Origin of the sequence: Paracoccus marcusii (assembly GCF_006151785.1) — a bacterium.
GTDB classification, from domain to species: Bacteria; Pseudomonadota; Alphaproteobacteria; order Rhodobacterales; family Rhodobacteraceae; genus Paracoccus; species Paracoccus marcusii.
The window spans coordinates 1-56,635 of sequence record NZ_VDDD01000001.1 but is presented as its reverse complement, the minus strand read 5'-3'; the positions used below and the strand labels follow the sequence as shown (position 1 = coordinate 56,635).

General features: G+C 67.1%; 52 protein-coding genes and 1 tRNA gene (1 of these 53 cut by a window edge). 18 read left to right on the top strand and 35 right to left on the bottom strand.

All coding sequences use genetic code 11. The features are described from left to right. From FHD68_RS00260 to FHD68_RS00225, 9 genes are all read left to right on the top strand, one after another. Positions 1-464, top strand: partial view of an IucA/IucC family protein gene (locus FHD68_RS00260; protein WP_167550346.1) — the 3' portion only. It extends 1,213 nt beyond the left edge of the window; the window shows 464 of its 1,677 coding nt (coding positions 1,214-1,677); the start codon falls outside the window, past its left edge; the stop codon is at positions 462-464. Beyond that, positions 454-3,171, top strand: a complete 2,718-nt coding sequence (locus tag FHD68_RS00255) for an IucA/IucC family protein (protein ID WP_164871444.1) — start codon at positions 454-456, stop codon at positions 3,169-3,171. The genes FHD68_RS00260 and FHD68_RS00255 overlap by 11 nt, the downstream gene beginning before the upstream one ends. Beyond that, on the top strand, positions 3,168-4,400 hold the full coding sequence (locus FHD68_RS18850) for a DUF6005 family protein (protein WP_164871445.1): 1,233 nt from the start codon (positions 3,168-3,170) through the stop codon (positions 4,398-4,400). Before FHD68_RS00255 ends, FHD68_RS18850 begins: the two co-directional genes overlap by 4 nt. Next, complete coding sequence (locus FHD68_RS00250) at positions 4,397-5,197, top strand: sugar phosphate isomerase/epimerase family protein (RefSeq protein WP_164871446.1); 801 nt, start codon at positions 4,397-4,399, stop codon at positions 5,195-5,197. The genes FHD68_RS18850 and FHD68_RS00250 overlap by 4 nt, the downstream gene beginning before the upstream one ends. A gap of 84 nt (positions 5,198-5,281) precedes the next feature. Beyond that, positions 5,282-5,767, top strand: coding sequence for an SspB family protein (locus FHD68_RS00245; RefSeq protein WP_045998839.1), 486 nt, complete (start codon positions 5,282-5,284; stop codon positions 5,765-5,767). 4 nt (positions 5,768-5,771) lie between these two features. After that, on the top strand, positions 5,772-6,659 hold the full coding sequence (locus FHD68_RS00240; RefSeq protein ID WP_127898859.1) for a dihydrodipicolinate synthase family protein: 888 nt from the start codon (positions 5,772-5,774) through the stop codon (positions 6,657-6,659). Between the two features lie 94 nt (positions 6,660-6,753). Further along, positions 6,754-8,148: a class II fumarate hydratase gene (gene fumC / locus FHD68_RS00235; RefSeq protein ID WP_127898860.1), complete on the top strand. Its 1,395-nt coding sequence runs from the start codon at positions 6,754-6,756 to the stop codon at positions 8,146-8,148. 65 nt (positions 8,149-8,213) lie between these two features. Continuing rightward, complete coding sequence (locus FHD68_RS00230; protein ID WP_127898861.1) at positions 8,214-8,399, top strand: DUF4169 family protein; 186 nt, start codon at positions 8,214-8,216, stop codon at positions 8,397-8,399. Continuing rightward, positions 8,396-8,635, top strand: coding sequence for a ribbon-helix-helix domain-containing protein (locus FHD68_RS00225; RefSeq protein WP_084693622.1), 240 nt, complete (start codon positions 8,396-8,398; stop codon positions 8,633-8,635). The genes FHD68_RS00230 and FHD68_RS00225 overlap by 4 nt, the downstream gene beginning before the upstream one ends. 12 nt (positions 8,636-8,647) lie before the next feature. Here the strand turns inward: FHD68_RS00225 and FHD68_RS00220 are convergent, their stop codons facing one another. From FHD68_RS00220 to FHD68_RS00210, 3 genes are all read right to left on the bottom strand, one after another. Continuing rightward, a complete protein-coding gene (locus FHD68_RS00220) occupies positions 8,648-10,291 on the bottom strand; it encodes a long-chain fatty acid--CoA ligase (protein ID WP_127898862.1) in 1,644 nt (547 codons plus the stop codon). 78 nt (positions 10,292-10,369) lie between these two features. Then, positions 10,370-10,753: a PaaI family thioesterase gene (locus tag FHD68_RS00215; RefSeq protein ID WP_045998834.1), complete on the bottom strand. Its 384-nt coding sequence runs from the start codon at positions 10,751-10,753 to the stop codon at positions 10,370-10,372. Between the two features lie 54 nt (positions 10,754-10,807). Further along, positions 10,808-11,674, bottom strand: coding sequence for an NAD(P)-dependent oxidoreductase (locus FHD68_RS00210; RefSeq protein WP_045998833.1), 867 nt, complete (start codon positions 11,672-11,674; stop codon positions 10,808-10,810). A 137-nt stretch (positions 11,675-11,811) separates the two neighbouring features. Between FHD68_RS00210 and FHD68_RS00205 the strand changes: the two genes are divergently transcribed. Continuing rightward, positions 11,812-14,229 carry a penicillin acylase family protein gene (locus FHD68_RS00205; RefSeq protein WP_139084939.1) on the top strand — a complete coding sequence of 806 codons (2,418 nt, stop codon included), beginning with the start codon at positions 11,812-11,814 and terminating at the stop codon, positions 14,227-14,229. Between the two features lie 51 nt (positions 14,230-14,280). On the opposite strand, the gene lpdA is transcribed toward FHD68_RS00205, so the two are convergent. The 3 genes from lpdA to queA form a co-directional block, all read right to left on the bottom strand. After that, entirely contained in the window at positions 14,281-15,672 is a 1,392-nt protein-coding gene (gene lpdA / locus FHD68_RS00200) for a dihydrolipoyl dehydrogenase (protein ID WP_045998831.1), read from the bottom strand. Positions 15,673-15,738: 66 nt separating this feature from the next. Beyond that, on the bottom strand, positions 15,739-16,995 hold the full coding sequence (locus tag FHD68_RS00195; RefSeq protein ID WP_045998830.1) for an MFS transporter: 1,257 nt from the start codon (positions 16,993-16,995) through the stop codon (positions 15,739-15,741). 85 nt (positions 16,996-17,080) lie between these two features. Further along, positions 17,081-18,127 (bottom strand): tRNA preQ1(34) S-adenosylmethionine ribosyltransferase-isomerase QueA, encoded by a 1,047-nt coding sequence (gene queA / locus FHD68_RS00190; RefSeq protein WP_127898864.1) that lies wholly within the window; start codon positions 18,125-18,127, stop codon positions 17,081-17,083. A gap of 118 nt (positions 18,128-18,245) precedes the next feature. Here queA and FHD68_RS00185 point away from each other — a divergent pair, with 118 nt between their 5' ends. Then, the gene (locus FHD68_RS00185; protein ID WP_127898865.1) at positions 18,246-18,539 is read left to right on the top strand and encodes a (2Fe-2S)-binding protein; all 294 of its coding nucleotides are present in this window, start codon (positions 18,246-18,248) and stop codon (positions 18,537-18,539) included. Next, positions 18,487-18,972 (top strand): bacterioferritin, encoded by a 486-nt coding sequence (bfr, locus tag FHD68_RS00180; RefSeq protein ID WP_127898866.1) that lies wholly within the window; start codon positions 18,487-18,489, stop codon positions 18,970-18,972. The genes FHD68_RS00185 and bfr overlap by 53 nt, the downstream gene beginning before the upstream one ends. Before the next feature lie 4 nt (positions 18,973-18,976). Here the strand turns inward: bfr and FHD68_RS00175 are convergent, their stop codons facing one another. Beyond that, positions 18,977-19,651 (bottom strand): HAD-IA family hydrolase, encoded by a 675-nt coding sequence (locus FHD68_RS00175; protein ID WP_127898867.1) that lies wholly within the window; start codon positions 19,649-19,651, stop codon positions 18,977-18,979. Between the two features lie 117 nt (positions 19,652-19,768). On the opposite strand from FHD68_RS00175, the gene glmU reads away from it, so the two are divergent. Then, positions 19,769-21,112 carry a bifunctional UDP-N-acetylglucosamine diphosphorylase/glucosamine-1-phosphate N-acetyltransferase GlmU gene (gene glmU, locus FHD68_RS00170; RefSeq protein WP_127898868.1) on the top strand — a complete coding sequence of 448 codons (1,344 nt, stop codon included), beginning with the start codon at positions 19,769-19,771 and terminating at the stop codon, positions 21,110-21,112. Further along, complete coding sequence (gene glmS, locus FHD68_RS00165; protein ID WP_127898869.1) at positions 21,112-22,929, top strand: glutamine--fructose-6-phosphate transaminase (isomerizing); 1,818 nt, start codon at positions 21,112-21,114, stop codon at positions 22,927-22,929. The genes glmU and glmS overlap by 1 nt, the downstream gene beginning before the upstream one ends. Before the next feature lie 27 nt (positions 22,930-22,956). On the opposite strand, the gene trmB is transcribed toward glmS, so the two are convergent. From trmB to FHD68_RS00045, 24 genes are all read right to left on the bottom strand, one after another. Continuing rightward, positions 22,957-23,670 carry a tRNA (guanosine(46)-N7)-methyltransferase TrmB gene (trmB, locus tag FHD68_RS00160; RefSeq protein WP_127898870.1) on the bottom strand — a complete coding sequence of 238 codons (714 nt, stop codon included), beginning with the start codon at positions 23,668-23,670 and terminating at the stop codon, positions 22,957-22,959. Positions 23,671-23,864: 194 nt separating this feature from the next. Then, positions 23,865-25,541: a ribonuclease J gene (locus tag FHD68_RS00155; RefSeq protein WP_127898871.1), complete on the bottom strand. Its 1,677-nt coding sequence runs from the start codon at positions 25,539-25,541 to the stop codon at positions 23,865-23,867. Then, positions 25,534-26,313 (bottom strand): type III pantothenate kinase, encoded by a 780-nt coding sequence (locus FHD68_RS00150; RefSeq protein ID WP_045998823.1) that lies wholly within the window; start codon positions 26,311-26,313, stop codon positions 25,534-25,536. The genes FHD68_RS00155 and FHD68_RS00150 overlap by 8 nt, the downstream gene beginning before the upstream one ends. A 4-nt stretch (positions 26,314-26,317) precedes the next feature. Beyond that, positions 26,318-27,052, bottom strand: a complete 735-nt coding sequence (locus FHD68_RS00145) for a biotin--[acetyl-CoA-carboxylase] ligase (RefSeq protein WP_127898872.1) — start codon at positions 27,050-27,052, stop codon at positions 26,318-26,320. Between the two features lie 25 nt (positions 27,053-27,077). After that, on the bottom strand, positions 27,078-28,538 hold the full coding sequence (nuoN, locus tag FHD68_RS00140; protein ID WP_127898873.1) for an NADH-quinone oxidoreductase subunit NuoN: 1,461 nt from the start codon (positions 28,536-28,538) through the stop codon (positions 27,078-27,080). A gap of 10 nt (positions 28,539-28,548) precedes the next feature. Further along, positions 28,549-30,102 (bottom strand): NADH-quinone oxidoreductase subunit M, encoded by a 1,554-nt coding sequence (locus FHD68_RS00135; RefSeq protein ID WP_127898874.1) that lies wholly within the window; start codon positions 30,100-30,102, stop codon positions 28,549-28,551. A gap of 1 nt (position 30,103) precedes the next feature. Continuing rightward, positions 30,104-32,230: an NADH-quinone oxidoreductase subunit L gene (gene nuoL, locus FHD68_RS00130; RefSeq protein ID WP_127898875.1), complete on the bottom strand. Its 2,127-nt coding sequence runs from the start codon at positions 32,228-32,230 to the stop codon at positions 30,104-30,106. A gap of 4 nt (positions 32,231-32,234) precedes the next feature. Beyond that, the gene (gene nuoK / locus FHD68_RS00125; RefSeq protein ID WP_042248542.1) at positions 32,235-32,540 is read right to left on the bottom strand and encodes an NADH-quinone oxidoreductase subunit NuoK; all 306 of its coding nucleotides are present in this window, start codon (positions 32,538-32,540) and stop codon (positions 32,235-32,237) included. Between the two features lie 58 nt (positions 32,541-32,598). After that, a complete protein-coding gene (locus FHD68_RS00120; RefSeq protein ID WP_127898876.1) occupies positions 32,599-33,201 on the bottom strand; it encodes an NADH-quinone oxidoreductase subunit J in 603 nt (200 codons plus the stop codon). After that, the gene (locus FHD68_RS00115) at positions 33,198-33,611 is read right to left on the bottom strand and encodes a carboxymuconolactone decarboxylase family protein (RefSeq protein ID WP_045998818.1); all 414 of its coding nucleotides are present in this window, start codon (positions 33,609-33,611) and stop codon (positions 33,198-33,200) included. Before FHD68_RS00115 ends, FHD68_RS00120 begins: the two co-directional genes overlap by 4 nt. After that, positions 33,608-34,099 (bottom strand): NADH-quinone oxidoreductase subunit NuoI, encoded by a 492-nt coding sequence (nuoI, locus tag FHD68_RS00110; RefSeq protein WP_045998817.1) that lies wholly within the window; start codon positions 34,097-34,099, stop codon positions 33,608-33,610. The genes FHD68_RS00115 and nuoI overlap by 4 nt, the downstream gene beginning before the upstream one ends. A gap of 3 nt (positions 34,100-34,102) precedes the next feature. Next, a complete protein-coding gene (gene nuoH, locus FHD68_RS00105; RefSeq protein WP_045998816.1) occupies positions 34,103-35,134 on the bottom strand; it encodes an NADH-quinone oxidoreductase subunit NuoH in 1,032 nt (343 codons plus the stop codon). A gap of 18 nt (positions 35,135-35,152) precedes the next feature. Continuing rightward, entirely contained in the window at positions 35,153-35,869 is a 717-nt protein-coding gene (locus tag FHD68_RS00100; RefSeq protein WP_240542436.1) for a hypothetical protein, read from the bottom strand. A gap of 35 nt (positions 35,870-35,904) precedes the next feature. Continuing rightward, on the bottom strand, positions 35,905-37,917 hold the full coding sequence (nuoG, locus tag FHD68_RS00095; protein ID WP_127898877.1) for an NADH-quinone oxidoreductase subunit NuoG: 2,013 nt from the start codon (positions 37,915-37,917) through the stop codon (positions 35,905-35,907). Positions 37,918-37,927: 10 nt separating this feature from the next. Further along, a complete protein-coding gene (locus tag FHD68_RS00090) occupies positions 37,928-38,329 on the bottom strand; it encodes a DUF5333 domain-containing protein (protein WP_127898878.1) in 402 nt (133 codons plus the stop codon). Positions 38,330-38,430: 101 nt separating this feature from the next. Then, entirely contained in the window at positions 38,431-39,726 is a 1,296-nt protein-coding gene (nuoF, locus tag FHD68_RS00085; protein ID WP_139084935.1) for an NADH-quinone oxidoreductase subunit NuoF, read from the bottom strand. Between the two features lie 24 nt (positions 39,727-39,750). Beyond that, positions 39,751-39,960, bottom strand: coding sequence for a DUF5337 domain-containing protein (locus FHD68_RS00080; protein ID WP_045998811.1), 210 nt, complete (start codon positions 39,958-39,960; stop codon positions 39,751-39,753). Then, positions 39,960-40,520 (bottom strand): hypothetical protein, encoded by a 561-nt coding sequence (locus FHD68_RS00075; protein ID WP_139084932.1) that lies wholly within the window; start codon positions 40,518-40,520, stop codon positions 39,960-39,962. Before FHD68_RS00075 ends, FHD68_RS00080 begins: the two co-directional genes overlap by 1 nt. 35 nt (positions 40,521-40,555) lie before the next feature. Continuing rightward, the gene (gene nuoE, locus FHD68_RS00070; protein WP_045998810.1) at positions 40,556-41,449 is read right to left on the bottom strand and encodes an NADH-quinone oxidoreductase subunit NuoE; all 894 of its coding nucleotides are present in this window, start codon (positions 41,447-41,449) and stop codon (positions 40,556-40,558) included. Beyond that, positions 41,449-42,690, bottom strand: coding sequence for an NADH-quinone oxidoreductase subunit D (locus FHD68_RS00065; RefSeq protein ID WP_045998809.1), 1,242 nt, complete (start codon positions 42,688-42,690; stop codon positions 41,449-41,451). The genes nuoE and FHD68_RS00065 overlap by 1 nt, the downstream gene beginning before the upstream one ends. Further along, positions 42,687-43,307, bottom strand: coding sequence for an NADH-quinone oxidoreductase subunit C (locus tag FHD68_RS00060; protein WP_045998808.1), 621 nt, complete (start codon positions 43,305-43,307; stop codon positions 42,687-42,689). Before FHD68_RS00060 ends, FHD68_RS00065 begins: the two co-directional genes overlap by 4 nt. 2 nt (positions 43,308-43,309) lie before the next feature. After that, a complete protein-coding gene (locus FHD68_RS00055; protein WP_176695081.1) occupies positions 43,310-43,834 on the bottom strand; it encodes a NuoB/complex I 20 kDa subunit family protein in 525 nt (174 codons plus the stop codon). After that, a complete protein-coding gene (ndhC, locus tag FHD68_RS00050; protein ID WP_206692694.1) occupies positions 43,834-44,151 on the bottom strand; it encodes an NADH-quinone oxidoreductase subunit A in 318 nt (105 codons plus the stop codon). Before ndhC ends, FHD68_RS00055 begins: the two co-directional genes overlap by 1 nt. A gap of 190 nt (positions 44,152-44,341) precedes the next feature. Then, positions 44,342-44,812 carry an SH3 domain-containing protein gene (locus FHD68_RS00045; protein ID WP_240542551.1) on the bottom strand — a complete coding sequence of 157 codons (471 nt, stop codon included), beginning with the start codon at positions 44,810-44,812 and terminating at the stop codon, positions 44,342-44,344. Positions 44,813-45,045: 233 nt separating this feature from the next. On the opposite strand from FHD68_RS00045, the gene FHD68_RS00040 reads away from it, so the two are divergent. Both FHD68_RS00040 and FHD68_RS00035 read left to right on the top strand, forming a co-directional pair. Then, complete coding sequence (locus FHD68_RS00040) at positions 45,046-46,050, top strand: 2-hydroxyacid dehydrogenase (protein WP_127898883.1); 1,005 nt, start codon at positions 45,046-45,048, stop codon at positions 46,048-46,050. After that, positions 46,050-47,192: an MFS transporter gene (locus FHD68_RS00035; RefSeq protein ID WP_127898884.1), complete on the top strand. Its 1,143-nt coding sequence runs from the start codon at positions 46,050-46,052 to the stop codon at positions 47,190-47,192. Before FHD68_RS00040 ends, FHD68_RS00035 begins: the two co-directional genes overlap by 1 nt. A gap of 8 nt (positions 47,193-47,200) precedes the next feature. Here FHD68_RS00035 and panB read toward each other — a convergent pair whose 3' ends face one another. Continuing rightward, entirely contained in the window at positions 47,201-48,010 is an 810-nt protein-coding gene (gene panB, locus FHD68_RS00030) for a 3-methyl-2-oxobutanoate hydroxymethyltransferase (RefSeq protein ID WP_127898885.1), read from the bottom strand. 38 nt (positions 48,011-48,048) lie between these two features. Then, a complete protein-coding gene (gene panC / locus FHD68_RS00025) occupies positions 48,049-48,894 on the bottom strand; it encodes a pantoate--beta-alanine ligase (RefSeq protein ID WP_127898886.1) in 846 nt (281 codons plus the stop codon). Positions 48,895-49,046: 152 nt separating this feature from the next. Here panC and FHD68_RS00020 point away from each other — a divergent pair, with 152 nt between their 5' ends. Continuing rightward, on the top strand, positions 49,047-51,539 hold the full coding sequence (locus FHD68_RS00020) for a GcvT family protein (protein WP_139084929.1): 2,493 nt from the start codon (positions 49,047-49,049) through the stop codon (positions 51,537-51,539). A gap of 295 nt (positions 51,540-51,834) precedes the next feature. Here the strand turns inward: FHD68_RS00020 and FHD68_RS00015 are convergent. After that, a tRNA-Gly gene (locus FHD68_RS00015) sits at positions 51,835-51,909 on the bottom strand. A gap of 125 nt (positions 51,910-52,034) precedes the next feature. Then, a complete protein-coding gene (uvrA, locus tag FHD68_RS00010; RefSeq protein ID WP_139084926.1) occupies positions 52,035-54,902 on the bottom strand; it encodes an excinuclease ABC subunit UvrA in 2,868 nt (955 codons plus the stop codon). Between the two features lie 221 nt (positions 54,903-55,123). On the opposite strand from uvrA, the gene FHD68_RS00005 reads away from it, so the two are divergent. Beyond that, on the top strand, positions 55,124-56,635 hold a 1,512-nt coding region (locus tag FHD68_RS00005; RefSeq protein WP_139084923.1), incomplete at its 3' end, for an ATP-binding protein.

The window sequence follows — 56,635 nt, the reverse complement described above, 5'->3', positions numbered from 1 at the left end:
AGAACGCCCTGCTGGACCTGTCCCAAGGTCTGCCGCGCCGCTGCGACATCCGCGACAACCAGGGCTTCTATGTGGCCGACGACATGGCCTGCGCCGCGTTGCGCGCCATTCCCAACCTGGTCTATCCGCGCGCCGAGGCAGAGGACGCCCTGACCTATTCGCTGATCGTGAACCAGGTGTTTGGCGTGGTCCACCGCATGGCGCTGGACGGAATCTGGCCAGAGCGGCGGGCGCTATCCGCGCTGGCAGCCCATCTTGGCGGTCTGACCCGCCTGCCGGGTCATGGCGGTGCCTTGGCCCGCCGCTGGCTGACGCAGCCGCATCTGCCCGCCAAGGGCAATCTGCTGACCCAGCTGGGCGGTGTGGACGAACTGCTGATCCCCGGGGAACGCGCACCGATGATCCGCGTGCCGAACCCCCTGCCCGCGCTGGCCCATGCCGGGATGCTGTCCGATGTCGCCTGAGACCCGCGCCCTGCGCCAGACGATAGAGGCTCTGGCGTTCGAACGCATCCTGCGCCCGGCGCAGGGCGGCTGGACGGTGGACGGCCTGGCCATCCAGGCGCCATATCGCCTGCAGGCCAGCGGCCGTGTCAGGCTGTTGGACGACCCGCGCGATGCCACCGGCGGATTGCTGAAACCGGACGACCTGGAACGCGCGCTGGCCAGGGCCGGCCACGATCCCGCGGCGCTGATGACCGCCATGCGGCGCAGCGCGCATTTCCTGCGCGCGGCGGGGCCGGTTCGCGACAACCGCCTGTCGCTGACCGGCCCGGCGCTGGAGGCGAGCCTGATCGAGGGGCATCCGTATCATCCCGGCTTCAAGTCCCGCGCCGGGTTTTCGGACACTGACAATGCCGCCTTCGGCCCCGAAGGCGGCAGGACCATCGTGCCGGTCTGGCTGTCGGTCGACCCCGCAATCGTGACGCGTGCAGGAACGGACCCCGCGCAGGGCTGGGCGCCGCCGGGGGCCATCCCGGTCCACCCGTGGCAGTGGCGGCGCCTGCAACGTGACCCGGCGGTGCAGGCGCTGATGGCGCGCGGGGCCTTGAAGGTGCTGCCGGCGGAGGGGCCGCGGATGCAGGCCACGGCGTCGCTGCGGACATTGGCCGCCTGCGACGGGGGCGATCACCTGAAGCTGTCGCTTGGCGTGGGGGTGACCTCCTCGGTCCGCGACCTGATGCCGTGGTCGGTGGCGGTGGCGCCGGCCATATCGGACTGGCTGGAACGCGTGGTGGCGTCCGATCGGCACCTGGCCGGGCTGACGATCCTCCCGGAACATGGCGCGGCCATCGTCGCACGCAAGCTGCTGGGCGGCAGGCTGGCTGCGATCCGGCGCAGCCCCCCGCCCCCAGGTGCCATGCCCCTGTCGGCCCTGTCGCTGACCCAGCCGGACGGGCGCGCACTGATCGCGCCCTGGCTGGCCGCGCATGGCACCCAGGCGTGGACCGCGCGGCTGCTGACGATCCTGCAGCCCGTCTGGCGCCTGATGACCCATCACGGGATCGCGCTGGAGGCGCATGGCCAGAACCTGCTGATGACCCATGACGGCGGCTGGCCGACCGGGCTGGTGGCCCGCGATTTCAGCGAAAGCCTGGAGTACCTGCCGGACCGGCTGAGCCTGCCCGCCCCGGACCTTGCGGCCATCGAACCGGCGATGGCGGGGGCACCGGACGGCACCTATCACCGCATGGGCCGGGCCACCGACCTGCGCGATCTGGTGGCCGACTGTCTGGTTACCCACGTGCTGTCGGATCTGGCGGATCTGCTGCACCGCACCGGCCATCTGTCCGAAGCGATCTTCTGGCGGCTGGCCCGCGCCGCCCTGCCCCATGCTCCCAGCCTGTGCACCGACGCCGCGACGGTTCCGGCGGAGAGCCTGGCCGCGGGGCTGCTGGGCCGCACCGAAACCCACCCTGCGCCGAACCCGCTGAAGGAGCCCGCCATGACCCGCCTGTTCCACCTGAACGACACGCTGTTCGATCCGTTCGGCCCGGACGCCCCCGACCTGCTGGCCGGCCGCGACCCCGACCGCACGCGCATCGCACTGTTGATGACTGACCGCGCGGCCTGCCTGACACAGATCCTGCGCCTGCGGGATGCGGGCGCGTCCTGTCATCCGATCCACCCGGAAACGCCCCCCGATCAGGCGCGCGATCTGGCAAGGCGGGCGGGCTGCGACCTGATGATGACCGATACGGGTCTGCAGGGGTTGGGACAGGACGCGCCGCATGCGCCGGGTGGGGTGCTGATCCAGACCAGTTCGGGCACCACCGGCGCACCCAAGATCATCGCCCGCAGCTGGGCCGCCATCCAGACCGAGATCGACGCCTATCTGCAGGCCTTTCCGCAGGCGGCCGGGATGACGCCGGTGATCGCGGCCCCGATCACCCATTCCTATGGACTGATCGCCGGGGTGCTGGTCGGACAGGCACGGGGACATGCTCCGGTGGTGCTGGACCACGCCAACCCGCGCGCCATCCTGCGCCAGCTGGCCCAGTTCCGCGATCCGCTGATCTATGCCGCACCGCCGCTGCTGCATGTGCTGGCGCGGTTGGCCGGGGCGCAGGGGCTGCACGCGGTGATGTCGTCGGGGACGGTGCTGCCGCAGCCGTGGTTTGACGCGATCCGCTGCGCGGCGCGCCACTTGTTCCAGCAGTACGGCTGTTCCGAGGCGGGATGCCTGGCCATCGCCCAGAACCCCGACCGGCCCGAGGATATGGGCCTGCCCCTGCCGCATGTCCGCCTGCAGGCCGGACGGGACGCACCCGGCCCCGTCTCCGTCCATGCCGCAGGCGCGACGGTGCAGACCGGCGATCTGGGCGTGATCGACGCCCGCGGCCACCTGATCTTTGCCGGGCGCCAGGCCGAGGTGATCGATGTCGCGGGCCTGAACGTCTATCCCGCCCATATCGAGGCCGCGGCCCTGAGCCTGCCGGGCATCACCGACGCGGTGGCATTCGCCGTCCCGGACCCCGTCGCGCATCAGCGCCCGGCACTTGCCTATTCCGGCGACATCGCCGAGGCGCGGCTGGATGCCCATCTGGCGGCCCTGCTGTCGCCGCGCCAGCGGCCGGTGCGTCTGGTCCGCCTGCCCGCCCTGCCGCGTGGCGCGAACGGCAAGATCGCCCGCCGCGCCCTGGCCGAAACCCTGTCGGAGGCCCCCGCATGACCGACCCCCGCCCCATCCCCGCCCCACAGGACATGCAGGACCGCATCCGCGCGATCCTGGCCGGTCCTATGGCTTGCCCGCGCATGGCGGCCTTTGGTCCCGACGCGCGGGTTGGCCATGACCTGGGCCTGGATTCGGTCGCCCTGATGACGCTGATGCTGCACCTGGACGAGGCGGGCATCACCATGGCCGAGGATACGTTCGACCGCGCCCCCGGAATGACCGTGCAGGCGCTTTCGATGGCGCTGGCGGGCGTGACCCCCGCGCCCGATGAACCTGTCGACATCAAGGTCCATTGCGTCGTCAGCTGCCTGTGCCAGGCGCTGAAGGACCGCGGCGGGATCGACCACCGCCCGCTGTATCTGGGCCTGTGGGACGGGCAGGTGATCGTCGACGACAGGATGCGCCTGTCCTATCACGCGCCGGGGATCGATCACGGCTTCTATCTGCATTGGGCTGGTCGCCTGTTCGGCCTGCAGGTGACGCGTTGGCATGAGGATGCCGCGCCGGGCGCGCGGAACCTGGACCACCTGCACGCGCTGCTGGCCGATTGGCGGCCCGGCCGCTACGTCATGCCGATGGTCGACATGGCGCTGCTGCCGCAGCGCGACAACAAGTTCGCCCAGGCCAGCTTTCCCCACTATGCTCTGCTGGAGCCCACGGCGGACCCCGACACCTGGCTGATGCGCGACCCGGATTTCCGGTGGGAGGGGCCGCTGCCCGCCCGCGACCTGCGGGCGGCATTCCTGGCGCCGACCGTGGCCGGTGGCTTTGCCTTCGACAATGCGGACGCGCATCCCGCGGACGACGCCACCATCGCCGCGATGCACCACGCGACCTTCGACGCGCAGGCCGTGCCGCTGATCGACGCGATCCGCCGCATCGTGCAGGCCCATGTCGCCGACCTGCCGCGCGCCGATCTGGAACCCGCGCTGCGCGAACTGCCAGTCATTGCAATCCGCAAATACGCCTATGAGCACGCGCTGGCGATCTTCGGCGACATCGAGGGCGCCGATCACGACGCGTTCGAGGAATGCTGCAACCGGATCGCGGCGCTGCATGGCGGGCTGAACGCGGCCCATCTGCGCGCGGTGGCCTTTGCCCGCGGCGGCGACGGCGACGATCTGCTGCAGGTGCTGGCCGATCTGGACCGGCTGACCATGCTGGAACGGGGCATCAAGGCCACCGTGGGCCAGTGGTTCGACCGCTGGCAGGGGGCGCGCGCATGAGGATCAATGCCTGTTCCGTGGCCTTCCGCCACTTGGACGTGACCGCCCGCGACTTGGCCCGCTATGTCGGCCGCGAGGGGTTCGACGGGCTGGAGATCTGGGCCCCGCATGCCCGCACGTTGGCCGTCGAATGGCGTGACCTGCCGCAGCGTCCCCCGGTGCCGATGCTGGCGGGCTATCTGCCCCTGGGCACTGCCTGTTTCAGCCGCGCCGACGCGGCCGACCTGCTGGACCTGACCCGGACCTGGGGCGCGCCACGGCTGCGGCTGTTCGCGGGAGGCGTGGGGCGCGATCAAGCGGGGGCGGACCAGCGCCGCGCGATCCTGCGCGACCTGGGCACGACGGCCGACATGGCCCATGACCGCGGCCTGCGCATCGCGGTCGAGACGCATCCGCAGACCCTGGCCGACAGCCTGCCCGCGACCTTGGACCTGCTGGATACGCTGGACCATCCCGCGGTCGGCGTGAACTTCGACGTGCTGCATGTGTGGGAGTCGGGGGTCGACCCCGTGCCTGCATTCACGGCGCTGCGCGAACATGTCGATCACCTGCACCTGAAATCCGTGACCGCGCGCGACCGCCTGTCGGTCTTTCACCCGGACAACGTCCACGATCCGCGCGGCAGCCGGGACGGCATGTGCCCGCTGCTGACGGGTGCCGTCGATTATGCGGCGTTCCTGCGCGTGGTGCCGACGGGGATGGGTGCGTCGCTGGAATGGTTCGGCCCAAAGCCCGCGGCGACCATGGCGGCCGATCTGCGCGCGTTGCGGCGCGACCTGCTGGACCGCGCGGCGTGAGGGGACGCGGAATCCACCTCCGCCCCCCTTTTCATCCCCGGTCATATCCCTATGCTTGCCGCCAAGAAAAGGTAGGGTAACGTCATGGCGCGATCGGGACTGGATTACGGCGGAATGATGCATCGCGCGATGCAGGGGCTGATCGCCGAGGTGCTGCGCCAGGTCGCCCGCGACGGTCTGCCCGGAGAGCATCATTTCTTCATCACCTTCGACACCCGCGACGACGGTGTCGAGATGGCGGACTGGCTGCGCGAACGCTATCCCGAGGAGATGACCATCGTCATCCAGCACTGGTTCGACAACCTGACGATCCAGCCCGACCATTTCACCATCACGCTGAACTTCGGCAACCAGCCGGAGCCGCTGAAGATCCCGTTCGATGCGCTGCGTACCTTTGTGGACCCCTCCGTCGAATTCGGCCTGCGCTTCGAGACGCAGGACAGCGACGACGACGAGGATGAGGACGCCGAGGCCGACGCCGAATACCAGCTGGACGCCGAGGATGACGGCGACGACACGCCCCCGTCGGGCGGCGCCGATGTCGTGCGCCTGGACCGCTGGCGGAAATAGCGCCATGACCATGCGCGGCCTGTCGGCCTTTCCGATCACGCCGACCGACGCCGCGGGCCACCCCCTGCCCGCCGACCTGCGCCGCCTGATCCTGCGCCTTGCGCGGGCGGGCGTGGACAGCATCGGCGTGCTGGGATCGACGGGCGGCTATGCGTATCTGGAGGCCGACCAGCGCCGGGAGGTGCTGGAGACCGCGCTTGACGCCGCCGGCGGCAGGGTGCCGGTGATCGCGGGCGTGGGCGCGCTGCGCAGCGACACCTCGGCCGCGCTGGCGCGTCATGCGGCAGATGCGGGGGCGACGGGCCTGCTGTTGGCGCCGATGTCCTACACCCCCCTGACCGAGGATGAGGTCTTTGGGCATTTCAAAACTGTCGCAGGGGCGTCGGACCTGCCGATCTGCATCTACAACAATCCATCGACCACGCATTTCACCTTTTCGCCCGTGCTGATCGCCCGGCTGGCGACGCTGCCGACCGTCACGGCGGTCAAGATGCCGCTGCCCGCGGGCGGGGACTTCGCGGGCCAGATCGCGGCCCTGCGCGCCGATCTGCCGCCCGATTTCGTCATCGGCTACAGCGGCGACTGGGGCTGTCCCGACGCGCTTCTGAACCATGCCGACGGCTGGTTCAGCGTGGCGGCGGGCTTGTGGCCCGACCAGACGCTGACCTTGGCCTGTGCCGCCCGTGCGGGCGACCGCCCCGAAACGGCCCGCTGGCAGGCGCGGTTCCAGCCGATGTGGGACCTGTTCCAGGCCCATGGCAGCCTGCGGGTCGTTCATGCCTGCGCCCGGCTGATGGATCTGACCGACGCGCAGCCGCCCCGACCGATCCTGCCCCTGCCCGACGCGCTGACCCCGCGCCTGCGCGCGGCGATGCATGCGCTGGACGACTGAAGGCGCTGTTTGCGCCAGCATACCGTTGCATACGAATTGCGCCCGATGGCCCGGACCGCTACAACCCGCCACGAAACCGTGAGGGAGCGACCCGATGACCAAGACCCGCACCGAAACCGACAGCTTCGGCCCGCTGGAGGTTGACGCCTCGAAATACTGGGGCGCGCAGACGCAGCGTTCGATCATCAACTTCCCGATTGGCTGGGAACGCCAGCCGGTGCCGATCATCCGCGCCCTGGGCGCGATCAAGCTGGCCGCCGCGCGGGTGAACCGCGCCTCGGGCGACCTGCCCGCCGATTTGGCCGATGCGATGGAGCAGGCCGCGACCGAGGTGTTCCAGGGCAAGTTCGACGACAACTTCCCGCTGGTCGTCTGGCAGACCGGGTCCGGCACCCAGTCGAACATGAACGCCAACGAGGTGATCAGCAACCGCGCGATCGAGATCATGGGCGGAGAGATGGGGTCCAAGAAACCCGTCCACCCGAACGACCACTGCAACATGGGCCAGTCGTCGAACGACACCTTCCCGACCGCGATGCATGTGGGCATCGCCATGCTGGCGCGCGACACGCTGCTGCCGGGTCTGGAGAAGCTGGCCGCCGCGCTGGAGGCAAAGTCGGCCGAGTTCAAGGACATCATCAAGATCGGTCGCACCCACACCCAGGATGCGACGCCCCTGACCTTGGGTCAGGAATTCGGTGGCTATGCCCATCAGGTCCGCAAGGGGATCGAGCGGGTCAAGGCCTGCCTGCCCGACATCTATGAGTTGGCCCAGGGCGGCACGGCCGTCGGCACCGGCCTGAACACCAAAAAGGGCTGGGACACGGCGATTGCCGCGGAAATCGCCAAGATCACCGACCTGCCCTTCGTCACCGCGCCGAACAAGTTCGAGGCGCTGGCCGCCCATGACGCGATGGTCATGTTCTCGGGCGCGCTGAAGACGGTGGCCGGATCGCTGTTCAAGATCGCCAACGACATGCGCCTGCTGGGGTCGGGGCCGCGTTCGGGTCTGGGCGAACTGATCCTGCCCGAGAACGAGCCGGGATCGTCGATCATGCCAGGCAAGGTGAACCCGACCCAGGCCGAGGCGCTGACCATGGTCTGCGCGCATGTGATGGGCAACGACGCCGCCGTGGGCTTTGCCGGGTCTCAGGGGCATTTCGAGCTGAACGTCTACAACCCGATGATGTCCTACAACGTGCTGCAATCCATGCAGCTTCTGGGCGATGCGGCCTCCAGCTTCACCGACAACATGGTCGTGGGCACCCAAGCCAACGTAAAGCGCATCGACCAGCTGATGCGCGAATCGCTGATGCTGGTGACGGCGCTGGCGCCCACCATCGGCTATGACAACGCCACCAAGGTCGCCAAGACCGCGCACAGGAACGGCACGACGCTGCGCGAGGAGGCCATCGCCCTGGGCTTCGTCGACGGAGAGACCTTCGACCGCGTCGTCCGCCCCGAGGACATGATCAGCCCCAAGGGCTGACCCTCTTGACCCAAGGCCGGGGGGCGCGCCACAGTGGCGCGCCCTTCGTCGTTTCAGGGACCGCCATGACCCGCATCATCAACCTGCGCCAGGCCCGCAAGGCCCGCGACCGCGACGCCAAGCGTGCCAAGGGCGACGCGAACGCCGCCCTGCACGGAGAGGCCAAGCCGCTGCGCGACGCGCGCCAGGCCGAACGCGACCGCGCGGCCCGCATGCTGGACGCGCATCGGCGCGACACGCCCGACGAATGATCGACCTGCCCGCCATGACGCCGCCGCTGAAGCGGTCGGTGACCATAGACGGGCACCGAACGTCGGTGTCGCTGGAAGATGCATTCTGGAAGGCGCTGGCGACCCAGGCCGCGGCGCGCGACCTGACCCGCGCCGCCCTAATCGGACAGATCGACCATGCCCGGCCGCCGCAAATCGGACTGGCCACGGCCCTGCGCCTTTATGTGCTGTCCACCCTGCAGGCGCAGGATCCCTGACCCGACCTTGGGTCAGTCAGCCGCCTGGCCCCGCAGGTCGGGCAGGACGTGGTCGCGGAACTGCTCCCGCAGGGTCAGCTTGCTGATCTTGCCGGTCGCCGTCAGGGGCATCTCGTCGACATAGACGACGTCATCGGGCAGCTGCCAGCTGGCCAGATGCGCGCCCAGATGGGACCGCATCTCCTCCAGCCCAGGTCGGGCGGCCCCCTTGGGCTTGATCACCAGCAGCGGGCGTTCATCCCATTTCGGATGGGGCAGCGCGATGACCGCGCATTGCGCCACGTCCGGATGGGCGACTGCCAGGTTCTCGACGTCGATCGAACTGATCCATTCGCCACCCGACTTGATCAGGTCCTTGGCCCTGTCGCGAAGCGTCAGGATGCCGTCGGCGCTGATCGAGGCAATATCGCCTGTCCCGAACCAGCCGTCGGCGTCGATGGCGCGCGCCGTCGCACCGGCATTGTCGTGATAACCGGCGGCCACGGTGTTGCCGCGCACGAACAGCTCTCCCATGGCTTGGCCGTCATGGGGCTGGCGGGTGCCCGCGTCGTCCACGATCTTCATCTCGACACCGAACACCCGCCGCCCCTGCGCCTGCTTCAGCGCCATGCGCCGGTCGAACGGCAGATCGCGCTGCGCCGGCGTCAGCGACCCCTGGCTGCCCAGCGGAGAGGTCTCGGTCATGCCCCAGGCGTGGTTCACGTCGATGCCCAGACGTTCAAAGCCCTCGGTCAGGCTGCGGGGCATTGCGCTGCCGCCGACGACGATGTGGCGCAGGGCTGCGGGCTTGGCCCCGCGGGACAGGATCTCGGCGAACAGTCCCTGCCAGATGGTGGGCACGCCCCAGGCGCTTTCGACGCCCTCGGTCTGGCACAGGTCCCACAGGCTGGCTCCGTCCAGCGCCGGGCCGGGCATGATCAGGCTGGCCCCGATCAGCGGGGCCGTGAAGGGCAGACCCCAGGCGTTAACGTGAAACAGCGGCACCACCGGCAGGATGCGCGGCTGCGGTCCCAGGTCCGGGCCCAGCACCGCCGCCGTGGCCAGCGCGTGCAGCATGTTAGATCGGTGCGAATACAGGACGCCCTTGGGATCGCCCGTCGTCCCGGACGTATAGCACAGGCCCGATGCGGTCGTTTCCGGAAAATCCGGCCAGACCCGCTCGGTCGGCTGCCCCGCCAGCAGGTCCTCATAGCACAGCGCATCCAGCGTCGTCTGCGGCATGTGCGCCGCGTCGGTCATGACGACATAGCGCATGGACGGCAGGCGGTCCTGCAGCTTTTCCAGCAGCGGCACGAAGCTCAGGTCGGTGAACAGCAGCCGGTCGCCCGCGTGATGCGCGATGAAAACCATCTGGTCGGCCGACAGCCGCGGGTTGATCGTATGGCAGACCGCCCCGATGGACGGCACCGCGTGATAGATCTCCAGATGGCGGTGCCCGTTCCAGGCCAGCGTCGCGACCCGGTCGCCGGGCACCACCCCCAAACCCTCCAGCGCGAAGGACAGCTGGACCGCGCGGGCACGGGTCTGGGCCCAGCTCTGTCGGTGCAGGTCACCCTCGACCCGACGCGACACGATCCGCGCTTCGGGAAAGCTCTCGGCGGCGAAATCCAGAAGCCCGCTTTGCAGCAGCGGGCGGTGCATCATCAGACCGTCCATGACGTCTCCTCCATCATGGCGCCATGATGACGCGATTGCCGGGCGTTTCAACCCGCCCGGCGCGATGGTGCCGCAGGGTCAGCGGGCACTGACATGGGTCGAGGTCAGGTCCAGCAGCACCGCCCCGTCCGCATCGGTGACCTGCGTGCGCACGGTCGAGATGCGTCGCCCGCGCCGCATCCAGGATGCCAGCGCGGTCAGAACCCCGTCGCGGCGGTTGGTCAGCAGCTGGGCGTTCAGTGTGATGGCCACGGGAAAGTTGTCCATGCCCTCCTGCGGCTGCTCTCCGCCCAGGACCAGGTTCGTCGCGACCACGTCCGCGAACCAGACCAGCGCGCCCGCATGGATGGTTCCGAACGGGTTCAGGATGCCCGCGGTCACGGTCATCTCTCCGGTGGCTTCCTGCTCGTTCACGCCGGTGATCTCGAACTCGATCTGTCCGGCAAGGCTGTGATCCGCCATCCCCCAAGTTCCTTCGTTAGAGGCGGGCATCCCGCCTTTTGTCGTTCCCCGGCCCTAGCGGGTCAGCCGCGCGATCAGGGACGAGGTGTCCCACCGGCCGCCGCCCATCGCCTGCACATCCTTGTAGAACTGGTCGACCAGTGCCGTGACCGGCAGGGCCGCGCCCAGCTGGTCCCCTGCCTGCAAGCAGATCGCCAGATCCTTCCGCATCCAGTCGACGGCGAACCCGTGCTCGAATTCGCCGCGATGCATGGTCGCATGACGGTTGACCATCTGCCAACTGCCGGCCGCACCCTGACTGATCACCTCGACGACATCGGCCACGTCCAGCCCCGCCTTCTGCGCGAATGCCAGCGATTCCGACAGCGCCTGAACCAACCCCGCGATCGCGATCTGGTTGCACATCTTGGTCATCTGTCCCGCGCCCACATCGCCCATCCGGCGACAGATCTTGGCATAGGCGTCGATGACCGGCGCGGCGCGATCGAAATCCGCGACCGTGCCCCCGCACATGATCGACAGCTGGCCGTTTTCGGCCCCCGCCTGACCGCCGGATACGGGTGCATCGACATAGCCGATGCCCGCCTCTGCCGCCGCCTGCGCCAGCTCCTCCGTCACCTTGGCCGAGACCGTGGTGTGATCGACGAAGACCGCACCCTGCGCCATGCCCGCGAATGCCCCGTCGGGCCCCAGGCATACCTGGCGCAGGTCGTCGTCATTGCCCACGCAGCACATTACCAGATCCGCGCCCTGCGCCGCCTCGCGCGGGGTCGCGGCGGAGGCGCCGCCGTGCCGGCCGACCCAGGCCTCGGCCTTGGCCGGGCTGCGGTTGAACACCGTCACCTGATGTCCCGCCGCGGCCAGATGCCCGGCCATCGGAAAGCCCATCACGCCCAGTCCCAGAAACGCCGTCTTGGCCATGCAAATCTCCCTCGGGTCGCTGCCCGTGGCGCGGGGGTGCGTTGAAATGCCCGCGCGCCTGTCCTATGCAACACACCACCATCCATGCGCGGCAGGGTCAACCCGTGCCGCGCCCCCGGCCAAGGACCTGCCCGCACATGCTGACCTTGTTTCGCTGGCTTCTGCGGCTGACCATCGCGCTGATCGTCCTGGCGGTCCTGTCCGCCGTGCTGGTCTGGTATTTCGCCGTGCGGTCCCTGCCCGACTATACCGCCAGCTATTCGGTGACGGGCATCACCGCCCCGGTCGAGATCGTGCGCTCGACCGAGAATGTGCCGCATATCTTCGGCAAGACCGACGCGGACGTGTTCTTTGCCCTGGGCCTGGCCCATGCGCAGGACCGGCTGTTCCAGATGACCCTGCTGCGCCGCGCGGCGCAGGGCCGGCTGGCCGAGGTCCATGGCCCTCGCGCCCTGCCCGCCGACGACCTGATCCGCAGGCTGGGCCTGCAGCGCGCGGCCCAGGCTTCGCTGGAGGTGCAGGACGACGACACGCTTGCGGCGCTGCAGGCCTATGCCGACGGGGTGAACCAATGGATCCGCATCGTCAACGACGGTGCGATGGGGCGCGGCGCGCCCGAATTCTTCCTGTTCCCGGATGTCATCACCTTCTGGCAGCCCGCCGATTCGCTGGCGATCCTGAAGCTGATGGCGGCGGCCGGCACCGATTCCGCGGGAGAGGAGATCCTGCGCGCCCGACTGGCCCTGGCCTGGCCCGAACGCGGCATGCAGATCGTCGACCGGGCCGGCATACCTGCTGCCCTGCCCGACTATGCGGGGCTGTTTCCCGGTGCCCGCCTTGGTGCGCCCGAACGGCGCCTGGACCCGCAGGCGGATTACGACCCGCTTGGCTTCCTGCGCCCCGAACAGGCGCTTGGCGGCAATGCCTTCGGCGCCGAGGCGCTGCGGACGGCTGCGGGGGCCGCGCTGCTGGCCAACGACCTGCATGCGGGGCTGACGGTGCCGTCGCTGTACTATCTGGCGCGGTTGGAGCTGGAAGGCGGCGGAGTGATCGGGGCCACGGTGCCCGGCATGCCGCTGGTCCTGTCGGGGCGCAATCCGACACTGTCCTGGGCGCTGACGCCGCTGGACCTGGACGTGGCCGACATCGCCATCGAGGAGGTCCAGCCCGGCAATACCGACCGCTATCGCGGCACGCAGGGCTGGACAGAGTTCCAGACCCGGACCGAGGTGATCCGCGTGCTGGACGCGTCCCCCCAGACCATCACTCTGCGGGAGACGCAGAACGGTCCCGTCGTTCCCGGCCTGGACCCGGGGCTGCGTGACGTGACGCCCATAGGGCATGTCCCATCGCTGCGCTGGACGGGGCTGTCGCAGCGCGACCGCACGATGTCCGCGCTGATGGCGCTGATGCGGGCCGGCGACGCCGATCAGGCGACCCGCGCCCTGGCCGACGTGGTCGCCCCGGCGCTGGACGTGACCCTGGCGCAGGGAGAGACCGTCACCCGGCTGGCCGCAGGCGCGGCACCCCAGCGGGCCGACGACCATCCGACCAAGGGCGCGTTGCCCTCGCCCGGCTGGCTGACCGAAACCGCATGGCAGGGCACCGTGTCGCTGGCGACCCAGGCGCGTCGCCCGCAGGACGGGCTTGCCCTCGCGACGGAGGAGCCGGAGGCCGACGGGCTACGCCATGACCGGCTGTCCGGGCTGCTGGGCGGGCGCGAGGTGCATTCCCGCGACAGCTTCATCGCCGCACAGCTGGACGTCGTCAGCCCTGCGGCCCGCGCCCTGCTGCCGCTGGTGGGGGCGAATCTATGGTTCACCGGCGATCCGGCGGCGCCCGGCACCCCGGAACGCCAGCGTCAGGACGCCCTGACCCTGCTGGCCGAATGGGACGGCGCCATGAACGAGCACCTGCCTGAACCCCTGATCTATGCCGCCTGGATGGGTGCGCTGCAGGACCGCCTGGTCCGGGACGAGCTGGGGCCGCTGGCCGACGACCTGATCCGCCTGCAACCGCATTTCATCGACGCGGTGTTCCGCGATCGCGACGGCGCCGCCGCTTGGTGCGACGTGGTCCAAAGCGCCGCGACCGAGGATTGCGCGACCATCGCCCGCCAGTCGCTGGACCGCGCCATCCTGGACCTGACCGCCGAATACGGTCCCGACGTGACCAGCTGGCGGTGGGGCGACGCGCATCAGGCGCATCACGTGCATCCGGGCCTGGGCGCGCTGCCCGCACTTGGCTGGATCATGAACATCACCCAGTCGATCTCGGGCGGAGAGTTCACCGTGGCCCGCACCGGCATGATCGGCACCGGCGACGACCCCTATCAGGCGATCGGCGGGGCCGGTTATCGCAGCGTGATCGACCTGGCGGACCCGGACAGTTCGGTGTTCATCACCTCGACCGGACAGTCGGGTCATCCGCTGTCGCGCCATTACGACGACCTGGCAGGCCTGTGGCGGCGAGGCGAATACATCGGCATGTCGCTGGACCCCGATCTGGCCCGTGCCGCGGCCGCGGGCATCACCACGCTGACACCGGCAGATTGACGAAAAAGGGGGGCAAAACCGCCCCCCTTCGTTCCCGTGTTCCAGCTGCGATCAGAAGTGGATGGCGCGCCCGTATGCGTCCAGCACGGATTCGTGCATCATCTCGGACAAGGTGGGATGCGGGAAGACCGTCTCCATCAGGTCCTGTTCGGTCGTCTCAAGCTGGCGCCCGATGACATAGCCTTGGATCAGTTCGGTCACCTCGGCGCCGACCATGTGCGCGCCCAGCAGCTCGCCCGTCTTGGCGTCGAAGATGGTCTTGATCATGCCTTCCGGTTCCCCAAGCGCGATGGCCTTGCCGTTGCCGACGAAGGGGAAGCGGCCGACCTTGATGTCCAGCCCCTGCTCCTTGGCCTTGGCCTCGGTCAGGCCGACCGATGCGACCTGGGGGTGGCAATAGGTGCAGCCCGCGATGCTGCCCGGCTTGATCGCATGGGGGTGCTTGCCCGCGATCAGCTCGGCCACCATCACGCCCTCATGGCTGGCCTTGTGCGCCAGCCAGGGCGCGCCGGCCAGATCGCCGATGGCATAGACGCCCTCGACCCCGGTGCGGCAGTATTCGTCCGTGATGACATGGGTGCGATCGACCTTGATCCCGGCCTCCTCCAGGCCCAGTCCCTCGGTGTTGCCGACGATGCCCACGGCGGAAATCACCGTATCGAACTCCTGCGTCTCGACCTTGCCGCCGACCTCGATATGGGCGGTGACGGTCGAGCCCTTGCGGTCCAGCTTCTTGACCGCGGCCTTTTCCATGATCGTCATGCCCTGCTTGACGAACTGCTTCTTCGCAAAGGCGCTGATCTCGGCATCCTCGACGGGCAGGACGCGGTCCATGACCTCGACCACGGTGGTCTTGGCGCCCAGCGTGTTGAAGAAGCTGGCGAATTCGATGCCGATGGCGCCCGACCCGATGACCAGCAGCTTCTTGGGCATGTGCGGCGGGACCAGCGCGTGCTTGTAGTTCCAGACCAGCTTGCCGTCCGGCTCCAGCCCCGGCAGCTCGCGCGCCCGCGCGCCGGTGGCCAGCACGATGGATTTCGCGGTCACCTCCTCGGTGCCCTTGTCGGTCTTGACGGTGACCTTCCCCTTGCCGGCCAGCTTGGCCTCGCCCATGATCACCGTCACCTTGTTCTTCTTGAACAGGTGGCCGATGCCGCCGGACAGCTGCTTGGCAACGCCGCGCGACCGCTTCACGACCGCGTCCAGATCATAGCCCAGCCCCTCGGCCTTCAACCCGAATTCCTTGGCCCGGTGCATCAGGTGATAGACCTCTGCGGAACGCAGCATGGCCTTGGTCGGGATGCAGCCCCAGTTCAGGCAGATGCCGCCCAGATGCTCGCGTTCGATGCAGGCCACCTTCAGGCCCAGCTGCGCGCCCCGGATCGCGGCCACATAGCCGCCCGGCCCTGCGCCGATCACCACCAAGTCGAAATTCTGGGCCATCGGATCCCCCGCTGATGAATTATAGTTCAGCGTTAAACCATTTGCCCCAAGGCGGCAAGCGGGCGGTCAGGTCGCAGGCTGGGGCGACGGGTCGTCCGACTGCGCCTCCTCCAGCACCGCGTCGACCGCCAGGGGGGTCGCGTTGGGCGTGATGACCGCAAAGCTGCCCTGTTCGTCCGGGGTCAGGGCACGACGCTGCGTGGTGCGCCATCCCGCATAGGCCGTCAGCAGCGCTAGCAGGACGCCCATGTAGACCCAGTACCCGTCAGGCCCGATGATGCCCATCATCCAGCCGGTGATGATCGGCCCGCCCATGCTGCCGATGCCATAGATGAACAGAAGGCCCGCCGATGCCGACGCCATGTCGGACTGATCCAGATAGTCGTTGGTATAGGCCAAGAGCAGCGCATAGACCGGGTTCGCGACCCCGCCCATGATCGCCCCAGCGATGACCAGGCCAAGGGTTCCGGGTTGTGCCGCGACGGTCACCAGGCCGCACAGCCCGCCGATGGCCGACATCCCCAGGACCAGCTTGCGCCGGTCATAGCGGTCCGAGATCCAGCCGATCGGATATTGCAGGACCAGCCCCCCTGCATAGATCGCAGCCACGAACAGGCTGATCTGCGCCACCGACAGCCCGATCTGGGCGCCCCAGACCGACGACATGCCCGACAGGACCGAGAACACGCCCCCGATCAGGAAGATCCCCACGCAGCCCAGCGGCGATGCCTTGTACAGCTTTGCAAAGGACATCCGCTTGATCGTCTGGAACTGCGGCGCGGGCTGGGCCGACAGCAGGATCGGCGTGAAGGCCAGCGACACCAGCACCGACGGGATGATGAACAACAGATAACCCGCCGGGCTGCTGACGTTCAGCAGGGCCTGCGCGATCACGATGCCCAGCAACTGCACAATCATGTAGAGCGACAGCGCCTGGCCGCGGTTCTCGTTCGTGGAGCCGGCGTTCAGCCAGCTTTCCGCCGTGACATAGACCCCGCAGAAGCAGAACCCGATCAGGAACCGCAGGACCGTCCAGCTGATCCAGTGCGGCTCGACCGCGAACAGGACCAGCACGGCGCTGATCAGCGACCCCAGGGCGGCAAAGACGCGGACATGGCCGACGTTCTTGATCAGGTCCGGCACGGTCAGGCTGCCCAGCAGGAACCCGCCGTAATAGCTGGCCATGACGATGGACATCTGGAAGGTCGGGATGCCCTCGATCCCGCCGCGGATGCCCAGCAGGGTGCCCTGCATGCCGTTGCCGACCATCAGCAGAAGGATGCCAAGCAGCAGCGGCCATGTGGTGCGCAACACCGAAATCATCGCGGGTCTCGTCTTGTTCAGGGGCGTGGGGGCGGAATGCCCGACCTATGCCCGACGGGGCCCCGATGCCAGCAGGAAACCGACCTCAGGGGATCAGCAGCGACGCGTCGCCATAGCTGAAGAAACGATAGCCTCGTTCGACCGCATGTCCATAGATTTCCCGGATTTTCTCGGACCCCATCAGGGCCGAAACCAGCATCAGCAGCGTGGATTTGGGCAGGTGAAAGTTCGTCATCAGCCCGTCGGTCACCCGGAATTGATAACCGGGATAGATGAAGATGTCGGTCGTGCCCCGGAACGGCGCGATCCGCCCGACCCGGGGGGCGGCCGATTCGATCAGGCGCAGGGCGGTGGTGCCCACCGGGATCACCCGGCGGCCCTCCGCCTTGGCACGGTTGATCGCCTCGGCGGCCTCGGGGGACACCTCTCCCCATTCGGCGTGCATCCGGTGGGTGGTGACGTCGTCGACCTTGACCGGAAGGAACGTCCCCGCCCCCACGTGCAGGGTCACATGCACGAACTGGACGCCCTGCGCCGCCAGCGTCTCCAGCAGGGGGGCGTCGAAATGCAGGCTGGCCGTGGGGGCCGCGACCGCGCCCTGCCGCGCGGCCCAGACCGTCTGATAGTCGTCGCGGTCCTGGTCGTCCGGCGCCCGCAGCGCCGCGATATAGGGCGGCAAGGGCATCGCCCCCACCTGTTGCAGCGCCGCATCGAACGCATCACCCGTGGCGTCGAACACCAAGCGCAGGCCGGTCGCGGTCATCTCGGCCACGGTGGCGGACAGGGTGTCGCCGAACCGGATTACCTCGCCCACGCGCAGCTTGCGCAGCGGCTTGGCCAGCGCCTGCCAGCCTTCGGCGGCGGGTTCCAGCAGCGTGACCTCGATCCGCGCCACGGCCTCGCCCTGCGGGGTCTGGCGGGCGCGGGTGCCGGTCAGGCGGGCGGGAATGACCTTGGTGTCGTTCAGCACCAGCAGGTCGCCGGGGCGCAGGATCTGCGGCAGATCGCCCACATGGCGATCGGTGATGGCCCCGCCTTCCGCCAGCAGCAGACGTGCGGAACTGCGCGGCTTGGCGGGCCGCGTGGCGATCAGGTCGGCGGGCAGGTCGAAATCGAAATCGGACAGCTTCATGGCACGGGGTTTTGCGGCCCGCCCGCGCCCGCGTCAAGCAGCCGTGATGCCAAAGCGAAAACGTCGGACTTTACAAGCCCGACAGAATTGGTAAGTCTCCGCCCGACAGGAGCCCGCCATGATCGTCTGCCACTGCGCCATGATCTCGGATCACGACATCCGCGCCGCCATCGACTGGATGCGCGCGGCGGATGCCCAGACCATCATCACGCCGGGCAAGATCTATCACGCCCTGGGCAAGCGCGCCGATTGCGGGGGCTGCATGCCGCTGTTTCTGGACACCATGCGCGCGTGCGATAAGCTGGGCGTCGCACCGCCGATTTTGCGGGCCAGAACCGACAGCAAGAAGGATGCCACCCATGAAGGGCGACGCCAAGGTCATCGAGTATCTCAACGCCGCACTGCGCTCTGAGCTGACGGCGGTCAGCCAGTACTGGCTGCATTATCGTCTGCAGGAGGATTGGGGCTTCGGCAAGATCGCGGCCAAGTCGCGCGCCGAATCCATCGAGGAGATGAACCACGCCGACAAGCTGATCCAGCGGATCATCTTTCTGGAGGGTCATCCCAACCTGCAGCGTCTGGACCCGTTGCGAATCGGACAGACCCTGCGCGAGACGCTGGACAGCGATCTGGCTGCAGAACATGACGCGCGCACGCTGTACATCGAGGCGCGCGACCATTGTGATGCCGTTGGCGACTATCCCAGCAAGATGCTGTTCGAGGAGCTGATCCAGGACGAGGAAGGCCATATCGACTTCCTAGAGACGCAGATCCACCTATTCGAGACGATCGGCGCCCAGAACTATGGCCAGCTGAACGCCAAGTCCGCTGACGAGGCCGAATAGGCCCTCAGCCCAGCCAGTCGCGGGCGATGGCGGGCAGCTGGTCGAAATGCGCCAGCAGAACCTCGGGCGCCAGGCGAGAGATCGCCTCGCCCTCGGGACCGAAGCTGACCAGTGCGACGCGCACCCCGGCAGCCGCGGCCGTCTTGCGGTCGGTCTCGGTATCGCCCACCAGGAAGGACTGCGCGACGGTGCCGCCCGCGCCCTCGACGGCGGCGTGATAGGGGCGCGGGTCGGGCTTGCGCACCGGCAGCGTGTCCGCGCCGATCATGGCGCCGAACCGGTCGCGGATGCCCAGTTCGCGCAGCAGCGTCTCGGCCAGGGCCTCTGGCTTGTTGGTGCAGACGGCCAGGCGGTGCCCGTCGGCGGCCAGACGGTCCAGCGCCGCCTCGACCCCCGGATACAGCTGCGTGTGCACGGCGATCGCCGCACCGTAATGGGACAGCAGGCTGTCGAAATCCTCATCCTCGGCACCGGGGGGCAACAGCGTATCATCCGACATCCGGCCATAGCCCGCCCGCAGCATCGCCCGTCCGCCATGAAACGCGATCAGCGCATCCGCGACCGGGTCCAGCAGGTCGCCCAGGCCCCGCGCGCGAAAGCACGCATTCGCCGCCGCGACCAGATCGCCCGACGTATCCGCCAGCGTTCCGTCCAGATCGAAGACCACTGTACCCGCCATGCGCCATCCCCCGTGGAAATGTTCGGAAAACAAAGGTGACCGCGCCGGGCCTTTCCAGCGCGTCCCGCCCCGATTAGAACGCCGTGAAGAAAAAGCAAACAGGCGATGGGGGCGGTGATGTCGGAAGCTGGATTGGCGGTCGTGGTTCTGGCGGCGGGACAGGGCAGCCGGATGCAATCGGACCTGCCCAAGGTCCTGCACCGTCTTGGCGGGGTGCCGCTGGTCGGGCACGCGCTGCGCGCGGCGCGCAACCTGCAGCCGGAACAGATCGTGGTCGTGACGGGCCACGGCGCGGACGCCGTCGCCCGGGCGGTGGCCAAGCTGGACCCCGAGGCCGCGACCGTGCTGCAGGCCGAACAGCTGGGCACCGGGCACGCCGTGCGCCAGGCCCTGCCCAGCCTGGAAGGATTTGAGGGGCGGGTGATCATCCTGTATGGCGACACCCCCTTCATTGCCCCTGACACGCTGGACGAACTGGCAGCCCACCCCGCCGATCTGGTCGTCCTGGGCTTCGAGGCGGACGATCCCGGCCGCTATGGGCGGCTGGTCGTCACCGACCGCGGGCTGGAGCGTATCGTCGAGTACAAGGACGCCGACGCCGCGACCCGCGAGATCGTGCTGTGCAATTCCGGCGTCATGGCGCTGCAGGCCGATCTGTTGCGCCGCCTGATCGTGGGCCTGGGCAACGACAATGCCGCGGGCGAGTACTATCTGACCGACCTGGTGGCCCTGGCCCGCGCCGAGGGGCGTCGCGCCGACGTGGTGATCTGCGACGAGGCCGAGACGCTTGGCATCAACACCCGCGCCGAACTGGCCGCAGCCGAGGCCGCCTTCCAGGCCCGTGCCCGTGCGGCGCTGATGGAAGACGGGGTGACCCTGACCGATCCGGGCAGCGTCTTTTTGGCGCTGGACACGGTCATCGGGCGCGACGCGGTGATCGGGCCCAACGTCGTCTTCGGCCCCGGCGTGACGGTGGAATCGGGCGCCGAGATTCTGCCCTTTTGCCATCTGGAGGGTTGCCATGTCAGTGAAGGGGCCACCGTCGGACCCTTTGCCCGTCTGCGCCCCGGCGCCGAATTGGGCACGGATGTCCATGTCGGCAACTTCGTCGAGATTAAGAACGCCGTCCTGGACGAGGGTGTCAAGGTCGGCCATCTGACCTATCTGGGCGACGCCCATGTGGGCGAGCACACGAATATCGGCGCTGGCACCATCACCTGCAATTACGACGGCGTCTCCAAGCATCGGACCACGATCGGCCCGCGCGCCTTCATCGGCAGCGACACGATGCTGGTGGCCCCCGTCCATGTCGGCGCGGACGCCATGACCGGATCGGGCAGCACCATCACCGAGGACATCCCCGACGGCGCCCTGGCCATCGGCCGGGCCCGCCAGGTCACGAAACCGGGCCTGGCGACCCGCCTGATGGCGGCGCTGCGGCTGAAGAAGGAGGCGCGCTGATGTGCGGCATCATCGGAATCCTGGGCAACCACGAGGTTTCCCCGCAGCTGGTCGATGCGCTGAAGCGGCTGGAATACCGCGGCTATGACAGCGCCGGCGTGGCGACCGTGGACGCGACCGGACAGCTGTCGCGCCGGCGCGCGGTGGGCAAGCTGGTCAACCTGTCGGACCTGCTGGTCCATCGGCCGCTGACGGGGCATGCGGGTATCGGACACACGCGATGGGCCACCCATGGCGCCGCGACCGAGGTCAACGCCCATCCTCATCAGTCCGGCCCCGTCGCCGTCGTCCATAACGGCATCATCGAGAACTTTCGCGAACTGCGCGCCGAACTGGCCGATCGGGGCATCATGCCAGAATCGCAGACGGACACCGAAACCGTTGCGCTGCTGACCGCGCATCACCTGGATCAGGGCCTATCGCCGGTGGAGGCCGCCCGTGCCACGCTGGCCCACCTGCAGGGGGCCTTTGCGCTGGCCTTCCTGTTCCAGGATCAGCCCGACCTGCTGATCGCGGCCCGCAAGGGCAGCCCGCTGGCCGTGGGCCATGGCGACAAAGAGATGTATCTTGGTTCGGACGCGGTGGCGTTGGCGCCCTTCACGGACCGCATCACCTATCTGGAGGATGGCGACCACGCCGTTCTGACGCGCGCGGGCGTGCAGATCTGGGACGCGGAGGGCCACCAGGTCCACCGCGCCACCGCCCGCATCGATGTCGGCGCGACCGTCATCGACCGTGCCGGGCACCGTCACTTCATGGCCAAGGAAATCGCCGAACAGCCGGTGGTGATCGGCGACGTGCTGAACCATTACGTCAAGGGCGACCGCATCGTCCTGCCGGACGGCCTGGATTTCGCGGACCTGGACCGGGTGACCCTGGTCGGCTGCGGCACCGCGCATCTGGCGGGGCATGTGGCGAAATACTGGTTCGAACAGTTGGCGGGCCTGCCCTGCGACATCGATGTCGCCTCCGAATTCCGCTATCGCGAACCGCCCTTGTCGGATCGCAGCCTGTTCATCGCCGTCAGCCAGTCCGGAGAGACGGCGGATACGCTGGCCGCCCTGCATTATGCCCGCGGCAAGGTCGCGCGGACCGTGGGGCTGGTGAACGTGGGCACGTCGGCCATCGCGCGCGACGCCGACATGGCGCTGCCGACCTTGGCGGGGATCGAGGTCAGCGTGGCGTCGTCCAAGGCCTTCACCTGCCAGCTGGCCGTGCTGGCCGTGCTGGCGCTGAAGGCGGCGCATGACCGCGGTCGGCTTGATGATGCCGCCCTGACGGCCCATCTGCGCGACCTGCGCGCCATCCCCGCGCTGCTGGCGCAGGCGCTGGCTCTGTCGGACGACTGCCGGATGCAGGCCGACTGGCTGGCGCAGGCCCGCGACGTCCTTTATCTGGGCCGGGGCGCATTGTACCCCGTCGCGCTGGAAGGCGCGCTCAAGCTCAAGGAGCTGAGCTATATCCACGCCGAGGGCTATGCCTCCGGAGAGCTGAAGCACGGCCCCATTGCGCTGATCGACGGCGACGTGCCGGTGGTGGTGCTGGCGCCGCATGACGCGCTGTTCGACAAGACCATCTCTAACATGCAGGAGGTGATGGCCCGTCACGGCCAGGTGCTGCTGATTTCGGACGCTGCGGGGATTGCGGCGGCGGGCGACGGCATCACCGCCAGCCTGGCCCTGCCCACCGGCGGCGGTGTGTTCCAGCCGATCCTCTATGCCGTGCCGATGCAGTACCTTGCCTATCACACGGCGGTCGCCAAGGGCACCGATGTCGATCAACCCCGCAACCTGGCAAAATCCGTCACCGTGGAATGAAAAAGGCCCGCTTCGGCGGGCCTTTCCTTACAGACGGCGAAAGGTCACGTAATGGGGCGGACGCCCCTCGCGCAGGGCCTTCTGCTCGTAACGGGTGCTGATCCAGTCGTCCCATGCGACGGCGGTGTCATCAAGCGTCTCGAACCCGGCGGGCGGCACCTCCTCGCGGGTCTGACGGATATAGTCCGGGATGTCGCTGGCCACGCGAAAGATCCCGCCGGGCCGCATCACGCGGGCCAGGGGGCGCAGGTGTTCGGGCGTCACGAACCGCCGCCGATGGTGGCGCGCCTTGGGCCAGGGATCCGGATACATCAGGAAGGCGCGCTCGACGCTGGCATCGGGCAGCACATCCATCAGATCGCGCGCGTCGCCCGGATGGACGCTGACATTCGTCACGCCCGCCGCCCGGATCTTGCCCAGCAGCATCGCGACGCCGTTGATAAACGGCTCGCATCCGATGATGTTGATGTCGGGATAGGTGGCGGCCATGTGGACCATGTGCTCGCCACCGCCAAAGCCCACCTCAAGCCAGACGGGGCGGTCGTTGCCGAAGATCGCGGCAGAATCGACCGGGGTGCGTTCCGGGTTGTCCTGCAGGGTGATGCCGCGGGGCCGCAGCTCGCCCAGGTCCTCGGACAGATAACCCTTCTGGCTCTGCCGCAGGGTCTTGCCGTGCCGCCGTCCATAGAAGTTGCGGCGGGGCGGGTTCGGATCAAAGCCGGATTCGGATGTGTCGCTCATGATGCCGGGCATTGCCGCAAGCGCGGCGCGGTTTCAAGCCCCCTGTGCGCCTTTGCGTCCCGCGGTGGCCGGGGGGCTTCGCACCCCCCGGACCCCCTGCGGGATGATCAAGCCTTCGCCTCCGCTCCGTGGGACATCGGGGGGTCCGGGGGGCTGGCCCCCCGGCCCGTCGCGGGACGCAAGCCTGGTTCAGGTCAGTCGGCCATCAGGCGGCTGATGCTGACGGTGACCTCGGGCTTCTTGCCGATCTCCTCCATCGCCACCTGGCGGGTGATCTTGCGGATCGCCTCGTCCATCTTGCCGTCGTCGCGCACGGTGCGTGCATCGGCACGCTCTAGGAACTCGGACAGCTCGGCCTCGATCTGGCGGGCCAGCTCGCCGCCCGAACGGGTCCGCTCGGACAGGCCCATCAGTTCGACCCAGGCATCGGGCAGGACATTGTCGTCCTCGTCCACGATCACGCTGACCATCGCGTGCCCGTTCAGCGCCATGCGGATGCGGTCGCGCACGACCCCGTCCATCGCGCCGATCAGCAGGTTGCCGTCCAGATAAAGACGCCCCGTTTCGACCTGATCGCAGACCTTGGGGCGATCGCCCGTCAGGTCCAGCATCGTGCCGTTGGTGACGATCTCGGCGGTCATGCCCTTGGCACGGGCCAGCATCACGTGTTCGCGCAGGTGCAGGTGCTCGCCATGCATGGGGATCACGACCTTGGGCCGCAGCAGGTCGTGCATCGCCTCGATGTCGGGCCGGTTCGCGTGACCCGAGACGTGGTAGAGCCCGTCATCGGCGTCCCAGACCTCGACTCCGGCCTCGCTCAGCGCGTTCATGATGCGGCCGACCGACTTTTCGTTGCCCGGGATGGTCTTGGAGCTGAACAGGAAGCTGTCCCCCTCCTTCAGCGACAGGCCCAGATAGCGGCCGCGCGACAGCTGCGCGCTGGCCGCGCGACGCTCCCCCTGGCTGCCGGTGACCAGCAGCAGGACCTTGTTGCGGGGCAGCTTGGCGGCCTCCTCGGGCCCGATCGTCTCGGGGAAATCCTTCAGGATGCCGCTGTCGAAGCCCACGCTGACCATGCGCCGCATCGCGCGGCCCAACAGGCACACCTTGCGCCCCGAGGCGCGCGCCGCGTCGGCCAGCGTCTTCAGACGCGCGATATTGCTGGCGAAGGTGGTGGCCACGACCATGTTCGGCTGCGCCATGACCCATTCCAGGATCGGGGTCGCCAGAACCGCCTCGGACCGGCCGGGATGGGTCGAAAAGATGTTCGTGCTGTCGCAGGCCAGGACCTTGACGCCCTTACCTTCTGCCGCGATCTGCGACAGGCCGACCGGGTCGAAGGCGTCGCCCACGACCGGGGTCACGTCCATCTTGAAGTCGCCCGTATGCACGACCCGACCCGCAGGCGTGTCGATGATCAGCGCGCTGCTTTCCGGGATCGAATGGCTGATCGGCACGAACTGCACGCCGAAGGGGCCGACATTGGTCACGGCAGGGCGCGCTTCGGTGATGTTGACCACCTCGGTCGGCAGGCCGTGCTCTTCCATCTTCAGGCGCACCAGCGTCCCGGTGAAGCGGCGCGCATAGATCGGCACGTCCAGCCGCTTCCACAGATGCGCGATGGCGCCGATATGGTCCTCGTGGCCGTGGGTGACGAAGATCGCCTCCAGCCGGTGGCGGTTCTTCTCCAGCCAGGTCAGGTCGGGCATGATCAGGTCGATCCCCGGGCTGCCCTCCATGTCGCCGAAGGTGACGCCCAGGTCCACCAGGATCAGCCGCTCCTTGCCGGGCAGGCCGTATCCATAGACATAGGCGTTCATGCCAATTTCGCCCGCTCCGCCGAGCGGCAGATAGATCAGGCGTTCAGCCATTTCCCATCTCCTTGTTAAAGTCGTGAATGAGCCGAAGCCCGTGCATCGTCAAATCGTCTTCAATCGCATCGAACAGGTCGAACCCCTGATCGAACAATGGCGCAAGCCCGCCAGTGGCTATCACTTTCATGGGTCGGTCGCGCTCGGCGCGGATCTTGTCCACGATACCGTCGACCAGCCCCACATATCCCCAGAACACGCCTGACTGGATACATGCAACCGTATTCGTGCCGATCACCGTCGCCGGCATCGTCACGTCGACATGCGGCAGGGACGCCGCCCCCATGTGCAGCGCCTCCAGCGACAGGTTCACACCCGGCGCGATGACGCCCCCAATATAGGCGCCGTCGATGTCGACCACGTCGAATGTGGTGGCCGTGCCGAAATCGACCACGATCAGGTCCGGGCCGTGCCGGTCATAGGCGCCGACCGTGTTCACCAGCCGGTCGGGCCCCACGGTCGTCCCCGCATCGACCCGCGGCGGCACCGGCAGCAGGCAGTCGGGCTTGCCCACCACCAGGGGCCGCGTGTCGAAATAGCGGTTGCACAGCACCCGAAGGTTAAAGACCACCCGCGGCGCCGTGGCGCTGATGATGCAGGCGTCGATCTGCAACTCGAACCGCTGCACCGCGATCAGCGTGGACAGCCAGACATAGTATTCGTCCGCCGTCCGCCGATGATCCGTGCGGATCCGCCAGTGGGACAGGAACCGCGTCCCGTCCCAGATCGAGAAGACAGTGTTCGTGTTGCCGGTATCGATGCACAGCAGCATGGATCTAGCCCCCGAAATGGATGTCTGCGGCGGAAATCACCTGGCGTCCGCGCGGACCCGTCAAGATCAGGGCGCCGGTTTCGTCGATACCGTCGAAGCGCCCGGTGATCTCGGCGGTGCCGGTTCGTGCGGTGATCGTCTCTCCCAGCCTTGCGGCGCGGGCCAGCCAGGCCGCACGGATCGGCGCAAAGCCATAGGCCGACATCTGCCGCATGCCTTCGTCGAAACGGACGGCCAGCGCGTCCAGCAGATCGTCGGGCGTCACGGTCAGGCCGGTCTCTCCGGCCAGGCTGACCGGACGCAGCGCGCCGGCCTCGACCTCGGACGGCTCCGGGGCCTGCGCCAGATTGACGCCGATGCCGATCGCCAGGACCGCGACCTGTCCCCCTGCCCCGCTGCTCTCCAGCAGGATGCCGGACAGCTTGCCGCCGTTCAGCAGGACGTCGTTGGGCCATTTCAGGGACAGGTTCAGCGCCGGACCGCACAGATCGCGCAGTGCGTCATGCACGGCAAGCGCCGCGACGAAGGACAACCGCGCCGCATCCGCCGCAGCCCCCTGCGGCCGCAGGACCAGCGTCGCGGCAAAGTTTCCGGGCGGATCGGTCCAGGCGCGGCCGCGGCGGCCACGTCCGGCCTGCTGTTCGCGCGCCATGATCCAAGCCGGCCCGCCGAGCGTCGGGGCCAGCCTGAAGGCTTCGGCGTTGGTGCTGTCCACACGGTCCAGGACATGGCGTGCCACGCCCTGGGGCCATGTGGCGGGCGGGTTATTCACCCGCAACCGTGGCTTGACCGACCAGCGATTGCGCGGCCAGCGCCGCGGAATCGTCGATGCCCAGCAGGGTGATCGAACCCAGCAGCAGCGCGAAGGCCGGCACCAGCAGGGCGGCGTACTGCACGCTGCCCATGCGGCTGGTCACGCCCTCGGTCTCGGCGCCGAAATACATGTAGTACACGATGCGCAGGTAATAGAATGCGCCGATGACAGATGCGATCACGCCGGCGACAGCCAGCCATGCCATGCCACCATCGACCGCTGCCGACAGCACGCCGTACTTGGCCCAGAAACCGACCAGCGGCGGCACGCCCGCAAGGCTGAACATCAGCAACAGGACCGCCATCGCCTTCAGCGGCTCGGCGCTGGCAAAGCGGTTCAGGCTCTCCAGGTCGGTGATCGGGCGGCCATCGCGTTCCAGCGACAGGATGAAGGCAAAGCTGCCCACGTTCATGACCGCATAGATGGCCATGTAGATCAGCATCGCCTGCACCCCATAGGCGGTGCCTGCAGCCAGGCCGACCAGTGCAAAGCCCATATGCGCGATCGAGGAATAGGCCATCAGACGCTTGATGTTGCGCTGACCGATGCCCGCGATCGAGCCCAGGAACATCGACAGCAGCGCCAGCACCGCGATGATCTGACCCCAATCGGCCGGCACGTTCCCGAAAGCGTCGAACATCAGCCGCGCGATCAGCGCCATCGCCGCGACCTTGGGCGCAGTGGCCAGGAACGCGGTCACCGGCGAGGGCGAACCTTCGTAGACGTCCGGCGTCCACATGTGGAATGGCACGGCGGACACCTTAAAGGCCAGGCCGACCAGCAGGAACACCAGACCGAACAGCAGGCCCAAGGGCAAGCTTCCGGCCTGAACGGCCTGCATGATGCCAGCGAATTGCGTGGTGCCGACAAAGCCGTAGACCAGCGACGCACCATAGAGCAGCAGGCCAGAGCTGAGCGCACCCAACACGAAATACTTCAACCCGGCCTCGGACGACTTGACGCTTTCGCGGCGCATGGCGGCGACGACGTACAGCGCCAGCGACTGCAGCTCCAGGCCCATGTACAATGACAGCAGGTCGCCGGCCGACACCATCACCATCATGCCGACGGTCGCCAGTACGATCAGGATGGGGTATTCAAACCGCATCAGGCGATGCCGTTCCATGTACTCGGCGCTCATCGCCAGGACGGCGGCGCCGGACAGCAGGATCGTGACCTTGGCGAAACGACCGAAGGCGTCGTCCATGAACATCCCGAAGAACGCGCTCTGCTGCGGGCGGTCGGCCATGCCCACCACCATCGCCGCCGCAATAAGCGCCGCCACGCTGGCCCACAGGATCTGCCGTGCGATCCGGTCCTTGCCCAGATAGGCCCCCGCCAGCAGCGAGGCCAGCGCATAGATCGCTAGCAGCAGCTCGGGCAGAATGGTGGAGATATCCAAACCGGTCATCGTGCGTTCCTCAATGGCTGGCGGTGGCCGAGGCCAGGTCGCCCGTCGCCGCATCAGCAGGCAGCGCGTCGTTGTAATTCACCAGCAGCGCCTGGACCGAGGGGCCGGTGATGTCGGTGACCAGGCGCGGATAGACGCCCAGGATCAGGGTCATGGCGATCAGCGGCGCAAAGATCCAGCGTTCGCGCGGGGTCATGTCGGTGATCGTGCGCAGGCTTTCCTTGATCAGCGCGCCCATGGTGACGCGGCGGTAAAGCCACAGCGCATAGGCCGCCGACAGGATCACGCCGGTCGCCGCGACGAAGGCCACCCAGGTGTTGGCATGGAACGTCCCCATCAGGGTCAGGAACTCGCCCACGAAGCCCGATGTGCCGGGCAGGCCCACGTTGGCCATGGTGAAGAACATGAAGACCAGCGCATAGACCGGCATCCGGTTCACCAGACCGCCATAGGCGTCGATCTCGCGCGTGTGCATGCGGTCATAGATGACGCCCACGCAGAGGAACAAAGCGCCCGAGATGAAGCCGTGCGACAGCATCTGGAAGATCGCTCCGTCCAGCCCCTGCTGGTTGGCGGCAAAGATACCCATGGTCACATAGCCCATGTGGGCGACCGACGAATAGGCGATCAGCTTCTTCATGTCGGACTGCGCCAAGGCCACCAGCGAGGTATAGACGATGGCGATCGCCGAGAGCCACAGCACGAAGGGCTGCAGCAGGTCGGAGGCCACCGGAAACATCGGCAGGCTGAAGCGCAGGAAGCCGTAGCCGCCCATCTTCAGCAGCACGGCCGCCAGCACGACCGAACCGGCGGTCGGCGCCTGGACGTGCGCGTCGGGCAGCCAAGTATGGACCGGCCACATCGGCATCTTGACCGCGAAGCTGGCGAAGAAGGCCAGGAACAGCAGCGTCTGCATGCCGCCCACGATGGTGAAGCCCATCACCGCCATGGTCTGCGACGGGAAGTCGAATTCCAGCAGCGCGGCGATGTCGGTCGTGCCCGCCGTGCGCGCCATCGCGATCATCGCCACCAGCATCAGCACCGAGCCGATGAAGGTGTAGAGGAAGAACTTGAACGACGCATAGATGCGGTTCTTGCCGCCCCAGATGCCGATGATCAGGAACATCGGGATCAGGCCCGCCTCGAAGAACAGGTAGAAGAGGATCAGGTCCAGCGCCGCGAAGACGCCGATCATCAGCCCCTCCAGCACAAGGAACGCGATCATGTATTCCTTGACCCGCAGCATCACGTCCCAGCAGGACAGGATCGTCAGCGGCATCAGGAAGGTGGTCAGCATGATGAACAGGATCGAGATCCCGTCCACGCCCATGCGGTAGCGCAGGCCCATGATCCAGGCGTGATCCTCGACGAACTGGAAGCCCGTGTTCGAGGGATCGAAACCCGCCAGCAGGAACAGCGAGATCAGGAAGGTCGCGCTGGTCGCGATCAGCGCCAGCCATTTCGCGTTCTTCTGCGAGGCGGCGTCGTCGCCGCGCAGGAACAGGGCCAAGATGCCCGCCGCAACGATCGGCAGGAAGGTGATGATCGAAAGAAGGTTCGTCATGTTATTGCGCGCCCCGCATCATCACCCAGATCAGCAAGCCCACGATGCCCAAAACCATCGCGAAGGCGTAATGGAAGAGATAGCCCGACTGCACCCGTCCGGCGAACCGGGTCAGGCGCGGGATGATTCCCAAAGCCAGGCCGTTGATGGCGCCGTCGATAACGGCTCCGTCACCGCTCGTCCACAGCTTGGCGCCGATCCAGCGCGCCGGACGCACGAAGATCGCGTCATAGGCCTCGTCGAAATACCACTTGTTCAACAGGAACTGATAGAGCCCCCGCTGCTGCGCGGCCAGCTGGGCCGGCCATTCCGGGCGGCGGATATACATCAGCCAGGCCAGGCCCAAGCCGATCAGCATCGCGACGAAAGGCGACACCTTGACCCATTTCGGCACGTAATGCGCATCATGCATCACGTGGTTGTCGGGGCGCATGTAGATCGCGCCGGGGGTCACGGTGAAGGCCTCGACCTCGGCCGGGTTCTCGGCGGCACCGGCGGCGGCGTGCAGCGCGGCGCCCTCGGGCTCCTGCGCGGGGGCCTCGGCGACGCTGCCCTCCAGGGCGGTGTCGGTCCCTGCGGCGGCGGCACCCTCGGCGTGATGCGTGGCGGCGGCCTCGATCCCGAAGAAGCGGGTGACGCCCTCCTCCTCGAAGAAGCTGTTGTACCAGACCATGCCCGCGAAGATCGACCCGAAGGCCAGCACGACCAGCGGCGCGGTCATCACGCGCGGGCTCTCATGCGCGTGGTCATGCGCATGATGATCGCCCCGCGGCTTGCCATAGAAGGTCAGGAACATCAGCCGCCAGGAATAGAAGCTGGTCATCAGGGCCGCAATCACCAGCATCCAGAAGGCATAGCTGCTGCCGACGAAGGCGCTCTCGATCACGGCGTCCTTGGACAGGAAGCCCGCAAAGCCGATATGGGTCAGCGGAATGCCGACGCCGGTGATGGCCAGCGTGCCGATCATCATGGCCCAGAAGGTCAGCGGAATCTTTTTCCGCAGCCCGCCATAATTCCGCATGTCCTGTTCGTGATGCATCGCATGGATCACCGAACCCGCGCCCAGGAACAGCATCGCCTTGAAGAAGGCATGCGTGAACAGGTGGAACATGGCGACCGAATAGACGCCGACGCCCGCAGCCACGAACATGTAGCCCAGCTGCGAACAGGTCGAATAGGCGATGACGCGCTTGATGTCGTTCTGGACCAGACCGACAGTCGCCGCAAAGAAGGCGGTGGTCGCGCCGATATAGACGATGAACATCTTGGCTTCGGGCGCGAATTCGTAAAGCGGCGACATCCGGCAGACCAGGAACACGCCCGCGGTCACCATGGTCGCCGCGTGGATCAGGGCTGACACAGGGGTCGGGCCTTCCATCGCGTCGGGCAGCCAGGTGTGCAGGAACAGCTGCGCCGATTTGCCCATCGCGCCGATGAACAGCAGGATCGCCAGCACGTTGGCCGCGTTCCAGTCACGCCACAGGAAGGTCATCTCGGTCTGGGCCAGCATCGGGACCTGGGCGAAGATCTCGTCGAACTGGATCGACCCGGTCATCCACCACAGGCCGAAGATGCCCAGCAGAAAGCCGAAGTCGCCGACGCGGTTGACGATGAACGCCTTCATCGCTGCGGCGCCCGCCGACTGCTTCTTGAAGTAGAAGCCGATCAGCAGATAGGACGCGACGCCCACGCCTTCCCAGCCGAAGAACATCTGCAGCAGGTTGTCGGAGGTCACCAGCATCAGCATCGAGAAGGTGAAGAACGACAGATAGGCGAAGAAACGCGCGCGGTAAGGCTCGTCGTCGCCGAAATTCTCGTCATGCGCCATGTAGCCGAAGCTGTAGAGGTGCACGAGCGCCGAGACCGAATTGATCACGATCAGCATGATCGCGGTCAGGCGGTCCAGGCGGATCGCCCATTCAGAGGTGAAGTCGCCCGAGACGATCCAGTCCATGACGGGGATGCTCTGCGGCTCGCCCAAGGTCAGGAAGACCACCCAGGACAGGGCCGCGGCGGCGAACAGGATGGCTGTCGTCAGGATCTGCGCGCCGCGCTCTCCGATCAGGCGCCATCCGAAGCCCGCGATCAGCGCACCCAGCAGGGGTGCGAAAAGAATGAACTGAGCCATGACCCTAACCCTTCATCACGTTGACATCTTCCACCGCGATCGTGCCGCGGTTGCGGAAGAAGACGACCAGGATGGCCAGGCCGATGGCCGCTTCGGCCGCGGCGACGGTCAGGATGAACATGGTGAAGATCTGCCCGCCCAGATCGCCCAGATGGGCCGAGAAGGCCACGAAGTTGATGTTGACCGCCAGCAGCATCAGCTCGATCGACATCAGGATGACGATGACGTTCTTGCGGTTCACGAAGATGCCGAAGATCCCGGCGACGAACAATATCGCGCCCACGACCAGGTAATGTGTCAATCCGATCATCAGTTCAGTCCCTCCGGGCTCTCTCACCCGTTGATATTCCGTTGGCTGGGGCGGAAGCTTACAGCCCCTGCCCCGGCTTGACGTCGCGCAGCTGCATGGCCTTGGCCGGATCGCGGTGCATCTGGGCGATCACGTCCTGGCGCTTGACGTTGGTGCGGTGCCGCATGGTCAGCGTGATCGCCCCGATCATCGCGACCAGCAGGACCAGGCCCGAGATCTGGAACGGCAGGATGTAGCGGTCATAGAGCAGCAGACCGATCGCGTTGGTGTTCAGAACCTCGGTCGCCATCGGCACGGACCGCAGGGTCGCCGACTGGTCGCTGCTTTCCCACGCGCCATAGGCGATGGCCAGCTGCGCCAGCAGGACGATGGCGATCAGGCCGGCCAGCGGCAGATAGCGGGCGAACTCGCCCTTCAGCTTGGTGAAGTCCACGTCCAGCATCATGACCACGAACAGGAACAGCACCGCGACCGCACCGACATAGACGATGATCAGCAGCATGGCCACGAACTCGGCGCCCAGCAGGACGAACAGCCCCGCGGCCGACAGGAAGGCCAGGATCAGCCACAGCACCGAATGGACCGGGTTGCGCGCCAGCACCACCATGAAGCCCGCCGTGCAGACAGAGATGGCGAACAGGTAGAATGCGAATGTCATCATGACTGGGGGCTCCCCTCGGATTCGGTAAAGACGCCCTGGGCGATCTCCAGCGCCTTCTGCATCGCCGGCAGGCCGCCGAACATGCCCATCTGATAGATCACCTCGGCGATCTCGCGCGGGGTGGCGCCTGCCTCGATGGCGTGGCGGATGGTCATGCGCATCTGCGGTTCGGCCAGCGCGCCCTGCACGGTCATGGCCGCAATGGTCACCAGCAGGCGGGTGCGCGCATCCAGACCGTCGCGGTTGAAGGTCTTGCCGAACCACATCTCCAGCATGTCGGCGGGCATGGTCGGGAACATCTTCTCGAACGCCTTGACGTCGAAATGCTCCAGCGCCGGATTGAAGGTCCGCGCCATCTCCTGTCCCTGGCTCAGCATCTGCTGAAACATCTTGGTGAAGGGATCGGTCATCTGTACGGCGCGTCCATCGCCAGGTTGCGCGCGATCTCGGATTCCCAACGGGCGCCGTTATCCAGCAACTTGTCCTTGTTGTAGAACAGCTCCTCGCGGGTCTCTGTGGCGAACTCGAAGTTCGGCCCCTCGACGATCGCATCGACCGGGCAGGCCTCCTGGCAGAAGCCACAATAGATGCACTTGGTCATGTCGATGTCATAGCGCGTCGTGCGGCGCGAGCCGTCGTCGCGGGGTTCGGCATCGATGGTGATCGCCTGCGCGGGACAGATCGCTTCGCACAGCTTGCAGGCGATGCAGCGTTCCTCGCCGTTGGGATAGCGGCGCAGGGCGTGTTCGCCGCGGAAGCGCGGCGACAGCGGACCCTTCTCGTGGGGATAGTTGATGGTCGCCTTGGGCGCAAAGAAATAGCGCATGCCCAGGCCGAACCCTTTGATGAAATCCACCATCAGGAAGTATTTGGTGGCGCGGACGACGTCGAAAGCCATCTTTTACACTCCTGCCCAACGGGCCCAGAAGGTCCCGAAGACTTCGAATTTCGCAAGGAAAGCCACGATCACAACCCAGCCCAGGGACAGCGGCAGGAACACCTTCCAGCCGATCCGCATCAACTGGTCATAGCGGTACCGCGGCACGATGGCCTTCACCATCGCGAACATGAAGAACCAGATGACCATCTTGAGGAACATCCAGATCGCGCCGTCCGGCAGGCCGGGGATGGGCGACAGCCAGCCGCCGAAGAACAGCAGGCTGATCAGTGCGCACATCAGCCACATGGCAATGTATTCGCCGGCCATGAACAGCAGATAGGGGGTCGAGGAATATTCGGTCATGAAGCCCGCGACCAGTTCGGATTCCGCTTCCGGCAGGTCGAAGGGCGGGCGGTTCGTCTCGGCCAGGGCCGAGACGAAGAACAGGACGACCATCGGCAGGTGCGGCAGCCAGAACCAGGACAGCAGTCCCGCCCCGCGCTGCGCCTCGACGATGGCGGTCAGGTTCATCGAGCCTGCCGAGATGATCACGCCGATGATGATCAGGCCCAGGCTGACCTCATAGCTGATCATCTGTGCGGCCGACCGCAGCGAGCCCAGGAACGGGAACTTGGAGTTGGACGCCCAGCCCCCCATGATCACCCCGTAGACCTCCAGCGAGGAGACCGCGAAGATGAACAGGATGCCAACGTTGATGTCGGCCATCACCCAGCCCGGCGCGAAGGGAATCGCCACGAAGGCCAGCAGCGCCAGCATCATCGACAGGAACGGCGCCAGGAAGAACACGAACTTGTCCGCGCCCGCGGGCACGACGATTTCCTTGACCACGAATTTCAGCGCGTCGGCGAATGTCTGAAGGACGCCCCAGGGCCCGACCACGTTGGGTCCGCGGCGCATCTGCACCGCCGCCCAGATCTTGCGGTCGCCATAGACCATGTAGACCAGCGACAGCATCACGAAGACGATCAGCGCCAGGCCCTGCGCCAGCAGGATCAGCGCGATGCCCCAGGAGGATGCCCAAAATTCAGCCATGATGCCAGTCCCTTTGCCTTACGCCGTTGGAATGCCGCGTGCGTCGCATTCGCGCAAGGTCTCTTCCGTTTCCATCACCCGCAATCCCATCGGCTTGCTGTCCGACAGCAGGAACGCCGATCCGATCAGCAACTTGCCGTTCCGTTCGGCCTGAAGCGTGCGGACATGCCGACCATAGGGGTTGCCGTTGTCGCGGGCCCAACCGGCCAATGCGCAGGTGGCATACGAGAACGCGATATCCGCGTCCACCCCCTGCTGCAGATTGGCCGTCACCTCGACCAGATCGGCCCCCGCGCCGCGGTTCAGCGGCACCACCTGCACGGCGATGAAGGATTCCGGCGCGATCTCGGTCCCCTCGGCCAGTACTGGCAGCGCGGGCTGGGTCCGGGCGGCGAACGCCTCCAGCGCCTTCTGCTGCGCGGTCTTCTCCCGCGGGCGGTTGGGCGCGACCAGGCCTGCGAAATCCAGGTCCAGGTTCTGGTTCAGCGCCTCCAGGTCGGCCTCGGTCACCGCAAAGGCGTCGCGGCCGCCGGGGCTGTCCAGATCCATCGTCGTGACGCTGCCGTCCTCCTCCAGGATCAGGATTTCTCCCGACTGGCTGGACACGCGGGCGCGGCCAAGCCTGTCGCCCCCCGCCACCGAGGCCGCCACCGGAGGACGCGCCTCCGCCCCCCCACCGGTCGAGGTCTGCATGCAGCCCGACAGGGCCAAGACGGCCCCGATCAGGGCCGTCACCGAAGCGCTTGTCCGAACAGTGGGGGTCATCCTTGTTACTCCGCAGCCAACGCGGGCATATGGCGCGCCGCAGCCATGCGCGACAACTCTCCCATCAGCGGAGAGCTGCGTGCGATCGGGTTCGTCAGGTAGAAATCACGGATCGGGTTCACGAAGGCCGCCTGGCCCAGGTCCCGCATCGGCAGGGGCTGCCAGTCGCTCTCGACGACCTGATCGACCTGGCCCAGATGCGGCACGGCCTCGACCAGCGCACGACGCAGCTGCGCCAGGCTGTCCCACGGCAGGGTCTGGCCCAGCTCGGCCGACAGGGCGCGCAGGATGGCCCAGTTCTCCTTGGCCTCGCCCGGCGCGAAATTGGCGCGCATGGCAAGCTGGGGACGGCCCTCGGTGTTCACGAACAGGCCCATCTCCTCGGTATAGCAGGCGGCGGGCAGGATGATGTCGGCGCGATGCGCGCCCCGGTCGCCATGGCTGCCCTGATAGATGACCACCGGACCCGCGGCGATCTCGACCTCGTCGGCGCCCAGGTTGAAGATCACCTGCGCCCCGTCGATCGCGGCGGACATCCCGCCCTCGGTCACGGCACCCACGTCCATCGCACCCACGCGGCCGGCGGCGGTGTGCAGGACCAGCAGGCGCGCGCCGGTGGTCTGGGCCAAGGCCTGGGCGGCGGCCAGCACGGCCTCGCCGTCGGCCTCGCGCAGGGCGCCCTGCCCGATGATGATAATGCCCGCGTCCTCGGACTGTTCGGCCTTGTCCAGCAAGGCGGACAGCGCCGCGCGGTCGGTGCCCGCATGGTCATAATCAAAGGTCAGATCGACCGCCGGACCGACGACCGTGACCTGCGCGCCGCGCGCCCAGGCCCGGCGCAGGCGGGCGTTCAGCACGGCCGCCTCGTCGCGCGGGTTGGTCCCGATCAGCAGGATCGACATGGCGTTGTCGATATCCTCGATCACCGCATTGCCGACATAGCCCGACCGGTTGCCCGCCGGCAGGCGCGCGCCGTCGGTGCGGCATTCCACCGAACCGCCCAGCCCCTCGACCAGCGTCTTGAGGCTGAAGGCCGCCTCGACCGAGGCCAGATCACCGACCAGACCCGCGACCTTGCCGCCCTGCATCGCGCGGGCGGCGGCGGTCAGCGCCTCGGGCCAGGTGGCCGGGCGCAGGCGGCCGTTCTCGCGCAGATAGGGGGTGTCCAGACGCTGGCGGCGCAGACCGTCCCAGACGAAGCGGGTCTTGTCGCTGATCCACTCCTCGTTCACCGCGTCATGGTTGCGCGGCAGGATGCGCATCACTTCGCGGCCCTTGGTGTCCACGCGGATCGCGCTGCCAAGCGCGTCCATGACGTCGATCGTCTCGGTCTTGGTCAGTTCCCACGGGCGGGCGGTGAAGGCATAGGGCTTCGATACCAGCGCGCCCACCGGGCACAGGTCGATGATGTTGCCCTGCAGGTTCGATTCCAGCGTTTGGTTCAGATAGCTGGTGATCTCGCTGTCCTCGCCGCGGCCGGTCTGGCCCATCTGGGTGATGCCCGCGACCTCGGTCGTGAAGCGCACGCAGCGGGTGCAGCTGATGCAGCGCGTCATGTGGGTCTCGACCAGCGGCCCCAGGTTCAGCTCCTCGGAGGCACGCTTGGGCTCGCGATAGCGGCTGAAATCGACGCCGTACGCCATCGCCTGGTCCTGCAGGTCGCATTCGCCGCCCTGGTCGCAGATCGGACAATCCAGCGGATGGTTGATCAGCAGGAACTCCATCACGCCTTCGCGGGCCTTCTTGACCATCGGGCTGTTGGTGCGGATCTCGGACGGGGCGCCGTCGGGACCGGGGCGCATGTCCTTGACCTGCATCGCGCAGGAGGCGGCGGGCTTGGGCGGGCCGCCCACGACCTCGACCAGGCACATCCGGCAGTTGCCCGCGATGGACAGCCGCTCGTGATAGCAGAAACGCGGGATCTCGATCCCGGCCTGCTCGCAGGCCTGGATCAAGGTCAGGTTCGGATCGACCTGGATCTCGATGCCGTCGATCTTGATTGTCCGCAATTCGGCCATGATGACTTCCTTATCTGGCACTCAGCAGCGATCCTGCGACCGTCTGCCGTGCGATTTCGTCCCGCCCGAGGCGGCAAAAGGTTTCCGGCTGTCCGTTCACGACACCGTTCTGGACCATATAGCGGTCTGCCTCGGCATAGATGCGTCGGCGATCCTCGCGGCTGTCCAGAAAGGTCTCGATCTCGGTCTCGGAATAGCCCTGATCCAGGGCATAGCGTTTCAGCGCGCGCGCCTCGCTGAAGGCACGGATCATCCGCGCGCTGATGTCGGGGCATCCCCGGCGCAGCATGTCGGCCACACGGGCTTGGACCAGCCGGTCGTTGATGTAGGTCTCCTGGCTCAGCGGCACCTGCGCGGCGGCAGGAAGGGCCAGGAACGCCAGGGCGATGGCGGCAAGCATGGGTCGTTTCATCACGGCATCCTCTCGGTGATCACGTGCCTCCACGTAATCGCCGGCCGGGCGCATTGCCCGACACGACCCCGTGCGGGGATCGTGATATGCCGCCGTCATGCTCATTCCGCGGCCAGCGCGCCCGTGCGCCCGGTCTTCTTGGCGATCAGGCGATCCTCGATCTCTCCGCGGAAATTGCGGATCAGGCCCTGGATCGGCCACGCCGCCGCATCGCCCAAGGCACAGATGGTGTGGCCTTCGACCTGCTTGGTCACGTCCAGCAGCATGTCGATCTCCTCGACCTCGGCCTCGCCGGACACCAGGCGCGCCATGACGCGCATCATCCAGCCGGTGCCCTCGCGGCAGGGCGTGCACTGGCCGCAGCTTTCGTGCTTGAAGAAGGCGGACAGGCGCCAGATCGCCTTGATGATGTCGGTCGACTGATCCATCACGATCATGCAGCCGGTGCCAAAGCTGGATTTCAGCTCGCGCATGCCGTCGTAATCCATGATGGCGTTCTCACACTGCTCGGCCGTCAGGACCGGGCAGGAGGCACCGCCGGGAATCACCGCCTTGAGGTTCTTCCAGCCGCCGCGCACGCCGCCGCCATGCTTCTCGATCAGTTCCTTCATGCTGATCGACATGGCCTCCTCGACCACGCATGGCGCGTTCAGGTGTCCGGTCAGGCCGAACAGCTTGACGCCCGCGTTGTTCGGACGGCCGAAGCCCGCGAACCACTCCGCCCCACGGCGCAGGATCGTCGGCACGACGGCGATGGATTCGACGTTGTTCACCGTGGTCGGGCAGCCATAGAGACCCGCGCCCGCCGGAAACGGCGGCTTCATGCGCGGCATGCCCTTCTTGCCTTCCAGGCTTTCCAGCAGCGCGGTTTCCTCGCCACAGATATAGGCGCCGGCGCCGTGGTGCAGATGCAGGTCGAAATCCCATCCCGACCCGGCCGCATTCGCGCCCAGAAGCCCCGCGTCATAGCATTCGTCGATGGCGGCCTGCAGAGCCTCCTTTTCGCGGATGTATTCGCCGCGCAGGTAGATGTAGCAGACATGCGCGTTCATCGCGAAGCTTGCGATCAGCGCACCCTCGATCAGGGTGTGCGGATCATGGCGCATGATCTCGCGGTCCTTGCAGGTCGCAGGCTCGGATTCGTCGGCGTTGATCACCAGATAGCTGGGCCGACCGTCCGATTCCTTAGGCATGAAGGACCATTTCAGACCGGTCGGAAAGCCTGCGCCGCCGCGTCCACGCAGCCCCGAAGCCTTGACCTGCTCGATGATCTTGTCGCGCCCGCGGCCGATGATGTCGCCGGTCCCGTCCCAATGGCCACGCTTCTGCGCGCCGGCCAGGCTGCGATCGCCCATGCCATACAGGTTGGTGAAAATGCGATCCTGGTCTTTCAGCATCCGATACGTCCTTTATTCCCGGCGTCACGCATTCCTGCGCCGCCAGATACGCCAGGTCACGATCAGCGACCAGACAAAAGCGCCGATGGCGGCAAGGTCGGCCAGAAAGGCCCACCGCGCCGCCCAGTCATAGTGCTGCCCGATCGCCTGGATGGCGAGCCAGATCAGCATGGTCGTCGCGATCACGATCGCGACCAGCCGCATCTGGCGGGCGTCCTGCGCGGGGTCCGCCATCACCCCGCCTCCTGCCTGCGTGCGGCCAGCGCGCGCGCCTGCCCCACCCAGTCGTCATTACGGATACGCGACGCGGCGCGGCCGATCCCGGCCGCCATGCGATCCACGTCGGAATCGTCCCAGGCCGCGATTTGCGCGAACCGCGTCACGCCCGCCTGTTCCAGCGCCTGCTGGACCTTGGGCCCGATGCCCTTGATGGCCCGCAGGTCGTCCGGCCCGCCGGCATAGATGCTGCGCGCGGCGTCCGGCGTCTCGCGCGGGGCAGCCGGAGGAATGGCATCCCCCGACGGCGCAATCTCGGGCGCAGCCGCAGGCGCCGGTGCCTGCCGGACGGGCGTGGCAGCGACAGGCTGCGGTGGCAGCGGCATCGCGTCCCAGTCCGGCTCGTCCATTCGGACCCCGCGGGGATCGCCAAGCCAAGCCACCATCATGGCCAGCAGGCCACCCGCGATCAGCGCCAGCACCAAGGCCGCCAGCCAGCCCATCTGCCCGAACAGGCCGATGCCCAGAAAGACCAGCAGCGCCGTGACGGCTCCGGTGGTTCTGCTGGCGGGTGTCATGGCTGGCGTCCTTTCTGCGGGTCGTCGGGCTGCGGTCAGTCGCGGTCCTTGTCATCCTTGCGCACATCGGCCGGTTCGCGCGCCGAAACCGGGCGCGCGGCCGAACTAGCCTGCGCCTCCTGCTCGGTCACGCCGGTCGAATCGACCGGTGCCCCGTCCGACGGGCGCGGTTCGCGTTCCGGCGCGGTGTCCACGCCGGTCTGGTCGTCCGCCGCGGCATCGGGCTTGCGGCGCCATTTCGTCAGGATCGGAACCTCGGTCCCGTCGATCCGCTTCAGCGTCTCGCCCAGGTCAGAGGCCAGTTGCACGCTGGCGTTGTGACCTTCCTGCCCCTTCAGATCGGCCAGGCTGGTCAGTCCGCTGACGGGTTCGGATGCAAAGCGGCCGGTCTGCGATCCGGGCACCGGAACCTCTCCGGCCGACATGCGGTCGATCAGCGCCTCGAGGCTCTCGGGCGTCAGATCCTCATAGTAGTCCTTGCCGATCTGGGCCATCGGGGCGTTGGCGCAGGCGCCAAGGCACTCGACCTCCTCCCAGCTGAATTTGCCGTCGGCCGACAGGGTATGCGGCGTGGGCGCGATCTTGCGCTTGCAGACCGCGACCAGGTCCTCGGCCCCGCAGATCATGCAGGTCGTGGTGCCGCAGATCTGGATGTTCGCAACAGTCCCAACGGGTTGCAGCTGGAACATGAAGTAGAACGTCGCCACTTCCAGCGCCCGGATATAGGCCATGCCCAACAGTTCGGCGCAATATTCGATGGCAGGACGCGACAGCCAGCCTTCCTGTTCCTGGGCACGCCACAAGACAGGAATGATCGCCGATTGCTGACGACCCTCGGGGTATTTGGTGATCTGCGCCTGCGCCCATTCCAGGTTCGCAGGCGTGAATTCGAAACTGTCCGGCTGGACGGGGTGCAGGCGGCGCAGCATCAGCGGTCAACCTCTCCGAAAACGATATCCTGGGTGGCGATCAGGGCCGGGACGTCGGCCAGCAGATGGCCCTTGGACATCCAGTCCATGGATTGAAGGTGCAGGAACCCCGGCGCACGAAGTTTCGCACGATAGGGACGGTTGGTGCCGTCGCTGACCAGATAGACGCCGAACTCGCCCTTGGGGGCCTCGACGGCGGCATAGACCTCTCCGGCGGGAACGCGGAAGCCCTCGGTGTACAGCTTGAAGTGATGGATCAGGCTTTCCATGTCCCGCTTCATGTCGCCCCGCTTGGGCGGGGTCAGCTTGCCGCGGGCCAGAACCTCGCCCGGCCCTTCGGCCCGCAGCTTGGCGATCGCCTGCTTCATGATCAGCGTCGATTCACGCATTTCCTGCATCCGGCACAGGAAACGGTCATAGCAGTCGCCGTTCGTCCCGACCGGGATCTTGAAGTCGAATTCGTCATAGCATTCATAGGGCTGGCTGCGACGCAGGTCCCAGGCCATGCCCGATCCGCGCACCATCACGCCCGAGAAACCCCAATCCAACGCATCCTGTTCGGACACGATGCCGATGTCGACCAGCCGCTGCTTGAAGATGCGGTTTTCGGTCAGCAGCGTGTCCAGATCGTCCAGAACCTTGGGGAAACGTTCGCACCACGCCTCCATGTCGTCCAGCAGGTCGGGGGTCAGGTCCTGATGGACGCCGCCCGGCCGGAAATAGGCCGCATGCAGACGCGCGCCCGATGCGCGCTCATAGAAGATCATCAGATCCTCGCGCGCCTCGAAGCCCCACAGCGGCGGGGTCAGGGCGCCGACGTCCAGCGCGCCGGTCGTCAGGCCCAGAAGGTGGTTCAGGATACGCCCCACCTCGCAGAACAGGACCCGGATCAGGCTGGCGCGGCGCGGCACGACCGTGCCGGTCAGACGTTCGATCGCCAGGCACCAGGCGTGTTCCTGGTTCATCGGCGACACGTAATCCAGCCGGTCGAAATACGGCAGGTTCTGAAGATAGGTCCGGCTCTCCATAAGCTTCTCGGTGCCGCGGTGCAGCAGGCCGATATGCGGGTCGGCGCGTTCCACGACCTCGCCGTCCAGCTCCAGCACCATGCGCAGAACGCCGTGCGCGGCAGGGTGTTGCGGACCGAAGTTGATGTTGAAGTTGCGAATGCGCTGTTCGCCCGTCACCAGGTCGTGGCTGCCGTCGTCATAGCTGTTCGCGCGGATGTCGCCGTCCATCATTTCGCGGCCCCCTTTTCGTCGCCGGGCAGGGCGTATTGCACGCCTTCCCAAGGCGACAGGAAATCGAACTGCCGGTATTCCTGCACCAGCGACACGGGTTCATAGATCACGCGCTTTTCGGCGTCGTCATATCGAACCTCGACATAACCGGTGGTCGGAAAGTCCTTGCGCAGCGGATGGCCGGAAAAGCCATAGTCGGTCAGGATGCGGCGCAGGTCCGGATGACCGGTGAACAGGATCCCGAACATGTCGAAGATCTCGCGCTCGAACCAGTTTGCGGCGGGATAGATCGCGGTCAGCGTCGGCAGCATCTCATCCTCGCGGATGGCGACCTTCACGCGGATGCGGTGGTTCTGGTACATCGACAGGAAGTGCCAGACGACGTCGAACCGCTGCTGGCGCGACGGGTAATCGACGGCGGTGATGTCGACCAGCGTGGAGAACCGGCAGCTGCTGTCGCTGCGCAGGAAATCCAGCAGATCCAGGATGCCGCTGGCCGTGGCCGTCACGGTCAGTTCGCCAAAGGCCACGTCGGTGCCGATGACCTCGTTCGGGCGGCGCAGCTTGATGTGCTCGGCCAGCTGGTCCAGCGCGTCGGGATCGGTATAGGTCGCCATGATCACCTCACCAGCGTGCCGGTGCGCCGGATGCGGCGCTGAAGTTGCAGGATGCCGTAAAGCAGCGCCTCGGCGGTCGGCGGGCAGCCGGGGACATAGATGTCCACGGGCACGATCCGGTCGCATCCGCGCACCACGGAATAGCTGTAATGGTAATAGCCGCCGCCATTGGCGCAGCTGCCCATGCTGATGACATAGCGCGGCTCCGGCATCTGGTCATAGACCTTGCGCAGCGCCGGGGCCATCTTGTTGGTCAGCGTGCCCGCCACGATCATCAGGTCCGATTGGCGCGGGGAGGCGCGCGGCGCGGTCCCGAAGCGTTCCAGGTCATACCGCGGCATCGAGGTCTGCATCATCTCGACCGCGCAGCAGGCCAGGCCGAACGTCATCCAGTGCAGCGAGCCGTTGCGCGCCCAGTTGATGATGTCCTCGGTCGTGGTCAGCAGGAAACCCTTGTCCTGCAGCTCCGCGTTCAGGGCCTTGGTCGCGTATTCACGATCGGGTCCGGCGGTATTCGCCCCTGCCATCACGCCCATTCCAAGGCTCCTTTCTTCCACTCGTAGGCAAAGCCCACGGTCAGCACGCCCAGGAACGCCATCATCGACCAGAACGCGGTCTCGCTGATCGCCTGGAAGCTGACCGCCCAGGGGAACAGGAACGCGACCTCGAGGTCGAAGATGATGAACAGGATCGACACCAGATAGAATCGCACGTCGAACTTCATCCGCGCGTCGTCGAACGGGTTGAAGCCCGATTCATAGGCACTGACCTTTTCGGGGTCGGGATTGCGCACGGCGATGACGAACGCGGACAGCAGCAAGATCAGCGCAAGCGCCGAGGCCATCGCCGCGAAGACGAGGATGGGCAGATAGTCCTGCGTAATGTTTTGCACGGGTGACGATCCCCTTGTCGGTCGCGGGGATCACGGCTGACCCCGCGACGGGTTGGCTGAGTGCGGTTTAGACCCGTGACCGTCCGGGGTCAACGGGCGCAGGGGATCGAAAGCGCGGCGAATTGTTGCAATGCGGCGCGGATCAGTCGCGGATTTCGCCCGCGTCCACGCCCCAGATCGCCGTCTTGGGCACCCAGCCCCGCTGGCCGCCGCCCGACACTCGGCACCATTCGGGTTCGCATTCGTTCAGCCGCAGGATGGCCCCGGCCTCGGCCCGCGCCACGATGTCGGAATCGCGATGCGGTCGGGCGCGCAGTTCCAGCATGTCCTGGGTGACCAGTGCGGTGCGGACCCCCGACAGCAGCGCATAGTGGATCCAGCCCCCTGCCCCGTCCTTGTCCTCGACCCGGCGCCAATGACCGAATTCGGCCACCACCCGCAGCGGCATCCCCGCATGGCGGAACACCCAGTCGATGCGGTGCGACAGGCTGGGCCCGCGACGGGCGTTGCCTTCGTTGCCCTTCAGGCTGACATAGCGGGGCAGCGGCAGGTTGGTCACCGGACCCCGCTGTTCGGTCGCACCCTGGCTTTGTCGCGGTTCGCTTTGGGCCATCGCCTGCGGGGCGGCAGCCCCCATCATCGCCACAAGCGCAAGTGCCACCCTTGCGCCCGTCCTGCCTGGCCGTGCCGTCATGCGTTGTCCGTTCCTGTCCTGTGCGGGGCGCGGACGCCCCTTCTGGGGTCTTGTGCCTGCCCCTCAACGCGGGCAGTTTGCCAAAAGCGTCCGCCGATGGGAAGGGCGTGCCTGCAGGCGACCGATCAAGGCTCTGACACAGTGAGGTGACCATGCCCGCCACCCCCGCAGCCCCCCGCAGCAGACTGCGCGTCGCCGTGACGCGCCGCCTGCCTGAGGCGGTCGAGACCCGCATGTCCGAACTGTTCGACGTGGCCTTGCGCGACGACGACCGCAAGATGTCGTCCGATCAACTGGTATCGCTGATGCAGGACGCGGACGTCCTGGTGCCGACCGTGACCGACCAGATCACCGCCGCAATGCTGGCGCGCGCGGGCGAGCGGCTGAAGCTGATCGCGAATTTCGGCGCGGGCATCGACCATATCGACGTGATGTCCGCCCGCCAGCGCGGCGTCTTGGTCAGCAATACCCCCGGCGTCGTGACCGAGGACACCGCCGACATGACGCTGGCGCTGATCCTGGCCGTGACCCGCAAGATTCCCGAAGGCCTGGCCGAGATGCAGGCCGGACGCTGGCAGGGCTGGTCGCCCACCGCCCATCTGGGCGGGCGCGTCGGCGGGCGGCGTCTTGGCATCCTGGGCATGGGCCGCATCGGCCAGGCCGTCGCGCGCCGCGCCGCCGCATTCGGCATGCAGGTCCACTATCACAACCGCCGCCGCCTGCGCCCCGAGATCGAGGAGGCCCTGGGCGCGACCTGGTGGGAGAGCCTGGACCAGATGCTGGCGCGCATGGACATCGTCAGCGTGAACGCGCCGCACACGCCCTCGACCTTCCACCTGCTGAACGCGCGTCGGCTGAAGCTGATGAAGCCGACCGCCGTGATCGTGAACACCTCGCGCGGCGAGGTCATCGACGAGAACGCCGTGACCCGCATGCTGCGCGCCGGAGAGATTGCGGGCGCGGGCCTGGACGTCTTCGAGCATGGCCACGAGATCAACCCCCGCCTGCGCGAACTGCCCAACGTCGTCCTGCTGCCGCATATGGGCAGCGCGACCGTCGAGGGCCGCGCCGAGATGGGCGAGAAGGTGATCATCAACATCAAGACCTTTGCCGACGGGCACCGCCCGCCCGACCTGGTCGTGCCGTCGATGCTGTGATGACGATGCGTTGGGCCGTGTCGGCCCTGTTTTTCGTGAACGGCCTGCTGGTGGGCAGCTGGGCGCCGAAAATTCCCGTCCTGATGGAAAGGCTTGGCATCACCGAGGCCAGCGCCGGGGTGATCGTGCTGGGGCTGGGCCTGGGCTCGATCTGCGTGATGCCGCTGTTCGGGGCGATGGTCGCACGGGCCGGATCGGCCAGCGCCGTGCGGCTGGCCGCGTGGCTGGCCGCGCCGTCGATGATCTGGATCTCTCTGGCGCCGACCTATTGGATGGTGGCGGCGACCGTGGTGCTGTTCGGCGGCATGGTCGGCGGCATGGACGTGGCGATGAACGCCAACGCGGTCGCGGTGGAACGCGCGCGCGGCCGGGCGATCATGTCGTCCTGCCACGGCTTCTGGAGCCTGGGCGCCTTTGCCGGCGCCGCCGCGGGCGGCTGGCTGATCCAGCGATTCGGGGAGCTGGCCCATGCCGTCGTCATCACCGCGGTCTTTGCGCTGGTGCTGCTGTTGGCGCTGTCCCGCCTGCTGGAGGACGCCCCCGAGGCTGGCTCGCCCAAGGCGCCGCTGCGCTTGCCGCGCAGCCCCCTGCCCTGGCTGATCGGGCTGATGGCCCTGGCCGCGATGATTCCCGAAGGCGCGATCCTGGATTGGGCCGCCGTCTATCTGCAGCGCGAGATGGGCGCGTCGCTGTCGGTCGCGGGCCTGGGCTTTGCCGCCTGCGCGGGCACGATGGCGGCGATGCGCTTTGCGGGCGACGGGCTGCGCCGGCGCTTTGGCGCGGTCACCACCCTGCGCGCCAGTTCGGCCGTGGCGATGGCGGGCCTGGTCCTTGCCGGGCTGTCGAGCAGCCCCGCCCCGGCGATCGCGGGATTCGCGCTGGCGGGCATCGGCATCGCGAACATGGTGCCCATCGCCTTTTCCGCGGCCGGGAACGTGCCGGGACTGGCCGCGGGCATGGGCCTGTCGGTGGTCACGATGATGGGCTATTCCGGCATCCTGCTGGCGCCGGGCAGCATCGGTTTCCTGGCGGAACACCTCAGCCTTGGCACCATCTATCTGGGGCTTGCCGCCCTGCTGCTGATCCCGCTGCTGCTGTCCCGCCTGGCCGCCACCGCCGATTTCGAACCGCGCGACGACTGAGCGCCGCCTTAGCGGTACAGTTCGGCCGCGGCCGGAAAGCTGCGGTCACGGACCGCGGCCGCATAGGCGGCGATGGCCTGGTCGGCCTCGTTGCCCAGTTCCCCGAAACGGCGGACAAAGCGCGGCACGCGACCCGACAGGCCCAGCATGTCGTCCAGCACCAGGATCTGCCCGTCGCAGCGCGCGCTGGCGCCGATGCCGATGGTCGGCACGGCGATGGCATCGGTGATCTGATCGGCCAAGGCCTCCATCACCCCCTCGACCACGACGCTGAACGCGCCCGCATCGGCGACCGCGCGGGCATCCGCGACGAAGGCGGGCCAGGTGGCCGGATCGCGGCCCTGCGTCTTGAAGCCGCCCATCGTGTTCGTGGCCTGCGGCGTGAGGCCGACATGGGCCATGACCGGGATGCCGCGGTCGACCAGAAAGCGGATGGTGGGGGCCATGCGGGCGCCCCCCTCCAGCTTGACGGCGCCGGCGCTGGTCTGGGCCATCACGCGGGCGGCGTTGCGGAACGCCTGTTCCGGCGATTCCTCATAACTTCCGAAGGGCATGTCGATGACGACCATGGCGCGGTCGGACCCGCGCATGACGGCCTGGCCGTGCAGGATCATCATCTCCAGCGTGACCCCGATGGTCGAGGGCAGGCCGTGGACCACCATGCCCAGGCTGTCGCCCACCAGGATCACATCGGCATGGGCATCGACCATTGCCGCCATCGGCGCGGTATAGGCGGTCAGCGCGACGATGGGGGCCGCACCCTTGCGGTCGGCGATCTGGGGCGCGGTGACGCGGCGGACGGGGGCTTGCGCGGACATGGGTCGACCTTTCAAGGGGATGCGCGGGGCCGCGCGGGTCAGGGATGGGCGGTGCGCTGGTCGATCAGCAGCACGTCGCCGAAACGGACGGCCAGCAGGATCGCCACCGGACCGCCCACGACGGCGATGCGTGACAGGTCGCGCGCGTCGCGGATGTCGATCGAGCGGATGTCGGCCCGCGGTTCCGTGGACAGGATGGCGCGGATCTGGCGGCGCAGCAGGCTGACGGGTGTACCCATCGCGACCGATTCCGCCGCATGGTCCAGCGCACGGGCCAGCACCGGGGCGGCTGCGCGATCCTCTGCCGTCAGGCGCTGGTTGCGCGAGGACATCGCCAGCCCGTCGGGTTCGCGCACGGTGGGCACGGGCAGGATGGTCACGGGAATGTCCAGGTCCTCGACCATGCGGGTGATCAGGGTCAGCTGCTGATAGTCCTTTTCGCCGAAAGCCGCGGCCTGGGGCTGGACGATGTTGAACAGCTTGGTGACCACGGTCGCCACGCCGCGGAAATGGCCGGGGCGCAGGCGGCCCATCAGGATGCCGCCCAACTGCGTCACCTGCACATGGGTCTGCGCACCGGGGCGCCAGATGTCGGACACCTGCGGCAGGAACACCGCGTCGCAGCCGGCCTCGCGCAGCAGGTCCAGGTCCTGCGCCTCCTGCCGGGGATACTTGTCCAGATCCTCGTTCGGGCCGAACTGCGCGGGGTTCACGAAGATCGAGGTCACCACCCGGCCGCCACCCTGCCCGTCCAGCCAGTCGCGGGCCCGCGCGACCAGGGTCAGGTGGCCCTGATGCAGCGCGCCCATCGTCGGCACCAGGGCTGTGCGGCCCGCGTCCCGGCGCCAGGCGCGCATGGCGTCGGTGCTGCGGCAGATGTCCATGGTGCCCCCTTGTTGGCGTGGGCCGCAACCTAGCGACGGGGGCGGGTCTGGGCAAGGCCATGTCGTTTTTCGCCCGCAGATGTCGGGCGCCTTTGACGCGGCGTTTCACCGATGGGGCATCACAGGCGAAACGGTTCCAACAGGAGAGCGCGATGACGTCGCATGTGAAGGTTCTGGTCGTGGGCGGGGGCGCGGTCGGATGCGGCATCGCGCTGCATCTGGCGCGCGCGGGCTGGGACACGCTGCTGGTCGAACGCGACGAGCTGACCGCCGGATCGACCTGGCACGCGGCGGGGCTGCTGCCCCTGTTCAACATGAACTATGCGACCAGCCACATCCACGATTACTCGGTCAAGCTCTATGCCGGGCTGGAGGCCGAGACGGGGCTGAACGCGGGCTTCACCCGCTGCGGCAACCTGCGCATGGCGCAGACGGATGCGCGGATGGACGAATACATGCTGTATTCCGCCACCGCCGAGACGATCGGGATCGAGCATCAGTTCCTGACGCCGGCGCAGATCAAGGAGCGCTGGCCGCTGGTCCGCACCGAGGACCTGAAGGGCGCGCTGTTCCACCCGACCGACGGATACATCAACCCCGCCGACGTGACGCAGGCCATGGCCAAGGGCGCGCGGATGGCGGGCTGCCGGATCGAGCGCAAGATCCAGGTGAACGCCTATCGCTGGACCGGGTCCGAATGGGTCGTGACGGTGGAAAAGATGGTCGATCGGGGCGGCAACCTGATCCCGTCCGGAGAGGTCTATGACATCCACGCCGAACATGTGGTGACCGCGACCGGCAACCACGCACAGCGCACGGCCAAGCTGCTGGGCATCAAGATCCCCGCCATTCCGGTCGAACACCAGTTCATCGTGACCGAGCCCGACCCCGCCCTGATGCGCTGGCGCGCCGAGGGGAACCCCGAACACCCGGTCCTGCGCGATGCGGACGCCAAGTGGTATGTCCGTGAGGAGCGCGGCGGCTGGATCCTAGGGCCCTATGAGAAGGGCGCGCCCGCGCGGTTCGAATACGGCGTGCCGGACAGCTTCCGCGCCGACCTGTTCCCCCTGGATCTTGAGCGGATCGAGGAGGAGTACATGGCGATGATCCACCGGATTCCGACGTCGGAGACGGTGGGTCTGAAGGACGACTTCAACGGCCCGATCTGCTATACCCCCGACGGCAACCCGCTGGTCGGCCCCGCGCCGGGCCTGCGCAACATGTGGCTGGCCGAGGGGTTCAGCTTTGGCATCACCGCAGCCGGGGGCGTGGGCCATTACCTGGCGCAGATGATGACCGAGGGCGAGGCCGAGATCGACATGGCCTCGCTGGACCCCCGCCGGTTCGGGTCCTGGATGACCACGGAATACGCCGCCCGCAAGAACGAGGAGGCCTATGACCACGTCTTCATCCTGCACCATCCCGACGAGGAGCGGCCCGCCTGCCGCCCCCTGCGTACATCCCCGGCCTATGACCGGCAGGCGGCGCATGGCGCGCAGTTCGGGCATGTAAACGGGTGGGAACGCCCGAACTACTACGCGCCCGAGGGCTTTGACGACCATGACAGCCGCAGCTTCCGTCGCGGCGGATGGTGGCAATACGCCAAGGCCGAGGCCGAGGCCGTGCGCCAGACGGCGGGCCTGGTCGATGCGACGGCCTTCGCCAAGCACACCGTCACCGGGCCGGGGGCGACCGCCTTCCTGGACTGGTTGACCACCAACAAGCTGCCCAAGGTGGGACGGATCAACCTGACCTACGCGCTGACCGATGCAGGCACGGTGCGGACCGAATACACCATCGTGCGGCGTGGAGAGCAGGACTATTACCTGGTCAGCGCCGGCGCATGGACCGATTACGACCGCGACAACCTTGTGAAGTCGGCGCAGGATTTCATGGCCGCCGGGGGCCAGTACGTCCATGTGCAGGACGTGACCACGCAATGGGGCGTCTTTGCCCTGGCAGGGCCTGAGAGCCGGAACATCCTGGCCCGGATGATCCGTGACGCGGAACCCGCGACCGCCCTGTCGAACAACCGCTTTCCCTGGTTGTCGATGCGCAACATCGAGCTGGGCATGGTACCGGTCATGGCCATCCGCGTCGCCTATACCGGCGAGCTGGGATGGGAGCTGCACCACCCGATCGAGATGCAGAACCACCTGTTCGACAAGCTGATCGCCGCAGGAGAGCCGTCGGGCATGAAGCTGGTCGGCGCACGGGCGCAGAACTGGCTGCGCCAGGAGAAGTCGTACCGCGCCTTCGGCACCGAACTGGGCCGGGATGCGACGCCGCTGGAGGCGGGGCTTGACCGGTTCGTGGACCTGGGCAAGGAGTTCCGCGGCAAGGCCGCGATGCAGGCCAAGGGGATCCGGTCCACCTGCGTCACGCTGCTGATCGACGGGCCGGCGGATGCGGACCCCTGGGGCCGCGAGGCGCTGTTCCTGGACGGGGAAAAGATCGGGCGCCTGACCTCGGGTGGCTATTCGGCGGCGTTCGGCAAGCAGATCGGCATGGGCTATGTCCGCCCCGACCTGGCGACGCCCGGCACCAAGCTTCAGGTGCGGATGTTCCGCGAGCTGTATGACGTGGTGGTGACCGAGGACAGCCCGCACGACCCGCAGAACGCCCGCATTCGCGTCGACGGCTGACAAGGTTGCGCAGGCGGTCCCCCCGTGATCGCCTGCGCACGGACGCCAAGGGTACCGATGGTTGGATCGGCCTATGTCGTCACCGATTGACCGGCGTACGGGGCAGCGGGACTGACCATGGTCGCCGCATCCGGCGGATCATCCTCCGCGTGCCAACAAAAGCTGTTTGTGCACCCGGAATCACCCAGACCATCGTCGCAGGCAATCATGATGGAATTCGGGTTGTTGCCGCCTGACGCCAAGCCGCAGGCGACAAATGACAAAGGCCAGACCCGAAGGTCTGGCCTTTTGTTTTTGGAGCGGGCGAGGCGATTCGAACGCCCGACCCTAACCTTGGCAAGGTTATGCTCTACCCCTGAGCTACGCCCGCACTCCAGTTCCTCTTGCGATCCGTTTGACCGTCTCGCCTTCGGTGAGCGTGTATTTACGAAAGCCCGCCGGGGGGTGCAAGAGGAAAAAACGCAACATCGGCGATTTTCTTTTGCACCCCCTGCCCTACTCCGCGGCGCGGCTGCGGGCGGGGTTCAGCATGGGTCCAAGATAGCGCCCGGTATGGCTGGCCTCGACCTGCGCGACGTCCTCCGGCGTGCCTGCCGCCACGATCACGCCGCCGCCATCGCCGCCCTCGGGGCCGATGTCGATGATCCAGTCTGCCGTCTTGATAACGTCCAGGTTATGCTCGATCACGATGACCGAATTGCCTTGGTCGACCAGTTCGTGCAGCACTTCCAGCAGCTTGCGGACATCCTCGAAATGCAGACCGGTCGTCGGCTCGTCCAGGATATACAGCGTGCGGCCTGTGGACCGGCGAGACAGCTCCTTGGACAGCTTGACGCGCTGCGCCTCGCCGCCCGACAGGGTCGTCGCCTGCTGGCCCACCTTGATGTAGCCGAGGCCCACCTGCATCAGCGCGTCCATCTTCTCGCGGATCGAGGGGACGGCGCTGAAGAATTCCTGCGCGTCCTCCACGGTCATGTCCAGCACGTCGGCGATGGACTTGCCCTTGAACTGCACCTCCAGCGTCTCGCGATTATAGCGCTTGCCCTTGCAGGTCTCGCACTCGACATAGACGTCGGGCAGGAAATGCATCTCGATCTTGATGACACCGTCGCCTTGGCACGCCTCGCAGCGGCCCCCCTTGACGTTGAAGCTGAAGCGGCCCGGCTTGTAGCCGCGCGCCTTGGCCTCGGGCAGGCCCGCGAACCAGTCGCGGATGGGCGTGAAGGCGCCGGTATAGGTCGCCGGGTTCGACCGCGGCGTGCGCCCGATAGGGCGCTGGTCGATGTCGATGACCTTGTCCAGATGCTCCAGCCCGCGGATCGTCTCGCAGGGCGCGGGGGTCTGGCGGGCACCGTTCAGGCGCAGGGATGCGGTCTTGAACAGCGTCTCGATGGTCAGTGTGGACTTGCCGCCCCCCGACACGCCCGACACGCAGACGAAGCGGCCCAGCGGGAATTCGGCGGTGACGTTTTTCAGGTTGTTTCCGGTGGCCTTGACCACGGTGACCTTCTTGCCGTTGCCCTTGCGGCGGGTCTCGGGGACCTCGATCGCGCGCTTGCCGGACAGATACTGTCCGGTCAGGCTGTCGGGATCGGCGGCGATCTCTGCGGGCGTGCCCTTGCTGACTACGGTGCCGCCATGCACCCCCGCCCCCGGCCCCATGTCAAAGACATAGTCGGCATGGCGGATTGCATCCTCGTCATGCTCGACCACCAGGACCGAGTTGCCCTGGTCGCGCAGGTTCATCAGCGTGGTCAGCAGCCGATCGTTGTCGCGCTGGTGCAGGCCGATGGACGGCTCGTCCAGAACGTACAGCACGCCCGTCAGGCCCGACCCGATCTGGCTGGCCAGGCGAATGCGCTGGCTTTCGCCACCAGACAGCGTGCCCGCCGCGCGCGACAGGGTCAGATAGTTCAGGCCCACATTGACCAGGAATCCCAGCCGCTCGCGGATCTCCTTGAGGATTGCGGCGGCGATCTCGGCCTTCTGCTTGGACAGGTGGTTCGGCGCGTCGGTGATCCAGTCCAGCGCCTCCTGGATCGACAGCTGCACGACCTCGCCCACGTGGTTGCCGGCGATCTTGACCGCCAGCGCCTCGGGCTTCAGGCGATAACCCCCGCAGGCGCCGCAGGGACGGTTGTTTTGATAACGCTCGAACTCCTCGCGCACCCAGGCGCTGTCGGTCTCGCGCAGGCGGCGTTCCATGTTGGGAATCACGCCCTCGAAGACGCGGCTGATCTCATAGACACGGCCGGCGTCGTCGAAGCGGAACTTGATCTCGTCCTTGCCCGACCCGCGCAGGAACATCTGCTGGACGCTGTCGGGCAGATCCTTCCACGGGGTCTTCTTGTCAAAACCGTAATGCTTCGCCAGCGCGTTGATGGTCTGGGTCAGGTAGGCCGACTTGGTCTTGGCCCAAGGCACGATCGCGCCCTTGTCCACCGACAGGGCCGCATCGGGCACGACCAGGCGGTCGTCGAAGAACAGCTCGACCCCCAGACCGTCGCAGACCGGGCAGGCGCCGAACGGCGCGTTGAACGAAAACAGCCGCGGCTCGATCTCGGGGATGGTGAAGCCGCTGACGGGGCATGCGAACTTCTCGGAGAAGGTCAGGCGCTCGGGTTCACCCTCGGCCCCCTCCTCCTGCGCCAGCTCCAGATGGGCGATGCCGTCGGCCAGGTTCAGCGCGGTGCGCAGACTGTCTGCCAGCCGCGTCTCCAGCCCCTCGCGCACGACGACGCGGTCGACCACGATGTCGATGTTGTGGCGGAACTTCTTGTCCAGGGTCGGCGCGTCGTCCAGGTCGTGGAAGGTGCCGTTGATCTTGACCCGCTGAAAGCCCTGGCGGCGCAGCTCGGCCAGCTCCTTCTTGTACTCGCCCTTGCGGTCGCGGACGATGGGGGCCAGCAGATAGGCGCGCGTGCCTTCGGGCAGGGCCATGGTGCGGTCGACCATGTCCTGGACCTGCTGCGCCTCGATCGGCAGGCCGGTCACGGGGGAATAGGGCGTCCCGGCGCGCGCGAACAGCAGACGCAGATAGTCGTAGATCTCGGTGACCGTGCCCACGGTGGAACGCGGGTTCTTGGAGGTCGTCTTCTGCTCGATGCTGATCGCGGGGGACAGACCGCTGATATGGTCGACATCGGGCTTGCCCATCATGTCCAGGAACTGGCGCGCATACGCCGACAGGCTTTCGACATAGCGGCGCTGCCCCTCGGCATAGACCGTGTCGAAGGCCAGGGACGACTTGCCGGACCCCGACAGACCGGTGATCACCACCAGCTGATCGCGGGGGATATCCATGTCGACGTTTTTCAGATTGTGTTCGCGCGCGCCGCGAACCTCGATGAACTTCTGTTCCATACGTGCCCCTCTGACCAGTCGCATCAGATAGGGACGCTTGGGCGAAAAGCAAGTTCCATCTGCGAACGAAGGCGGAACATCGCTGCGGCACCGTGACATCCGCTGCGTGGCCTATCAGCTTTTGGTCGCATATCGCGGGGCGGAGGCTTCTGGTTATCGCTAACACTTGCGCTGCATCGCAGCACGGATAGGATGCTTGGCAACGAGGAAGGGGGCTTGGCATGTTCAAGAAGATTTTGGTGGCGAACCGGGGCGAGATTGCCATTCGCGTGATGCGCGCGGCCAACGAGCTGGGCAAGAAGACGGTCGCCGTCTATGCCGAGGAGGACAAGCTGGGCCTGCACCGCTTCAAGGCGGACGAGGCCTATCGCATCGGCGAGGGGCTGGGACCGGTCGCGGCCTATCTGTCCATCCCCGAGATCATCCGCGTGGCCAAGCTGTCGGGCGCCGACGCGATCCATCCGGGATACGGCCTGCTGTCGGAAAACCCCGATTTCGTGGATGCCTGCACCGCGGCGGGCATCACCTTCATCGGGCCGCGCGCCGACACGATGCGCGCGTTGGGCGACAAGGCCAGCGCGCGGCGCGTGGCGATCGAGGCGGGTGTCCCGGTCATTCCCGCGACAGAGGTGCTGGGCGATGATTTCGACGCCATCAAGCGTGAGGCGGCCGACGTCGGCTATCCGCTGATGCTGAAGGCGTCCTGGGGCGGCGGCGGGCGCGGCATGCGGCCGATCAACAACCCCGAAGAACTGATCGAGAAGGTCCGCGAGGGCCGCCGCGAGGCCGAGGCCGCCTTCGGCAATGGCGAGGGTTATCTGGAGAAGATGATCCTGCGCGCCCGCCATGTCGAGGTGCAGCTGTTGGGCGACACGCATGGCGGCCTCTATCACCTCTATGAGCGCGACTGCACCGTGCAGCGCCGCAACCAGAAGGTGGTCGAACGCGCCCCCGCCCCCTACCTGACCGAGGACCAGCGCGCCGAGGTCTGCGGCCTGGCGCTGAAGATCGGGCAGGCGGTCGGCTATCAGAACGCCGGCACGGTCGAGTTCCTGATGGATATGGACAGCCAGCAGTTCTACTTCATCGAGGTGAACCCCCGCGTCCAGGTCGAGCATACCGTGACCGAGGAGGTCACCGGCATCGACATCGTCCAAAGCCAGATCCGCATCGCCGAGGGCGAGACGCTGGCCGATGCCACCGGCCATGCCGCCCAGTCCGACATCACCCTGTCGGGCCATGCCCTGCAATGCCGGGTGACCACGGAAGACCCGCAGAACAACTTCATCCCCGATTACGGCCGCATCACCGCCTATCGGTCGGCCACCGGCATGGGCATCCGCCTGGACGGCGGCACGGCCTATTCGGGGGGCGTCATCACGCGCTATTACGATTCGCTGCTGGTCAAGGTCACGGCCTGGGCGCAGACCCCCGACCAGGCGATCCGCCGCATGGACCGCGCGCTGCGCGAGTTCCGGGTGCGTGGCGTTTCCACGAACATCGACTTCGTCATCAACCTGTTGAAACATCCGACCTTCCTGGACGACACCTACACGACCAAGTTCATCGACACGACCGACGACCTGTTCGACTTCAAGAAGCGTCAGGACCGCGCGACCAAGATCCTGACCTATCTGGCCGACATCAGCGTGAACGGGCACCCCGAGACCGCGGGCCGCGCCCTGCCCCCGGCCCAGGCCCGCGCGCCGGTCCCGCCCGCCCCAAAGGCCGCC

What these genes read in the sequence shown, in the direction of transcription:
- FHD68_RS00255 (WP_164871444.1), top strand. Translation starts at nt 454, where the DNA reads ATGTCGCCTGAGACCCGCGCCCTGCGCCAGACGATAGAGGCTCTGGCG.
- FHD68_RS18850 (WP_164871445.1), top strand. Translation starts at nt 3,168, where the DNA reads ATGACCGACCCCCGCCCCATCCCCGCCCCACAGGACATGCAGGACCGC.
- FHD68_RS00250 (WP_164871446.1), top strand. Translation starts at nt 4,397, where the DNA reads ATGAGGATCAATGCCTGTTCCGTGGCCTTCCGCCACTTGGACGTGACC.
- FHD68_RS00245 (WP_045998839.1), top strand. Translation starts at nt 5,282, where the DNA reads ATGGCGCGATCGGGACTGGATTACGGCGGAATGATGCATCGCGCGATG.
- FHD68_RS00240 (WP_127898859.1), top strand. Translation starts at nt 5,772, where the DNA reads ATGACCATGCGCGGCCTGTCGGCCTTTCCGATCACGCCGACCGACGCC.
- fumC (WP_127898860.1), top strand. Translation starts at nt 6,754, where the DNA reads ATGACCAAGACCCGCACCGAAACCGACAGCTTCGGCCCGCTGGAGGTT.
- FHD68_RS00230 (WP_127898861.1), top strand. Translation starts at nt 8,214, where the DNA reads ATGACCCGCATCATCAACCTGCGCCAGGCCCGCAAGGCCCGCGACCGC.
- FHD68_RS00225 (WP_084693622.1), top strand. Translation starts at nt 8,396, where the DNA reads ATGATCGACCTGCCCGCCATGACGCCGCCGCTGAAGCGGTCGGTGACC.
- FHD68_RS00220 (WP_127898862.1), bottom strand. Translation starts at nt 10,291, where the DNA reads ATGGACGGTCTGATGATGCACCGCCCGCTGCTGCAAAGCGGGCTTCTG.
- FHD68_RS00215 (WP_045998834.1), bottom strand. Translation starts at nt 10,753, where the DNA reads ATGGCGGATCACAGCCTTGCCGGACAGATCGAGTTCGAGATCACCGGC.
- FHD68_RS00210 (WP_045998833.1), bottom strand. Translation starts at nt 11,674, where the DNA reads ATGGCCAAGACGGCGTTTCTGGGACTGGGCGTGATGGGCTTTCCGATG.
- FHD68_RS00205 (WP_139084939.1), top strand. Translation starts at nt 11,812, where the DNA reads ATGCTGACCTTGTTTCGCTGGCTTCTGCGGCTGACCATCGCGCTGATC.
- lpdA (WP_045998831.1), bottom strand. Translation starts at nt 15,672, where the DNA reads ATGGCCCAGAATTTCGACTTGGTGGTGATCGGCGCAGGGCCGGGCGGC.
- FHD68_RS00195 (WP_045998830.1), bottom strand. Translation starts at nt 16,995, where the DNA reads ATGATTTCGGTGTTGCGCACCACATGGCCGCTGCTGCTTGGCATCCTT.
- queA (WP_127898864.1), bottom strand. Translation starts at nt 18,127, where the DNA reads ATGAAGCTGTCCGATTTCGATTTCGACCTGCCCGCCGACCTGATCGCC.
- FHD68_RS00185 (WP_127898865.1), top strand. Translation starts at nt 18,246, where the DNA reads ATGATCGTCTGCCACTGCGCCATGATCTCGGATCACGACATCCGCGCC.
- bfr (WP_127898866.1), top strand. Translation starts at nt 18,487, where the DNA reads ATGAAGGGCGACGCCAAGGTCATCGAGTATCTCAACGCCGCACTGCGC.
- FHD68_RS00175 (WP_127898867.1), bottom strand. Translation starts at nt 19,651, where the DNA reads ATGGCGGGTACAGTGGTCTTCGATCTGGACGGAACGCTGGCGGATACG.
- glmU (WP_127898868.1), top strand. Translation starts at nt 19,769, where the DNA reads ATGTCGGAAGCTGGATTGGCGGTCGTGGTTCTGGCGGCGGGACAGGGC.
- glmS (WP_127898869.1), top strand. Translation starts at nt 21,112, where the DNA reads ATGTGCGGCATCATCGGAATCCTGGGCAACCACGAGGTTTCCCCGCAG.
- trmB (WP_127898870.1), bottom strand. Translation starts at nt 23,670, where the DNA reads ATGAGCGACACATCCGAATCCGGCTTTGATCCGAACCCGCCCCGCCGC.
- FHD68_RS00155 (WP_127898871.1), bottom strand. Translation starts at nt 25,541, where the DNA reads ATGGCTGAACGCCTGATCTATCTGCCGCTCGGCGGAGCGGGCGAAATT.
- FHD68_RS00150 (WP_045998823.1), bottom strand. Translation starts at nt 26,313, where the DNA reads ATGCTGCTGTGCATCGATACCGGCAACACGAACACTGTCTTCTCGATC.
- nuoN (WP_127898873.1), bottom strand. Translation starts at nt 28,538, where the DNA reads ATGACCGGTTTGGATATCTCCACCATTCTGCCCGAGCTGCTGCTAGCG.
- FHD68_RS00135 (WP_127898874.1), bottom strand. Translation starts at nt 30,102, where the DNA reads ATGACGAACCTTCTTTCGATCATCACCTTCCTGCCGATCGTTGCGGCG.
- nuoL (WP_127898875.1), bottom strand. Translation starts at nt 32,230, where the DNA reads ATGGCTCAGTTCATTCTTTTCGCACCCCTGCTGGGTGCGCTGATCGCG.
- nuoK (WP_042248542.1), bottom strand. Translation starts at nt 32,540, where the DNA reads ATGATCGGATTGACACATTACCTGGTCGTGGGCGCGATATTGTTCGTC.
- FHD68_RS00120 (WP_127898876.1), bottom strand. Translation starts at nt 33,201, where the DNA reads ATGATGACATTCGCATTCTACCTGTTCGCCATCTCTGTCTGCACGGCG.
- FHD68_RS00115 (WP_045998818.1), bottom strand. Translation starts at nt 33,611, where the DNA reads ATGACCGATCCCTTCACCAAGATGTTTCAGCAGATGCTGAGCCAGGGA.
- nuoI (WP_045998817.1), bottom strand. Translation starts at nt 34,099, where the DNA reads ATGGCTTTCGACGTCGTCCGCGCCACCAAATACTTCCTGATGGTGGAT.
- nuoH (WP_045998816.1), bottom strand. Translation starts at nt 35,134, where the DNA reads ATGGCTGAATTTTGGGCATCCTCCTGGGGCATCGCGCTGATCCTGCTG.
- nuoG (WP_127898877.1), bottom strand. Translation starts at nt 37,917, where the DNA reads ATGGCCGAATTGCGGACAATCAAGATCGACGGCATCGAGATCCAGGTC.
- FHD68_RS00090 (WP_127898878.1), bottom strand. Translation starts at nt 38,329, where the DNA reads ATGAAACGACCCATGCTTGCCGCCATCGCCCTGGCGTTCCTGGCCCTT.
- nuoF (WP_139084935.1), bottom strand. Translation starts at nt 39,726, where the DNA reads ATGCTGAAAGACCAGGATCGCATTTTCACCAACCTGTATGGCATGGGC.
- FHD68_RS00080 (WP_045998811.1), bottom strand. Translation starts at nt 39,960, where the DNA reads ATGGCGGACCCCGCGCAGGACGCCCGCCAGATGCGGCTGGTCGCGATC.
- FHD68_RS00075 (WP_139084932.1), bottom strand. Translation starts at nt 40,520, where the DNA reads ATGACACCCGCCAGCAGAACCACCGGAGCCGTCACGGCGCTGCTGGTC.
- nuoE (WP_045998810.1), bottom strand. Translation starts at nt 41,449, where the DNA reads ATGCTGCGCCGCCTGCACCCCGTCCAGCCGGACAGTTTCGAATTCACG.
- FHD68_RS00065 (WP_045998809.1), bottom strand. Translation starts at nt 42,690, where the DNA reads ATGATGGACGGCGACATCCGCGCGAACAGCTATGACGACGGCAGCCAC.
- FHD68_RS00060 (WP_045998808.1), bottom strand. Translation starts at nt 43,307, where the DNA reads ATGGCGACCTATACCGATCCCGACGCGCTGGACCAGCTGGCCGAGCAC.
- FHD68_RS00055 (WP_176695081.1), bottom strand. Translation starts at nt 43,834, where the DNA reads ATGGCAGGGGCGAATACCGCCGGACCCGATCGTGAATACGCGACCAAG.
- ndhC (WP_206692694.1), bottom strand. Translation starts at nt 44,151, where the DNA reads ATGGCCTCGGCGCTTGCGCTGATCTTGCTGCTGTCCGCGTTCGTCATC.
- FHD68_RS00045 (WP_240542551.1), bottom strand. Translation starts at nt 44,812, where the DNA reads ATGGCCCAAAGCGAACCGCGACAAAGCCAGGGTGCGACCGAACAGCGG.
- FHD68_RS00040 (WP_127898883.1), top strand. Translation starts at nt 45,046, where the DNA reads ATGCCCGCCACCCCCGCAGCCCCCCGCAGCAGACTGCGCGTCGCCGTG.
- FHD68_RS00035 (WP_127898884.1), top strand. Translation starts at nt 46,050, where the DNA reads ATGACGATGCGTTGGGCCGTGTCGGCCCTGTTTTTCGTGAACGGCCTG.
- panB (WP_127898885.1), bottom strand. Translation starts at nt 48,010, where the DNA reads ATGTCCGCGCAAGCCCCCGTCCGCCGCGTCACCGCGCCCCAGATCGCC.
- panC (WP_127898886.1), bottom strand. Translation starts at nt 48,894, where the DNA reads ATGGACATCTGCCGCAGCACCGACGCCATGCGCGCCTGGCGCCGGGAC.
- FHD68_RS00020 (WP_139084929.1), top strand. Translation starts at nt 49,047, where the DNA reads ATGACGTCGCATGTGAAGGTTCTGGTCGTGGGCGGGGGCGCGGTCGGA.
- uvrA (WP_139084926.1), bottom strand. Translation starts at nt 54,902, where the DNA reads ATGGAACAGAAGTTCATCGAGGTTCGCGGCGCGCGCGAACACAATCTG.